The following is a 57,538-nucleotide window of genomic DNA, read 5'->3' as shown; positions in this document are numbered from 1 at the left end:
TGGGAACCACATGGAGCCGGTAGCCGCGGGGCGAAACATCGTGCGCCGCCAGCACCGCGCTCGCGCTCTCGAGGAGGTCTTCGTCATTACAGAGAATTTCGACTCGCTCAAATCGGTGCAGTGCGCGCACGATCTCCGCGTACACCCATGGTATCGCGCCCATTTTTCCGGGCCAGTCGGGCTCGTGATGAGGCCAGGCAATCCACGTTGCGTCGTGCGGTTCCCATTCGGCGGGCATAATGAGGTCATGCGCACCAACCGAATTGGTCTCTGCAGTCCCGGCAGCGTCTGCGTTCAGTGACTCTTCTCCGGCCGATGGGAGGGCGCACGGCTTACAAATCCAGCACGCGTCATCCGATGTACCGATTCAGAATGGGCGCGTATGCGTCGATCCGCCGGTCGCGAAGGAACGGCCAGTTGCGGCGCGTTTCCTCTATCAGCCGGCGGTCGCACTCCGCGACGAGAACCGCGGGCCTGGTGCCGGCTTCGGAGAGAATGCGACCAAAGGGATCGCAGATGAATGACTGTCCGAAAAACTCGATTCCGTCGGTACCCGGTTCATCGTCTTCGTGCCCGACGCGGTTGGGAGCAGCGACGAATACACCGTTGGCGATGGCATGCGCGCGTTGCGAGGTGCGCCACGCATCGACCTGAGCCTGTCCGAATTCTGCCTTCTCCGCCGGGTGCCATCCGATCGCGGTGGGATAGAAAAGAATTTCAGCGCCGAGCAGCGCGTTGATGCGCGCGGCTTCCGGGTACCACTGATCCCAGCAGATCAACACGCCGATCCTGGCGTACCGGGTATTCCACACCCGAAATCCATGGGACCCCTTATGATCGCCATCGTGCGACCGATGCGAATCGCCAGGAGCGAAATAGTATTTCTCGTTGAACAGCGGATCGTCGGGGATGTGCATCTTGTGGTACACGCCCAGCAAAGAGCCGTCGGCATCGATAATCGCCGCTGAATTGCGGTAGACGCCTGCCGCCTGGCGCTCAAAAAGCGGTACGACGAGCACGACTTCGAGCTGCTGGGCGAGCTTCTGCATCCGATCGACCGTCGGCCCCGGGATCGGTTCGGCGATGTCGAACCTTTCACTCTTCTGGGACTTACAGAAGTAGGGGGAATTGAATAGCTCCTGCAGGCAGATGATCTGCGCGCCCCTCGATGCTGCTTCACGAACACGCTCCATCGCACGGTCGATGTTTACCGCCGCGTCGGAAGTCACTGCCTCCTGGATGAGGCCTACGCCTATCGGTGTGGTCATTATCGGGAAAGCTGGTAGTTTATCGAAACCTTCAGGGGGCATCGCGACGTGCTGCATCACGACAACTTCTTCGTCCATTACAATGAACAATAACGAGAGCGGAGAGGGCGTGGGTGAATCGCCCCTGGAGGCTATGGCACCGGAGGTAACGGGGCAGGCGAATCCGGAGCGCAGAGCGCGCCGCAGCGCCCGGATGCACACCACCTTCCAGGCCATCAAGGCGCAGCATTCCGGTGGTCAGACGCGGATGCAGATCATCGCCGAAGGACTCACGAACCTCGGAAGCTCGACCGGGTTTTTTGTCTTCCACGTAATCGCCTTCAGCGCGTGGATCCTGCTGAACTCCGGTATCGGAGGAATGCCGGCCTACGATCCGTATCCATTCGGACTGCTTACGATGGTCGTTTCTCTTGAGGCCATCTTTCTTTCGATCTTCGTGCTCATGAGCCAGAGTCGCGAATCCAAAATCGGTGAGCTGCGCGAGGAGCTGACGTTACAGGTGAATCTTCGGATCGAAGAGGAGGTCACCAAGACACTTCACCTTGTGGCTGGCCTTTACACCCGCCTTGGCCACACGATTGGCGAAGATCCAGAGCTGAAGGAAATGCTGAAACCGCTCGATCCCGAGCGCATGGAGCGGGAGGTTACGGACCAGATCCATGCGGCGATTCCTCGACTGCGCTTCAGAAAAAAACGGCGTCGGTGAATTAGGCGGCGCAGGAACTGGCCTTAACCCGCCACGAGCTGCCTAAGGACGTACGGCAGAATTCCGCCGTGCCGGTAATAACTCATCTCCTCGGGCGTATCGATCCGCGACAGAGCTGGAAACTCCTTGACCGCGCCGGTCGGATCTGTCGCGCGAACTGCCAATGTCGACCGCGGTTTCATTTCATTGGACATTCCAGCAATCTCGAATGTCTCGAAACCTGTGAGGCCGAGCGATGTTCTTGTCGCTCCTTCGACAAGCTCGAGGGGCAGCACACCCATGCCAACGAGATTCGACCGGTGAATTCTTTCGAACGACTCGGCGATCACCGCCCGTACACCCAGCAGCAGAGTTCCTTTCGCCGCCCAGTCGCGCGACGAGCCCGTGCCATACTCCTTGCCGGCAACGATCACGAGGGGAACGCCGTTTCGCTGGTACTCCATCGATGCATCGTAGATAGTCTGGGGATCGCCTCCGGGCGTCACCGATGTCCACCCGCCTTCCGTGCCCGGTGCGAGCTCGTTCCGCAGGCGGATGTTGGCGAATGTCCCGCGCATCATCACTTCGTGATTGCCGCGGCGGGCGCCGTAGGAATTGAAATCCGTGGTCTTGACGCCTTGTTCGATGAGCCATTTCCCCGCCGGACTCGCGGCCGGAATAGACCCCGCAGGGGAGATATGATCGGTCGTGATGGAATCCCCGAGCAGCGCCAGCACACGCGCGCCAGTGATCTGACGTACCCCGGGTGGCTCGATAGTGATGCCGTCGAAGAACGGCGGATTCTTGACGTAGGTCGAATTTGCGTCCCACGAATAGAGATCCCCTTCCAGAACAGGCAGGCCGCGCCACTGATCGTCGCCATGAAAAACGTTTGCGTATTGCTCACGAAACATTTCGGCTTTTACGGACCGGAGTATCTCTTCCTCGACCTCGTTTGCCTCGGGCCAGATGTCGCGAAGGAAAACCGGACCATCGCTCCCGAGCCCGATCGGCTCCGTGTGAAAATCGATGTCCATCCGTCCCGCGAGAGCGTAGGCCACCACCAGCGGGGGCGACGCCAGGTAGTTGAACCGCGTGAGTGGATTTATCCGGCCCTCGAAATTCCGGTTGCCTGAAAGAACCGCAGCAACGACGAGCTTGTTCTCCTCGATTGCATCGGCCACTGGCTGCGGCAACGGTCCCGAATTGCCGATGCAGGTGGTACACCCGTAACCGACGACGTTGAAACGCAGTTCTGATAGCGCATCCAGCACGCCGGCCGCCGTGAAGTAATCGGTCACCACTTTCGATCCCGGCGCGAGACTGGTTTTTACCCACGGTTTTGTTCGCAGGCCCTTTGCGACTGCGTTCCGCGCGAGCAGTCCCGCCGCGAGCATCACACTCGGGTTCGATGTGTTGGTGCAGCTCGTAATCGCAGCGATCACGACGGCGCCGTGTCTCAGCCCGAAGTTTGCTCCGTTCATCGACACCTGAATTGCAGAGTGCAGGCTTGCCTGCTCGTCCTGCGAAGTAGCGATGACGCTGGGGGAAAGCTGTGGTGAAGCGGCAACTGCCATCGCCTGCTTCGCCGCTGCCGCGCCGGCCATCGTACCGGTCCGCTCCAGATCCGCGGCCAGCGCCTCGCGAAACATCTTCTTCGCGAGTTTCAGCGGCACCCGATCCTGGGGCCGTTTGGGGCCAGCGAGACTGGCTTCCACGGTGCCGAGGTCCAGCTCGAGTGTGCTCGTGAATATCGGATCAGGCGTTTCATCGGTTCGGAAAAGCCCCTGCGCTTTCGTGTACGCTTCGACGAGCAGCACCTGCGCCTCATCCCGGCCAGTGAACCTGAGATACTTGACAGTCTCCGCGTCAATCGGGAAAAAACCCATTGTCGCGCCGTACTCGGGTGCCATGTTGGCAATCGTGGCTCGGTCGGCGAGTGAGAGCGTCGAAAGCCCGGCTCCGAAGAATTCGACGAACTTGCCGACGACCTTTTTTTGCCTGAGGATCTGCGTCACCGTCAGGACCAGATCGGTGGCAGTCGTGCCGGCCGGCAGTTTGCCCTTGAGCTTGAAGCCGATTACCTCGGGAATCAGCATCGAAACTGGCTGCCCGAGCATTGCCGCCTCGGCCTCGATACCGCCTACGCCCCACCCCAGCACGCCGAGGCCGTTGATCATGGTCGTGTGCGAGTCGGTACCGACGAGTGAGTCTGGATACGCCGTGGTCTCGCCGCCATCGGTCTGGGTGAACACCGCCTGCGCGAGGTATTCGAGATTTATCTGATGAACGATGCCTGTATCGGGCGGAACTACCCGAAAATTCCTGAGCGCTTTTTGCCCCCAGCGCAGAAAAGCGTACCGCTCCTGATTGCGCTCGAACTCGAGGCCGGCATTTATCAGAAACGCAGCGTCTGATCCGTACTCGTCGACTTGTACCGAGTGATCGATCACGAGGTCAACAGGCTGAAGCGGATTGATCTTCGTGGGGTCGCCGCCAAGCTTTGCGAGTGCGTCGCGCATCGCTGCGAGATCGACTACTGCGGGCACTCCCGTGAAATCCTGGAGGAGCACACGGGCCGTGCGGAACGCAATCTCCTTCTCGGTGCTCGCCGTAACGTCCCATCTGGCGAGCGCCTCGATATCGGCTGGCCGGACGAATTTTCCGTCTTCGTTTCTCAGAAGATTTTCGAGCAGTATCTTGAGACTGAAGGGCAGCCGGGCGGCGTTGCCGTCCGAGAGGGAGTCGAGGGCCTCGAGCCGGAAGATCGTGAATTGACGTCCACCGACCTCGAGCGTGGACTTGCTGCCGAAGGAATTCGGGTGTGTCATGTTGGCTTTCTCAGGAGGCCGCGCCTTGCGCTGGTCGGTTGGTGCACTGAGCCACTGCAGCGTCACGAAATGGGCGGCAGGCTGAGGTTAATGTAGCACGTTGCCGGGGCGAGGAAAACTTTAACACAGATGCACAGATGGGTACACGATGACACAGATGGCTTCAAACGCGCGATAACGGAATTGATGGTACGGCGGTTGATGTTTGTTGTTGTCGTACCATCTTGTCCAGTTCGTTGGACAGGATGCTCAATGCGAGAGCACCCATTTGCCTTCGAAGCGCAGATGGAATGCACCTCGGCGCCTTTCGCTGGCATAGTGGAACGCCAGTTATCCGCGCCCTCTACACCGCTGCTGAGGGGCCGTAAATCCTGAAGCGTGCCGGCGTGGAGCCAATCCGCGCGAAAAGTGTTCGGCAGACAGCGAGGCTCATAGAACGCGTCGATTCGCGCAGCCACCCTGTCAACGCGCCACGGAATTCAAGTTGGAGAGTGGCTCCGGTCGCCATAGACGTACCTCATGAATACGAGGCCGCACAAGACCTGCTGCCCCGGGATATCCTCGCCGACACCGGGCTGGAGTCGGGGTACGGGTGGCGCCATCTTTGATGAAGCGGAGGCGGTAGCTGCCGCTAGGGTCGACGCGCTGGAAACCGCCGCGTGGGGACGCTTCGCCGCCGGACAAACCCTGTGGTGACCTGACCCTGTAGCGCCCGCCATTATCCTGGGGCGCCGTCTCGTCGCCCCAGGCAACTCGCCCTCGTACAGGCTTCGGGGAGCGCTCTCAATTTCCCGTCTGCGCTCCGTTCCGTATTCCCGGCACGGTTGAAGCCCGAGAAATCGCCACCCGCGCAGGACATCAAGTTCTTTAACAGGCTGCCAGACTAGGTAGTCGGCGTCTTGCGGGCATCGTACTTCACAAAAACTATACCGACAAACGTCGCCATACCTACCATCCCCGGTATGACTCCCCAAGGAGAGGACGTTGGCCAGATAAACCATGTCACCAGCAGATAAATTACGCTAGATAGAGCAAATCCTCTCAGGAACTGCAGCATCTTCTCTTTGCCAGAAATCATGGAATGCCCCGTCTTAGGTGGTCTCGTACCCGCCGCTACCCCCACCTGCCATTTTGCAGTGATGGAACCTGACAATGCCCCCGATCGTGTATTGACGTCCACCGACCTCGAGCGTGGATTTGCTGCCGAAGGAATTCGGGTGCGTCATGTTGGCTTTCTCAGGAGGCCGCGCCTTGCGCTGGTCGGTTGGTGCACTGAGCCACTGCAGCGTCACGGAATGGGCGGCAGGCTGAGGTTAATGTAGCATGTTGCCGCTTCACCGGGCCGGCCGACGTTGCCACGGAAACTTTTCCACAGATGGCACAGATGAACACCATGACACAGATGACTGCAACTCCGAAGTAAAGAAACTGCTGTTGTGGCGGTTGATGTTTGTTGTTGTCTTATCATCTTGTCCAGTTCGTGGACGCGGGTGCTATTGAATTGGAACTGCCACGCTTCGCCGTAGTCATCTGTGGCATCGATGTCATCTGTCCATCTGTGGTCAGTTGTTCCGCTGTTCCGTATTACCTCTTTCTTCGAACCAGTGACCGACACCCTGCTCGAATTTCGCGACGAGTTCCCCATCCTCTCGCATACCACGTACCTGGTCTCCAACTCGCTCGGCCCCATGCCGCGCTCCGTCCCGGACCGGCTGGCGGAGTATGGCCGCGAATGGGGCGAAAAGGGCGTCAAGGCGTGGTCGCGAGGCTGGTGGGAGATGCCGGTAAATGCCGGCGACGAGATCGCGCCGCTCATCAACGCAGGCAAAGGCGAAGTCGTGATGATGCCGAACGTCACCATTGCCCAGACAGCGGTGGCATCGGCAATCGATTACGGCGGCCCGCGCGATACCATCGTGATGACCGAGCTGGATTTTCCATCTGTGCTGTACTCGTATCATGAAATGGCGAAACGGTTTGGTGCTCGCGTAGTGGTCGTGAGGTCCGGCGATGGTATCAGCATCGATGCGGAGGAGCTGCTTGCCGCAATCGACGAGCGGACCAGGCTGGTCGCCATTTCGCACGTTCTGTTCAAGTCGGCCTTCATCAACGACGCCGACGCCATCTGCGCGCACGCGCATAATATGGGAGCCCTTGTATCTCTCGATGCATTTCATTCGGTTGGCGTCATTCCGGTCGACGTAAGGCAGAGCGATGTTGACTTCCTTGCCGGGGGCGTACTCAAATGGCTGTGCGGTGGGCCGGGGGGATGTTTTCTGTATGTGTCGCCGCGCGTGCGCGACGTTCTCGCACCGGCTCTTACAGGCTGGCAGGCACACAGCCGGCCTTTCGCGTTCGAAGCCCGGATGGAGTACGCCACAGGTGCATTCCGCTGGCTCAATGGCACCCCCGTGATTCCGGCACTCTACGCGGCGGTGGAAGGGCCGCGTATTTTGAGGCAGGCCGGCATCGGCGCGATCCGCGCCAAGAGCGTGCGCCAGACAACAAGACTCATCGAGCTTGCTGATGCCCGCGGCTACAGGGTCAATGCCCCCCGTGATGCCAACCGGCGAGGGGGGACAGTCGCCATCGATACCGATCATGGTTACGAAGTCGCGCAGGTATTGCTTTCCAGAAACATTCTCGTGGACTACCGGGCCGGCGTCGGAATCCGGATAGCTCCCTTCTTCTTCAACCGGGACGATGAAGTCGAAGCCGCCGTCGCCGCAATCGATGATGCCCTGAAGACGGGTGAATGGAAGCGCTTCGCCGGCCATAATCACGTAGTGACCTGACAGTGTCGCGCCCGTCATCATTCATGCAAGGCGAGGCGTGCCCAGTCGGCGATTCAGGCGCACAACATGCCTTGAACAAACCCGCGTTTCGATAGTACAATATTGCAACTCGATCCAGTCGGAGGTTGTGACCGTCGATGTCAAATACCCCGTTCCTGAGTTCCGAGGAGTACGATGAAAGAGCGCATCAACTGTACAACGAAGGGCAGTACGACGAGGCGTTAGACGTACTTCGCGAAGGGCTCGCGCTCTACCCGAATTCGGTAGAGCTTCACATTGGCGTTGGGTATGCTTACCACGCCCGTGAGGAATACGCATGGGCGAGAAGGAGCTTCGAAGAGGCGCTGGTTCTCGATCCCGAGCACGAGGATGCCCTCGCCGGGCTGGGTGAAACGCTGCTCAGATTCGGTCAGCTGCCGGCGGCGCTGAGGAGCTTTCGGCGGACGCTCGAGCTGGGCTACGAAGACGACGTCGAGCTCATGCTGCAGATTGGCAGGGCCCTGTTTCGCGAAGGCCTTATCGAAGACTCCCGCGAATACTTCGAAACGGCGGCACGACAGTCACCGGAGTCTGCTGAAGCAGTCTCGTGCATCGGTTACGCTCAGCATCGGCAGGGCGACGACGATGCAGCTATTGCCACTCTTCGCCGCGCGCTGAAGATCGACGAAGACCACACCGAAGCACGTATTTACCTCGGCAATATTTTCTACGACAAGGGTGACTACGAGGCGGCCCTGTACCATCTCGATCGGTCAACGCCCGACGACCACTGGGACGAGCTTGGCATCTGGCGGCTCATCGAGCTGAAAAAGATGGTATATCGTTTGCGAGACAGCGACCCCGAGCTCAAGCCCTGGGAAGACCGTCTTGCAGAGCTCGCGGGTGAGCCGGATGATATCGACGAGATGCTGGCGGAAATCGAAGCCAGGGCGGCCGAAGCAGCCGACACCGACGCGCGCGGACAACTCGAGCTGTTTGGTGTGCTGCTGAGCAGTTTCGTCAAGGACAAGACCGCAGAGCCCGAAGCGCATTGCATCACCGTCGACGAGGATCACTCGTTCGAGGGCACATGGGAGGAGATTCTGGTCAAGATGAGTGAGGCACATGGAAACGGCACCGCGGAATCATTGAGGGAATTCATGGTGAACGAAGCTCGGCGTGGTTTTTCCCTCACGGGCCAGCTCATCTCTACCGAGGATGCTGAGAGCTTCATTCGCGGAAGTGCCGACGCCGGACTTCTGCGGATTTTGAGATGACCGCCGATCAACAGTCGGCCATGACTGCGCTCAAGTCGGTCGAGTCCATTGCCGGCCGGCTCGATCGATCGCGCGACGGTGAAGACCGGGCCGCGGACATCCTCGAGCTGTGGCATGGAACCGAGACATCGCTCCGTGCATTGATGGGTGGGTCATCTCTCAGCGGGCAGGGCTTGATTCGCGAGCTGCGACAGCGGGAGCTGATCTCGCTTGGCCAGGCGTACGCACTCCTGGAATTTCTGGGCGCACGGGACCGGGCCAATCGCACTACCTATCGCGCCACCGACAACGATGTCGTCGTGGCGCGCGAAGGCTTCCGACAGCTCGAATCGGGATTGTTGACTGCAGTCAGCGAACCCAGCGCGCCGCCGCTGCCGCCGCGGCCGGAAGTCAGAGATACGCCAGCCGTCGTAGCTGCGCCCAGTGCAGCCGCGGCCGCCGAAGTCGCCGGCGCCGACCGGCAAGGTCCGACGATTCCCCAGTCGCCGGCCACCATGCCGCCCCCTCCTCCACCGTCCTACAACCGGCCCGCGCCATACAGTCAACCCGGCGCCCGCAGCCAGACGCCAGCCGAGGTCGTAACACCCGCCGCTGACACGACGTACCGCTCATCCGGCCGGCGAAAAATGCCGGCAAATATCTGGCTTATCGCTGCCCTCGCGGCGATCGTGCTCACGTCGCTCGGCGGCTTTGCCTACTACTTCTCGGGTCGTACCAATCCCGACCAGAACCTGACCGACGCCATTGAGACAATGCAATCCGGTAAGCGGGAGGCGGCCAAAGGGCAGTTTGCAACGATCGCCCGCGACAATCCGGCGCTTGCCTCACCCCACGTGTTCCTCTCCCGCCTCGCGCGGGAAGAAGGTGACCTCGGCACAGCGCGTCGCGAGCTCGACGTCGCCATCCGTCTCGAGCCGAACAATGCCATTGCACTTCGGGAGATGGGCCTCATCCTTTTCTCAGCCGGCGATTACGACCTCTCGCGTAAATTTTTCATTCGGGCGCTTCAGAACAACCCGTCCGACAAGGCCTCACAAGGCTATCTCGGCTGTGCGCTTGCGAGGATGAACCGCTTCGATGAAGCGCGTGGTTTCCTCAGCCGGGCGGGCCCCGGAAGCTGGACCTCGTGTCTGCCCCAACGCACTCAGTGATCGAATTCGATTCCGTAACGAAAATCTACAGATCGCTCCTCGGCCGCTCAGTCACTGCTGTCGAGGAGTTTTCGTTACGGGTGGATGAAGGCGAGATTCTGGGAATCGCGGGGCCAAACGGTGCTGGCAAGAGCACGCTCATCTCGTTGCTTCTCGGGTACCTCGAGCCAACGACCGGGACCGTCCGCATCGACGGCTTGCGCCCGCGATCGTATGTGGAGCGCCACGGAATCGGTTATCTGTCCGAGCTGATGTCCATCAATCCCGGCTGGAAAGCGGACGATGCCCTGAAACGGTTTGCCACCTTGGCCGGGGTTGCCCGGTCCAGCGTCAGCAGTCGCGTGGGCGAAGTGATCGACCAGCTGGGAATCGCCGAGCACCGCTCGAAGAAAATAAAGGCGCTTTCGAAGGGAAATCTTCAGCGGCTCGGGCTTGCGCAGGCGTTGCTTCGTGATGAGAAAGTGATGATCCTCGATGAGCCCACTCACGGTCTCGACCCGGTGTGGACCCAGCGCTTCCGGGGCATCGTCGAGAACCTGAGAAAACCGGGGAAGACCGTCATCATTGCCTCACACAATCTCGATGAGCTGCAGCGCCTTGCCGACAGAGTGGCAATTGTCGATCGCGGACGCCTCCAGCGCCTTGTGAGCACCGGCTACGATCAGTCGACCGAGACCGGAGGTGCGTATCGCATCAGACTCGCGAGCGGAGCAGAGAAAATGGAAGAGTTGATGCCGTCCGCCGTCGACGTCGGTGGGGGCGAGTTCGAGATTGTATTCGATGGAATGCCGGAACTGAACGCCGCCCTGGCAACGCTGATCAGCAGCGGAGTCATGGTCGCCAGCGTCGTACCGGCGCGCTCGGTGCTCGAGCAGCAGTTTCGCGAAGCAGTCGGAGTCAGCAACTGATGTCCGGAAATCTCCTTCGTTACGCGCCATGGCAACTGCGCGATTTCATCCGTGAGCGGGGCTTCGCGGTGATGTTCATCGGACTCGCAATCGGCTTTACGTTCATCGCTCCCATGCGCGCGATGAGTGTGCGGCTCAGCGAGAGCGCAGCGCGCCAGCTCCTGGTGGCAATCATCGGGCAGCTCGCGTTCCTGGCCGCGTTTATCTCGTTCAACGGCATGATTTCCAACGATCGCAAGCTTGGATACTTCCGGTTTCTCTTTGCCAAACCAGTGAGCATTCCGGCGTATTACGTGCAGATTTTCGTGATCTTCTTTGTGGGTTACCTCACAGTATTCGCACTTCTGCTCGGAATATTTTCGGCATCGGTACACCCGACTTTTCCGATGGGGGTGCTCGTATACAGCGCGCTGGTGTTTTTCTCTCTGGGCGGCATCGCGTTTTTCGTTTCCAGTCTCTTTCGTCATGACTGGCCGGTTCTTGCAGGGGTTTTTCTCGGCACGACCATTATACGTTCTCAGCTTTCGGCGGCAGGTGGCTGGCGGGAAATCGTGCTGGCGCTTCTGCCTCCGATTCACAAGTTGATGCCCATGGCGTCGCTCGCCAACGGCGCTGCGGTCGACTGGCCTGCTGTGTACTGGCTACTTGGCTACAGCGCTCTGTTTTTCGTCGCGGGCGTTCTCGTGCTTCGCCGCCGTTCGTTCGCGTGATGACTGGCCTTACTTCAGGCAGCGCGGTGCATCGTTCGGTATTGTCAAACGGACTCACCGTGCTGATCCGGCGCGACACATCAGCGCCGGTGGTCGCGATCTTGACCCAGGTAAAAACCGGTTACTTCGACGAGACCGACGATATCGGGGGTATCTCGCATGTCCTCGAGCACATGTTCTTCAAGGGTACCGGGCGGCGCGGTGTTGGCGAGATTGCGAAGGAAACCAAGGCATCCGGGGGTTATCTCAACGCGCATACCATTTACGACAACACCACATACTACACAGTACTGCCGGCATCCAGCTTCGCGGCCGGCCTCGACATCCAGGCAGATGCTTACGCCAACTCGGTGATCGATGTCGGTGAATTGAAGAAAGAGCTTGAAGTCATCATTCAGGAAGCAAAGCGAAAAACGGACAATCCCTCAGCCTTGGCCGCGGAGACGCTTTTCGAGCTTCTGCATGATGTCCATCGGATGCGGCGCTGGAGAATCGGCCGCGAGGATACGCTGCGACGGCTGGATCAGTCCGCGATGCTGAAGTTCTACAGAAACTTCTACCGACCGTCGAACACAATTCTGACCATCGTTGGCGATGTCGTCGTGGACGACACGATGCTCCTTGTGAACAGCCTGTATGGCTCGCTGCCTGATTCATCGCCCAAGCGCAGCGCAGGATCGGCCGAGCCGCACCACGATGACTTCAGATTTCGTGAGCTGGCCGGTGACATCGAACAGACTCAGCTTGTGTTCGGCTGGCGGACTGCCCCGGCGCTCCACGAGGACACTCCGGTGCTCGATATGGCCGCGAGCCTGTTGAGCGCTGGTCGTGCGTCGCGGCTCTATCGCGCGCTTCGCGAGCGGCAACTCGTTTCATCAGTGAGTGCGTACAACTACACGCCGACGGAGCTGGGAGTGTTCGTGGTGCACGCCGAGCTCAAGCCGGATTGCGCCCGGGACGCTGCACAGGCAGTGTGGGAGCAGGTGAGGTCGCTCCGCGAGGATCCAATCGATTCGGCAGAACTCGAGCGCGTGCAGCGCCTGTTCGAGTCGCGCTGGATCAGGCGGCAGGAGTCGATGGAGGGACAGGCAAATCATCTGAGCGAATGGGAGGCGCTTGGAGGCTGGCAGCTCGGCGACGAATATTTCGCGCGGTTCATGTCCGTGACCGCCGATGAGATCCACGAAACCGCTCAGCGGTACCTGACTCCCGAGCGCGCGGGAATTGTCGTCTACCGGCCAGAGGAAACTGCGCCTATCGCCGAGTCACCTGACGCGATGCTCGCACTTTTGACGGCGGATACGCCGCAGCCGCTCGAGGCACTGCCGCCCCGAAAACCTCAGCTGCTTCCCGAGCCCGCCCTCGCCCCTCGACTCGAGGCGACCCAAGCCGGGGTTGCCGTGTTCCGGACGCAGAACGGTTTGCCGATACTGATTCGCGAAAGAGCGGGTGCAGCGATCGTGCACGTTGGAATTCACGCCATGGGCGGTCTGCGCGACGAACCGAAAAATCTCGCCGGAATCACGACTCTCGTGGCAAGCACGATGGTCAAGGGCACGGCCAGACGCACAGCGACCCAGATTGCCGAAGACTCGGAGATGCTTGGCGGCAGCATCGGCGTCAGTGTTGGACTGGAAAGTTTTGGCTGGTCCATCTCCGTGCCGGTGCAGAACCTCGAGGCCGCTGCCGAGCTTCTCGCGGACGTAGTGCTCGATGCAACATTGCTGTCCGATGCTCTCGATATTGAAAGAGCGGTGGCCCTGGCCGGGATTGCCGCGCTTCGCGATGACATGTTCAGCTATCCAATGCGGCTCGTGGCGCAGGGGGCCTACGCGGAGCATCCGTACTCGAGGTCGCGGCTCGGCACAGAGGATTCGCTGCGCACGATAGACGCTGCAAGTGCACGGGAGTGGTATGCCGGGCTGCTGGCGTCACCGCTGGTGATTGGGGTGGTCGGTGACGTAGTAGCGGATGATGCGGCAGGAATAATCGCGCGTGAATTTGCGCGGGTGCAGCCGGCTGCGGCGCGACAGGTTGCGCTGCCGGCGTGGCCAGGGCATGAAGTCCTGAATGCTGAACCCCGTGACAGGGCACAAACTGCACTTGCAATGGCCTTCCCGGGACCGGCACGAAACGACGACCGCAGATTTGCGGCGCGCCTGACGGCTACGATCGCCAGTGGCCTTGGCGGGCGGTTCTTTGATGAGCTCCGGGATCGTCAGTCGCTGGCGTACACCGTTCAGGCTTTCGTGAGCGAGCACCAGGCATCGGGAATGTTTCTCTCATACATCGCGACGTCTCCGGAAAAGGAAGGCACCGCGCGCGACGGCCTCCTTGGAGAATTCGCGAAGTTCCGGCACAATCCGGTCACTGCCGATGAACTTGGACGCGCAAAGAAATATTCCATTGGGTCCCATGCAATTCGGCAGGAGAGCGGGGGAGCGGTTCTCGCCGACATGCTGGATGCGTGGATTTTCGGGTCGGGCCTCAGTGAGCTGGACGAGCATGACAAGCGAATCATGGCCGTCACCCAGTCGCAGATCCAGGAACTCGCGCAGGAATTTTTTGATCCAGCGCGCCGCGTTGAAGGCATCGTAAGGGGGCAGGGCAAGAGCAGCTAGCTACTGCGCCACTGTTTCCTTCAGCCCTCGCTCTGCGCGCATCATCGCCGCAACCGAAGATCTGAGCTTCCCGTTCGCACCTCTCAATCCGCGCAACTCGCTGTAATCACCCGCCTCTGCCACGATCAGACCCTTGATCGGGGCCTGGGTAGTTGCCCAGGCAAGTACACCCCACAGCGCCAGCTCCTGGTTCAGCTCACCATGCGCGAGCGGATAACCTCCGGCAGAGAATACCCAGTGGGGCTTGGGGCTCGGACGTTCGGGCAGGGTGCGCATCCAGCGTTGCGCGACCCGCATGTGCGTGTCGAGCGTGTTGGCCCCGTCGAAACCCGGCAGCATTGAAAATCCCACAACGTCGATCGGCGATCCACGCCGCGACGCCCAGAAGTACAGCGTGCTGTCTCGGCCCCCATAACTGGAGGCTGCGACTCCGACGCGGATTCGCCGGTTCACCCCTTTGACTATTCTCGACGCCCGCGTGAGGTAGTCGATCCAGTATTCGGGCGGCTGGGTGCCGATGGCGCGTGAGCCCGCCCCGTACGGATCGACCGCCGGGATCAGAATGTCGGGGCGCAGCCGGCGCGCGATACGGTTGACGTCGGCGACTCGATCGCGCGTGTAATCCGATGGAGAGTCGCGAAACTGCTTCGCGGCATCCGTCGGATAGCCGAGCGCAACAATGATGAGGGCGCTGTCGGCGCGGCGGTCGTCGACGGTACGCGCGATTGAATCCAGTGCGGTCAGATTTGCGCCCTCCGGGTCAACGACGAGCATCACGGCATCGAGGTCGAGCGAATCGGCAAGCGGTATATCGCGTTCGAGCGCGAGCGGCGGCGGTTGTCCGCGGAGGTCGGGCAGAAGTTTGAGGCCAAGCGCAAAATCACCTTCGGGGTGTTCCTGGAGCTGGTCATCTTTGTACTGGCCGTAACTGTGGATGGTCGAGAAGGCATTCGGCATCTCGATCAGAACCAGAACGGCGACGACTGCAGCCGAGGCGGCGATGACGGCACGCAGGTATCCACTTGATTTCCACCGCGCCGGCAGTGACGGCGCGAATACCGGCACTTGCAGGTAAGCGGCTCCCCACAACGCCGGGGCCCCGAAGAAAAACCCCAGAGCGCTTGCCTGTGCCGCCGACAGTGCAAGACCGAAATCAGGCGGCGTTCCGTCGCTTGAGATTGTAAACCTGGTGACCGCGACGATCGCAATGATCACATTGTAAACGACAATCGGCACCCCGAAGAGCGGCGTGACGAGCCGCCGGCTCAGCGCAAAAAACGACTGAAGGGCAACGAGAACGGCGACCAGGGGCCACAGTCCCCGCACGGGCTGGATGGCGCGGCCAAGCAGGATCGTTGCAGACGCGTATGCCACCATCAGCGCCGGAACCATGAGTAAGCCGGCGATTGCAGTGATACCGGCAAATGACCGGGGCGCGCGCCTGAGCTGCGAGATCCGGCCGGCAACGATGATGTTCCACATGACCATGATGGTCGACACCGCGACGTAAAGCACGGCGAGAATGTGGTAGCGACTCAGGGCTCCTGACACGGCCGGAACCTAGAGGTCGCGCGACATGCTGGCAAGCGCAACACTGCTCACCTAGCTTGTCCGCATGGAGCGCGGCGCAATTTTTACTCTTCCAAACACCATTTCTCTCTCGCGCCTCGTGCTGGCTCTGTGTTTCGTTCTCATCGATGGCCGGTGGCAGCGCACCCTTCTCATCGTCGTCGCCGCGATCACGGATTTTCTGGACGGCTGGTTTGCCCGCCGCAGGAACAGCTCGACGGTTACCGGCGCGCTGATCGATCCGCTCGCGGACCGCGTGTTCGTGCTGTCTGCGGTGACCACCTACCTTCTCGCCGGGTGGCTCTCACTCTCGCAGTATCTGGTGTTCCTCGTCCGCGACATCGCAACGGCCGTTGGATTCATAGTCGCACGATTCATTCCCGGCCTCAGCGCATCGTCATTTCAGGCTCGTGCACTCGGCAAGGCGGTAACCGTTGTTCAACTCGTCATTCTGGTGGCCGTGCTTCAATTTTCCGCGGCCGTCCAACCGCTGATTGTGGTCGTTGGAGTGCTGTCTGCCGCCTCGGTTCTCGATTATACGCTGGCGCTTCACCGGGCCCGGGTTGCGGCCGGCAAAGGTGCATCGCCCAGCTGATGGACAGATGTCCAGGAATTCGCCATTACGGCCTCCTCATGTTGTCTACTGCCGTACTTGTCCTTGGGCCGGCTGCACTCCCGGGGCAACAACGTGCTTCTCCACCGCCTGCGTCTCGCGTGTCTCCCGAGGTGCGCATCGATGCCTTATTCGCCCGGGTCGACGCCGTTCATGCGGGCATCGGCATCAGCCGCCCCGTCGGTAATTATGTGCGCACCGGGATCGTCGCTGGTGCGGGATTCAGCAGCGGCGGCCGAAGCGCAAGAATAGATCTCCTTACGCGTTTTTATCTCGACCCGTTTCGCGAGAGCCGCTGGGCCGCTTACGGCGGTGGCGGCCTGACGACACGGTTTGATCAGGGAGAAAACGCCCACACGTACCTGATGCTGCTGGCAGGCGTCGATGGCCCTGTGAGGGGCAGATCGGCGTTTTCTGTCGAAGCGTCGCTGGGTGGAGGAGCACGAATCGGGATCGTGCTGCGGCGCGCAACCGCGGAACGGCGCTGACCCCTCGCTACCGGGTCAGCGCTCCGCGCATCAGCTCAGACCGCTGCGTTGACCTTGGCGGGCTGCGAAAACCGTTCGCCCAGAACACGAAGCTCTGTTACCTGTTTCGGCGTGAGCTCGTGGTAGCGTTCGGCAAGATATGCGATTGTGCTATCGAACCATTCTTTCTGATCTTCGGGAAGAGCTCCGATCACTCCGCTCTTCATGATGTGCTGGAACATCTCATCGCGCGCTTCTTCGAACGGGGTAGTAACAGGCGCAACGGTTCTCGTGTATCTAGGCTTCTGCTTGTTCATTAATCCGGTTGAAAGGTTTGAGAGTTGATTACCCTCAATCTAACGCCGATGTGCCCTCTCTCATAGGGCGTCAGGCCACCGCTCGCCGTTTCATGAAATCGAGCAGCAGCTCGCACAGGCGCGCCGGATTTTCCTCTGGAAGCAAACGGCCTACTCCGGGCAGACGGACAAGGCGGCCATCCGGGAGCGCGCCAATCAGCTTGTCGGCGATCTTCGCGTCTACCCAGCGGTCCTTTTCCCCCCAAAGCACCAGCGCCGGCACGTGAATCGTTCCGAGATTGACGTCCGCCATGTCCTCGTTGCTGATCGAGCTCGCTAGCGCCAGCAGATGGTTGACTCCATCCTTGCCAACAAACGGTGCCAGGTAGCGGGCAATGAGCTTGACCGGCATGCTTACGCCCGGGTCGGCGACGCTCCCCTTCAGAATACCCTCGATGAGGGGCGCCGCCCCGAGCACACCACGGGTCGTGCGAAACGCGAACTTCGCTGTGCTTCGCTGCATCTGCGTGACGTCTTTTCCGGGTAGCTCGTCGAACGCTGGCGTATTTATCAGCACCAGCTTCTCAACGCGCTCGGGCCGTGTGGCCGCGAGCCGAAGTGCAATTGCGCCGCCGATATCCACCCCGACAAGGATCCCGCGTGCAACGCGCAGCGCCGTCATTGCCGCGTCGAGATACTCAGCTTGCGCCGCAATGCCAAAATCGGCATCGAATGGCCGGTCGGACTCTCCGTGGCCGAACATATCGACAGCGTATGCGGTGTGGCCGGCCTCGGTGATCGCAGGCGCCACGTGGCGCCAGAGAAAAGTCGACGTTCCAAAGCCGTGAATGAGGATCACGGCCGTGCCACCATGCCCGAATCTTTCGACGTGCATCGCGCCCGGGCCTACGGGTACGCGAAGGACATCAGCTTGCATAACTATACCTCTCCTCTAGCTTTTACGATCGCTCGTGCGCCGCAGTCTGAAACGCCGCGCAGTATCACCCTACATTCAACACGGCACGGCAATGGCTGGCAAACCAAATAACCGGAAGAATGTCGTACGCAACGCATCAACCCGGCCAAAAGGATTCTACCTGGTTCTTGGCGCGATCGCCCTGATTGGCGGAAGTCTACTGGGATATTCGCTCATGCACAAAAACGACGGAGCGGTGGGCACCCCCGTAGCCGTCGACCCGGCTACCCTCGGACCATCGCAGGGGTACACCATCGGGAACGCCAACGCACCGGTGAAGATCATCGAATTTGCCGATTTCGAATGCCCGGGGTGCGCCCAGTTCGCAACTGTCACCGAGCCCGATGTGCGCAAGCGGATCGTTGACGCCGGCCTCGCGAGCTTCACGTTTTACGATTTCCCGTTGCCGCAGCACAAGAACAGCAAGCGGGCATCTCTTTCCGCGGCCTGCGCAAACGACCAGGGCAAATTCTGGGAAATGCACGACAGGATTTTCGCGCGCCAGGATCAGTGGAACACCCAGGCGGCCGATAACCCGAAGCCTTTTTTCCAGCAGTACGCCAAGGACATCGGTCTGAATGAGTCAGTATGGGAAGCCTGTTACGATTCGAACAAGCATGACGCCCGGATCCTCGCCAACCTCGCCGATGGCGAAAAACGGAAGGTTTCGTCGACGCCCACGTTCATCGTAGGGGACAAGATGTATCCGGGCGCCCTCCCTTACGACGTGTTGAAGGCAATTGTCGATTCCGCCACCCGGGCCGGTGGGGTGGCTCCCGCGAGCCAGTAGCCCTCGTGAGAAAGCGCATGATTGTCGGGGCGCTGGCCTTGGCAGGGCTCTTCGTGGCGCTGTACCTGCTGCTTTACAAGCTGGGAATGATAGGGGCCCTGAACTGCAGCGTCGGCTCCTGCGAAACAGTGAACACCAGCAAGTGGGCGACCTTCCTCGGGTTACCAGTTGCCGCCTGGGGCGTCGCATTCTATGCGGGTCTTCTGGCTCTTGGCCTGGTAAGCGTGCAGGAGCGATACGCAGGTTCGAAGGGCATGTCGCAGGCGCTGGTTCTCTATTCGGGATCCGGGCTGATTTTCTCCACCTGGCTCACGTATCTCGAACTATTCGTGATTCATGCCGTCTGTCAGTGGTGCGTAGTATCGGCAGTGATCGTGCTCGCCATCTTCGCAACGACAGTGCTGGATTACAGAGAATTCGATTGACGCTCATGTGGTGCAGCCAGAAGTTGGCGCCCTCCTGACTGAATCAATCGTTGCCCTCATCTTCGGAGCGCTGGGGAACACGCTCCAGGCGGCCTACCGCGGACTACCTCAGCGAGTGACTACGCCCAGGTAACCCGGGCGCTATCCTCGCGCAATAATGCGCAAGGCCGTCAGCTCCGTTTGACGCTCCGCTGCCGTGCGGCCGCATCATCGAGCCGGAGGCGCGGCTTGATCTCCTCATCTTCCTGCCCTTCCTCTCTCGCACGACGGCGGAACGGAACGAGATCGCGCCCAAGACTCACCAACGCACGCGTAGCGACAGTGCTCGCAAGCGGCTCTGGGATACCCATCACACGGATGTACGTATCGATCGCACGGTCGAAAGAGAGATCCTCGGCGAGCGTGTCCACGAACATCAGCGAATTGTCCACGTGAGCGCGGATTACCGTCTCTTCAGCACGGGCTTGGGAAAGTCTGAGGCGCCGCTCAGCGTTCGCGTTGAGCTTGCGGCCGAATATCGATTCAGGAAACAAACCACTTAGCATGAAACCGTCCGGGGTTATTGGCGTTTGAAAGTGAAATCTAAAGCGAAGTTCGTACCGCGGTCAGAAAGTTCATCTCGTAAACAAGTGACGCTTCACGTCTGAACCTGAACCTCGTCGTCCGCGTCCCTTCCGGGGCTCATCCCTCCTGCCCCTCGTATTGCTCCTTGAGACTTGCCACCACACCCGGGTCGGCGAGCGTGGTAGTGTCGCCAAGAATCCGGCCTTCAGCGATGTCCCGCAGCAGGCGTCTCATGATCTTGCCGGAGCGGGTCTTGGGCAAGTCGGCCGAAAAAAGAATGTCATCGGGTCGTGCGAGCGCGCCGATCTTGGCGGCAACGAACCTCCTTAGCTCCTCGCGTAGTTCCGGTGTCTGGACGTGATCGTCACGCAGCGTGACGAACGCTGCAATCGCCTGTCCCTTTACGTCATGGGTCTTCCCGACAACTGCGGCTTCGGCTACCGCAGGGTGCTCAACGAGCGCCGACTCCACTTCCATCGTGCCGATGCGGTGGCCGGCTACGTTCAGGACATCATCCACGCGCCCCAGGATCCAGAAAAAGCCATCGTCGTCGCGTTTTGCGCCGTCGCCCGGAAAGTACAGGTCAGGCCGCCCGGGCCACTTGGTGAAATAGGTATCCACATAGCGCTGGTCGTCGCCCCATATCGTGCGAAGCATGGAGGGCCATGGCCCCGTCAGCGCCAGCAGGCCCCCGCCAACAGGAATGACATCGGCGTTCGCATCGAGAAGCTCGGCCGAGTACCCGGGTAGTGCCATTGTTGCGCTGCCGGGTTTCGTGCCGGTAATGCCGGGAATCGGAGAGATCACGATGGCCCCGGTTTCGGTCTGCCACCAGGTGTCGACAATCGGGCACCGGTTTCCGCCGATGTGCTCGCGGTACCACATCCATGCTTCAGGATTGATCGGTTCCCCGACCGATCCGAGGAGTCGCAGCTTCGACAAGTCGTGTTTCGCCGGATACTCTGCGCCCCACTTCATGAAAGCGCGAATCGCAGTCGGCGCTGTGTAAAGTATGGTGACGCCGAGTCGCTCGCAGATATCCCAGAACCGATCTTTCGCGGGGCTGTCCGGCGCGCCCTCGTACATCACGCACGACGTTCCGTTGGCGAGGGGCCCGTAAACCAGGTAGGAGTGGCCGGTTACCCAGCCAACATCTGCCGTGCACCAGAAAACGTCGTCATCCCTCAGGTCGAACACGAGCTTCGCGGTCGCCGTCACGGCAGTCAGATATCCGCCCGTTGTGTGGACAATTCCCTTCGGCTTGCCGGTGGTTCCGGACGTGTAGAGAATGAACAGAACATCCTCCGCCTCCATCGCTTCCGGCTCGCATTCCGCTGAGGCTGTCTCCATCAAATCGTGATACCACAGGTCACGCCCGTCGCGCATCTGGATGTCGATTGCCTGCATGTGTGCCTTCACGCTTGCCGCACCGCCGGCACCTGTCCCGACAAATGCGCGCTTCACCACGATGACGTTCTCAATTGACGGAGTTTGCTCGAGCGCTTCGTCCGCGTTGCGCTTGAGAGGTACCACCTGACCCCGCCGGTATCCGCCGTCGGAGGTCACGAGCACTCTGCAATCGGAATCGTTGATCCGGTCGCGCAATGATTCCGGAGAGAATCCGCCAAACACAACCGAGTGAATTGCACCGATTCGCGCGCACGCGAGCATCGCGATTGCGGCCTCGGGAATCATCGGCAGATAAATGGCTACCCGGTCACCACGGCGAATGCCAAGTGACCTGAGCACGTTGCCAAAACGTGAGACGTCGGCGTGCAGGTCCGAAAACGTCAGCGTTCGGCTGTCACCAGGCTCCCCCTCCCAGATGAGGGCCGGAGCGTCCCGTCGAGGTCCTTCCAGGTGACGGTCCACGCAATTTACCGAGGCATTGAGCTGACCTCCCGTGAACCAGCTCGCGTGTGGGGGATTCCAGTTGAGCACTTTGTCCCATGGCCGCATCCAGGCGAGCTCCGCGGCCCTGGCCGCCCAGAATGCCTGAGGGTCGGCTGCCGCTTCCGAATAGACACTCTCCGAGACTACGCTCGCTGCCGCGCGAAACTCGTCGCTCGGGGGGAATTTGCGATTTTCCTGCAGCAGAACGTCGATGTCGTTCATCTTGGACCTGGGTTGGTTGCGGTCTCGCAACGTTGTCCGTTTTGCATGGCGTGCGCCAGAGTGCCAGCTTTGGGGTTCATGCAAAGTTCATCGACCGCGGCAGTCGTAACGGAAAACCTGAGCAAGTCGTTCGGCTCGCGGCGGGCCGTTGACAGTGTGTCCATTTCTGTCGCCCCCGGTGAGGTGCTTGCGCTGTTTGGCCCCAATGGAGCGGGCAAGACGACCTTGTTGAGGATGCTTGCGGGCCTGCTCAAGCCAAGCAGTGGCAGTGCCCGCATTGGGGACTCAGCTCTTCCCGGCGGCGCCGATGTGCGCCGCAGCGTTGGCATTATCTCGCATCATTCGCTCCTCTACGACGCACTCACTGCTCGCGAGAATGTTGAATTCGCCGCCCGACTATACGGTGTCGCTGACGCACGCGCGGCCGCGGCGCGAGCGCTTGGCGTGATGGGAATGTCAGAAAGAGCGAACACTCCCGTCCGTGCGCTCAGTCGCGGAATGAAGCAGCGGGTCTCGATCGCGCGCGCGATTGTACATGGGCCGGTCGTCGTGCTGGCCGACGAACCTTTTACCGGACTCGATGTTGCCGGAGCGCGTGCGCTTTCGGACATGCTGCTCGGTCTCCGAGGCGCCGGCGCCGCCCTCGTCCTGGTCACTCACAGTATCGATGACGGACTTTCTCTCGCAACCCGGGCGGCAATCATGCAGCGTGGTCGCATTGTCCGCAGCGACCCGCGCGCTGACGTCGAGCCCGGGGCATATGGGGAACAATACGCCGCCATGGTCGCTTCAAATGGGTGATGCTCTTCGCGATTCCTGGGTCATCGCCATGAAAGATCTGGCAATCGAGTTCAGAACACGCAGCGCTTTTTTGTCAGCGGTCGTCTTCGCTTTGCTCGGTGTCGTCATTTTTTTCTTCGCCTGGGATCCTACCGCAGTCACCGCGGCCGATCTCGCGCCGGGAGTGCTCTGGGTTGTGTTCACATTCTCCGGATTGCTTGGACTTCACAGGTCGTTCGGCGCCGAACAGGCAGATCGCGCCATCGATGGGCTACTCGCGTCTCCGGTGGCCCGCGAATCGATCTACCTTGGCAAGGCCATGGCAAACCTTATTTTCGTAATCGGCGTTCAGGCCGCTTCGATTCCTGCCATTGCGCTCTTTTACGGGTTACCAATTGGATCCGTACTCGCCCCGCTGTGCGCGATAACGCTGCTGGCCGCCATCGGGCTCGTCGCTGTCGGGACGCTCTTCAGCGCAATGGCAGTCAACACACGGCTGGCCGAATTACTGCTGCCGATGCTGTCGCTTCCATTCTTCGTTCCGATCGTGATACCAGCTGCTCAGGCGACTGCCAAGCTGCTGAGCGGCCGCCCGGTTGGCGAGACGTTGCCGTGGCTTAAATTGCTGCTGGCATTCGATATTGTATTTACTGTCGGTTGCATGCTTGCCTATCCTTTCACGCTCGAGGAATGAAAGCAACCCCATTATCCGTGGCGGCTGTCGCGGCAATCGCGATCACCTACATACGCGCGTTCTTTTTCACGCCACTCGAGGCAATCCAGGGTCCCGCCCAGAAAATTCTCTATCTCCATGCGCCTTCGGCATGGGTTGCGTTTCTGGCGTTCGGTCTCGTGGGGCTTGCCAGCGTTCTCTATCTGTGGCTGAAGGACGAGCGACTGGACCGCATCGCGGAGTCATCGGCCGAAGTCGGCGTGATGTTCACCACGATTGTCCTGGTGACAGGGCCACTGTGGGGAAAGCCAATATGGGGCACATGGTGGACCTGGGACGCGCGGCTGACACTGACATTGTTTCTCTGGTTCATATATCTGGGGTACATCGTGCTGCGGGGCGCTGTTGACGACCGCGCAATGCGGGCGAGGTACAGCGCCGTGCTGGGAATTCTTGGAACCCTGCTCATACCCTTCATACATTTGAGTGTCTATCTCTTCAGGACGCTGCACCCACAGCCCATCCTGATGAAGCCCGGCGCTCCGTCGCTGCCAGGTGAAATGCTTGCGACGCTGCTGCTGTCGTTTGGCTCATTTACGCTGCTTTACGTAGCCTTGCTTCGTGGCCGGTACCGTTACGCGGTCGAACGCGACAATGCCCATCCTCCGGAAACGTACGATGCCTGATAACTCGGCGTACTACTACGCTGCTTACGCGGCGGGGACTATCATTTTCGTGGTGTACGCGGCTGCCCTTAGCTGGAGGCGAAAGAGTCTCCGGCATCGTGAGCCGGATTTGCGAAATTGAGTTCTTCACGAACGGACGCCGACATTCCCGCCGAGGTATCCGACCCAATAAACGCCAGCATCCTTGCGATCGCCGAGGACCGCGTGCCGGGGTTCACGCTCGAACCGTTTGCCGAGATTGCGCGCGCGGCATCTCTCGACGAGCAGACAGTAATCGAGCGATTGCAAGCGATGCTCGCCGCCGGAACGATCCGGAGAATCCGGCAGACGATGATGGCAACCAACCTCGCACCGGGTGCGTTAATCGCCTGGAAAATTCCGGCGGGGAAGATCGATGCCGCATTCGAATACATGTCGAAGAGCGACCCGTTTTCGGGTCACGTCGTTATCAGGTCAACTGATAATGAAACGCCCGGTTCAGAATACCGGCTGTGGACGACGTTGAAGGTGCCTCAGGGATTTTCGATGTCGAAACACTGCGAATATCTGACCGGTGTGATCGGTGCCGAATCGTTTCGTGTGATGCCGGCGAAGCGGCTTTTCGCTCTCGGCGTGGGCCATGTGCGGCGCCGCGGGATGGCACCGGGTTCGAAGACAGACGAGCCGGGCGCGGTGCTCGACACCCGGATCGTCGATCTGTCGGCGCGCGACTGGCAGGTACTCGGCCCGCTCAAACGTGAATTCATGGTGTCGGAGATCACATCTGATCCGTGGCGCGCCCGTGCCCGCGAGGCGGGCGTGTCATTTGAGGAGTTCATCGCTGTCTCACGTTCCCTGAATGAACGGGGGGTGGTCGGACGGTTCTCGACTTTCCTCGAACATGTAAAGCCCTCGGCGACGGGGGTCCGCGTAACGCGCTATAACGCGCTCTTTCACTGGCGCGTTCCCGCCGGACGCGAGATTGAAGCAGGGCGCGAGGTGGGAAGACATCACATCCTCACTCATGCCTATTGGCGGGAAGGCGGGCCCGAGTTTGCCAGCGTGAATATCATGGCGGTGGCCCATGGCACTGACAAATCGACAGTTCTTGCCCACAAGGACGCCATCGACCGGCACCTGGCCGAAGTCGGCATTCCCGTAGCTTACACAAACGTCTTCTGGGGCGGCCGAAGCGAGATCAAGCCGTCGGAGATATCGCCAGTGGAGTATGCGAAGTGGTGTTTGCGCGTCGGACTCGAGCCGGCTGCGATGCACGGGGTGGATGAGAGAGAAGCGGCATGAAGCCTGGAACTGTGTTTCTCGTTGGCGCCGGGCCGGGTGACACAGGGTTGATTACAGTGCGTGGCAAGCACCTCGTGGACACCGCCGACGCGATTGTCTACGATGCGCTTGCCAACCGCGACCTGCTGCCCCCTGATGCGAGGGAAACGGGCTTTCCCGAGATTTATTTTGTCGGGAAGCGGGGGGGCGACAGCAAATCGGTTCCGCAGGACGAGATCAACGATCTCATCGTGCGCCTCGCGCGTGAGGGGAAGCGGGTGGTTCGGCTCAAGGGAGGCGACCCTCTCGTATTCGGTCGCGGGAGCGAGGAAGCACAGGCATTGAACGATGCCACGGTTCCCTTCGAGATCGTGCCCGGCGTCACTGCCGGTCTGGCCGCGCCCGCGTACGCGGGAATTCCCGTCACGCACAGGGGTCTTGCGACTTCGGTGACGTTTGTAACGGGACACGAAGATCCGGCAAAGGCATCGACGCAGACAAACTGGGATGCATTGGCCAAGGTCGGCGGCACCATCGTCATTTATATGGGAGTCAATACATTGCCCTCCATCGCCGCGGCCTTGATCAACGGGGGAATGCCTCCCGGCATTCCGGCCGCGGCGATTCAGTGGGGCACCTACCCCAGGCAGCGTACCGTCACCGCGACTCTTGCTACCCTCGCCGAGCGTGCGGCAGCGGAGGGGATTGCCGCGCCCGTCGTTACGGTAATCGGATGGTCCGTGGTATTGCGTGATGAAATCAAGTGGTTCGAGCACAGACCTCTGTTCGGCAAACAAATCGTCGTCACGCGTGCCTCGGACGTGCCGTCCATCATAAATCAGAGGCTGCGCGATCTCGGCGCGGCGGTTATCGAGATGCCGGCGACGCGCATCGAGCGTCTCGACCTCGCACCGCTTCGCTCCGAATTGCTGAGGCTGCACGAATATCAGTGGCTGATCTTCACCAGCCAGAACGCGGTGGCAATTTTCTGGGAACAGCTGCTCGGCTCGGGTAAAGACAGCCGTGCGCTGGCGGGATTGAAAGTGGGTGCGGTCGGTCCTGCAACAGCGGCGTCACTGCTCGAGAAAGGCATCGCGGTGGATGTCATACCGGAGCGCTTTGTCGCTGAAGGACTGCTCGATATTCTGTCCGGGTTCGACCTGACGGACGCACGGTTCCTCTATGTCACTTCCGAGGGATCGCGCGAGGTACTCCCGGACGGTCTTGCCGCGATGGGCGCCAGTCTCAAAGTTGTGCACGCTTATCGCTCTTCGCCGGATGGCCGGGGTGCCCTCGAGCTGAAACGAAGCCTTGAGAGCGGCCTGATAGACCTCGTCTCTTTTGCGTCTGCTTCAGCCGTGCGCGGTTACATCGATGCGGTTGGCGAAGATCTGGCGTTGCGCGCGCCGGCGGCGTCGATCGGGCCAGTCACCAGTGAAGCGATCCGGGCGGCGGGAATCGAGCTGCGGTGCGAGGCGGAGCACTCAACGATCGATGGGCTGGTGGGCGCAATAGAGCGCACACTGGCGTGAGCGACGTCGTTCGAATTGGCACGCGGGCATCCGAGCTCGCACTCCGTCAGGCACGGCTGGTAGAGACGGCTCTTGCTGCACGCGGTGTATCGTGCGAGCTGGTCACTTTCACGACGACGGGCGACAGGCGGCTCGATCAACCACTGAGCAGCATCGGCGCGAAGGGTCTGTTCACGCGCGAGCTCGAAGTCGCGTTGATGGATGGCAAGGTCGACTGCTGCGTGCATTCCCTGAAGGATCTGCCCACATCACAGCCCAAAGGACTTGACGTTGTGGCGCTCCTCGAGCGCGAGGATCCGCGGGACGTGCTCGTCGTGAACCCATCAGGCAGGGCTGACAGCGTCGAGTCCTTACCGCCGGGATCGCGAGTTGGAACTTCGAGCCTGCGGCGCCGTGCTCAACTCGCGGCACTGCGCCCCGACCTTGAAATCGTGGAGCTTCGAGGTAACGTGCCGACACGGCTGAGGAAGGTCGACGCGGGAGACGTGCATGCGGCGATTCTCGCCGCCGCAGGTCTCATCCGGCTTGGTGTCGAATCGAGAATCACGCAGTTTCTCGAACCGCCGCGCTGGCTTCCCGCTGCGGGACAAGGTGCAATCGCCATCCAGGCGAGGCTGGCAGATCATGCGTTGCTGGAGGTGCTGGGCAGTCTGGATCACGCACCGACAAGTATCAGCACGCGCGCGGAAAGGGAATTTCTCGCTGCGCTCGAAGGCGGGTGCCAGGTACCAATCGGAGCTCTCGCAACAGCGCAGTTCACAGAAAGCGGGGAATGTATGGTACTCCATGGATTTGTCAGTGACGTTGCCGGCCATGAGTTCGTCAGGGGCTCGCACCAGGTCGATCAGGCAGCGCCAGAAGAATCCGGGCGCGCGCTGGCGGCGGAGCTTCGCACACGCGGAGCGACGAATCTGTTGATGGAGCTGCGATCGGCAGATCAACTGATTGCACCCCAACCGGAATAGAGAGTGTCATCCTTTCCAGAATTCAGGGGGCGACGGCTGCGACGCACAGAGGCGCTCCGCAGCCTCGTCCGCGAGACGTCGCTGGCGCCGTCCCAGCTCGTCATGCCTCTTTTTGTCCGGAACGGCGACAAGCTCCGAAACCCTGTCTTGTCCATGCCCGGAACGGCGCAGACTTCCCCCGACGAGCTTTTGAGGGACGCGGAAGCAGCGGCGAGTGTTGGCGTCGGCGGAGTGATCCTTTTCGGAATTGCCGATACGAAGGATGCAACCGGCAGTGAAGCCTGGTCAGATGATGGTGCCGTTCAGCGTGCGGTCAGACTTCTCAAGAGCGAGCTGCCCGGCCTCGTCGTCATTACTGACGTTTGCATGTGCGAGTACACGGATCACGGGCACTGCGGAATTCTGAAGGGCGGCGAAGTCCAGAACGATGCAACCCTCGAGCTGCTTTCGCGGGCGGCGGTTTCTCACGCGGCAGCCGGCGCCGACATCATTGCACCGAGCGACATGATGGATGGCCGCATCGCCGCTGTTCGTGCCGCGCTCGACGACAGTGGATTTCCCAATGCACCGCTGCTCAGCTACGCCGCGAAATACGCATCGGCCTACTACGGGCCATTTCGCGAAGCTGCAGAGTCGGCGCCGGCGAGCGGTGACCGGAAGGGATACCAGATGGACCCTGCCAATTCGGACGAGGCGCTTCGGGAGGTTTTTGCCGACATCGAGGAAGGGGCGGACGCCGTGATGGTGAAGCCCGCAGGGCCATACCTCGACATAATTGCGCGGGTCAAGGAAGCGACGGGATACCCGGTAGCCGCATATCAGGTGAGTGGTGAGTATTCAATGATTCACGCGGCGGCCGAGCGGGGGTGGATCGATGGAGAGCGGGTGATGATGGAGTCGCTGCTGGGAATCAGGCGCGCCGGTGCCGACTTTATTGTCACCTATTTTGCGGTCAAGGCAGCTCGGCTGCTTCGTTGAGACCCTTGGTCGCCGCTCCGCGCGAACGCGATGGGCCGTGGGCACCGGGCTGGGAATCAGCCGGGCATGACCGTTGCCTTTGTATTGGCCATGACGCATAGCCTGGTGGATGGAATCAACGACATGCAGAAGGTCGTGCTGTCGCACCCATCCGGCGCTGTCGCTGACGTATACGCAAACGGCGCCCATGTGACATCGTGGGTTCCGGCGGGTGGCCATGAGATGCTCTTCCTGAGTGAGGCAGCGCGGTTCGAACCCGGAGAGGCCATCCGCGGCGGCGTCCCCGTGGTTTTTCCCCAGTTCGCCGATGGCGGGCCGCTGCCGAGGCACGGGTGGCTGCGGACAACAGAGTGGCAACTGCTCGAGACGGAGTCGGACGAGCCGTCGTCCGTCACATTCTGCACCGCGGATACCGAGGCTTCGCGGAAAATCTGGCCCTACCGCTACGAAGCGGAGTTAACGGTTACGCTGGCGGAAAAGGATATCGAGATCCGCCTGCTGGTGACGAACAGCGGCGAGGAGATGTACGCGTTCACAGCGGCGCTGCATACCTACCTGTCAGTCGGAGACATCACGTACGCCGAGCTCATGGGGCTGGCAGGCACGAGCTATATCGACAAGGTTGCTGCTGGCGCCCTCAAAACCCATCGTGACCGGGAGCTGCGCGTAACAACCGAAATCGATCGTATATATCTCGGCGCGCCATCGCCGCTGCGATTCATGGATAATGCGCGCGATACTACGGTCGAGATCGCGCGATCCGGGTTTCCCCACATCGTGGTTTGGAATCCCTGGGAAACTGCCACCAGCAAGCTCTATGACATGAACGATGATGAGTATCTTCGGATGATTTGTGTCGAGGCCGCGATCGTAGGACGGGAGTTGAGGCTCGCTCCAGGAACCAGCTGGACCGGCTCGCAGCGGCTCGCGCTTCTCTAGCGAAACCGCGCAACCCACTGCCACAAACGGCCCGAGCTCCTAGCTTTAGCGCCTGACTATGGAGACGCAAACAATGCAGTATCGAACTTTCCCGGGCACCGGCATCGCTGTCAGTGAAATCGGATTCGGAACGTGGACGTTATCCACCGGCTGGTGGGGGGAAAAGACGGATGACGAGGCAGTCGCGATGCTGCGTCGTTCGGCCGACGACTTTGGAATCAATTTTTTCGATGCCGCCGACACCTATGGCAACGGCCGCAGCGAAACCCAGCTCGCGACTGCGTTTCGCGGAAAACGCGACAGCGTAGTGTACTCCACCAAGATCGGTTACGACATCTACGACGAAACGGCCGCGAAAGCGCGACGTGGCCAGAGCGAACTGCCACAGCGTTTCGAGCCTGAGTATATGAGGTTCGCGGTCGACAAGTGCCTGGAACGTCTGGAAACGGACTACATCGATGTTCTGCAACTGCACAACATCAAGATGGAGCACGTTCGCGAGCCGGAAATCTGGCACACTCTTCGTGAGTTGAAAAACGAGGGGAAAATCCGCGTTTGGGGCGCGGCTTTCGGTCCCGCAATCGGGTGGCTGTACGAAGCTGTTGAGCTCTGCGAGCGGGAGCCCGACGTAGGCACTATCCAGATGATCTGGAATATCCTGGAGCAACACCCGGGCTCGGCAATGGTCACGGCCGCGCGCGAGCATGCGCCGGATTGCACCTTCAATATTCGCGTGACGCACGCCTCCGGAATGCTCGAGGGCAGATACACGGAAGACACGGTCTTCGCGGCGAACGACCACCGCCGGCACCGCCCCCGGTCATGGCTTGTAAACGGTCTCAAGAAGATTCGCACCCTCGATTTTCTCAGCGAGCAGATGACGCTCGGTCAGGCCGCGCTGCAATGGCTGCTTGCTGAGCCCGCGGTGGTAAGCGTGCTTCCGAATATCTATGATGCTGCGCAGCTCGAAGAATTCGCCGCGGCAAGCGGGATGCCGGCGCTGTCGGCCAGCGATATTGAACGAGTCCGTGTGCTTGCGTCCGGCAATTTCGGAATCGAGGAAGAGCCGATGTCGTACAAGGGCACAATGGAGAGAATGATTTCGTGAATCCGTGGCATGACTTTCCGATCGGGTCCCATCCGCCAGAGGTGGTCACCGCAGTTGTGGAGATTCCGCGCGGCAGCCGCAACAAGTACGAGCTCGACAAGGAAACCGGTCAGTTTCGACTTGATCGCGTTTTATTCTCAGCTGTCCATTATCCCGGCGACTACGGTTTCATTCCGCGCACGCTGCACGAGGACAACGATCCGCTGGACATCATCGTCAGCATCAACGAGCCGACATTCCCGGGCTGCCAGATCGACTGTCGTCCGCTTGGCGTGCTGAAAATGCTCGACCGCGGAGAACCGGACGACAAGATCATCGCGGTGCCATCGAACGACCCCTTCTACAACGAGTACTTCGATATCGCCGATCTATCGCAGCATTATCTGAAAGAGGTCGAGCACTTCTTCCACATCTACAAGGATCTCGAAGGCCGGCGCGTTGAAATCCTGGGGTGGGAAAAGAGCGAGGTCGCGTGCACCGTCATTCAGGATTCAATTGCCCGCTACAGGGAAAAATACCTGCGCGTCGGACCGTAGCGTCTGCAGGCTGTCTAGCTGGGCGGAATGCGCAGGACTACTTCATCGCCCTCGGCAACGCTGATCGTTTCACTCACCGGCGAGGTGCGCCCGCCAATCGGATCTGCCTGAAAGCGAAGTGACGTAGCGCCAAAAACGATGCTCGGCGGTATTGTGAGAACTGTCGTGTTTAGCCCTCTTGCGGTGCCGAGCCGAATGCGCTGGCCGCCGCTGAACACGTATATCGTCATGTCGAGCAACGCCTGATTATCGACGCTCACAGTGGTTCGTTCCGTCTCGGCTGCCTGCCGTCTCCCTGCCGCGGTGCTGCACGCTGCCACGGCCACAAGCAGCACACCGAAAAAAGCCCGTCTTGCGAAAATCATGGTTGCCTCCCTGAACGTATTTGGACATCCGGGAGGCGGGTAAAGTTCCCCACGCCTGAAACCGAATCAGCCCCTGTTACGGGCGAGAGGGAGCGGAAATATATGGTATCCCATATAACCTAATCAACCGTGCGTGCTGCATCGCGCGTCGTGGCCGCCGGTTTCAGGGTGCCGTATGTCAGTGGCTCGACATCACGCCTGATGAACAGGAATTCGTACAGCACCGCTGCGGCAAGCGCGCCGGTGATGGGCGCCAGCCAGTAGATGAGTTGGGCCTCGAAGATCCCTGTCGTCACCGCGGGCCCGAAGGATCGCGCTGGATTCATGGAAGCGCCGGTGAGCGGACCGATCGCCAGCATGTTGGCGGCATAAACAAACCCCACTGCCAATCCGCCCATCCGGGGGGCCTTGGGATCGACGATGGTTCCAAAAGTGACGATCACGAGAAGAAATGTCGCGATGGCCTCGAGAACAAACGCCTGTCCCCCGGTGACCTGCAGCGCGATGGCCTGACCACCGCCCCGGGTGACCTCAAAGAGCGTGAATGGAAAGGTGAACTTGAGTGCGTAAGCTCCGACGATCGCGCCGATGAGCTGGCCGAGTATGTAGACCCCGGCCATCGACGTGTCGATGCGACGGGTAGCCAGAAACCCCAGAGTTACCGCGGGGTTGAGGTGACCCGAGACCCGCATGAGCGCACTTACCATCACTCCCAGCATGAGACCATGGGCGAGCGCTATGCCGATCAGGCCTGCAGGACTGTTCGTATCCCTGGCGATCATGATCGCCGCACCGCCCACGAACACGAGCGCGAAAGTGCCGATTAATTCGGCTACGAAATGGCGAACGGCATCACGCATGTTTTGTCCTCAGGTGGCCTGGCAAGCGGTGCGGGAAACCTGTGCAGGTGAGCACGAGCGCGCTGCCCCTGACTCATCAGCTGACGCGGCGGAGCACCAGTGCCGCATTTATTCCGCCGAAGCCAAATGAATTCGTCAGCATGTGCTCCACTCGCGCCGATTTGCCAGCTCCCGGCATGAAGTCAAGATCGCAGGCTTCGTCCGCCTCCGTAAGATTCACCGTTGGCGGCAGCCACTCATTTTTCATCGCCAGTGCGCAGATGGCCGCTTCAATCGCGCCGGACGCCCCGAGCGCATGTCCGTAATAGCCCTTGGTCCCGCTCATCGGGAGCGCATCCGCATGCTCAGCGAAAACATTCCTGATTGCTGCCGTCTCGGTTGGATCGTTGAGCGGAGTCGAACTTCCGTGAGTATTCATGTACCCGATCTCGTGCGGGCTCAGGTGCGCATCTTCGAGGGCAAGTCGCATCGCCCGCGAGGCCTGAGATCCATCGGGCCGCGGAGCAGTCATGTGCCACGCATCGTTTGTCACACCATAGCCCGCGATCTCCGCATAGATCCGCGCACCGCGAGCGACCGCCCGCTCGTACTCTTCCAGCACCATCACCGCCGCACCTTCGCCCATTACGAAACCGTCGCGGTCCTTGTCGAACGGGCTCGATGAAATCGACGGCGTATCGTTTCGAGTGGACATGGCGCGAATAATCGAGAAGGCCCCGAAGCAAAGCGGGGCAAGCGGTGCTTCCGAGCCCCCCGACACCATCACATCGGCATAACCGTCGCGAATAAGGCGAAACCCATCGCCGACCGCGATCGTGCCGGACGCACAGCTCATTGCGTTGGTGGAGTTGGGACCACTTATGCCTAGCTCGATGGCGACGTTACAACTGGCAGCGCCGCCAAACACCGAAAGCGCAAGAAGTGGATCCACATTTCTTACGCCATGCTGAATAAACACGCCGAGCTGCTCCTCCGCATAGCCCACTCCGCCGAGCGCTGTGCCCATCGTCGATCCGATTCGATCGCGGTCTTCGCCTTCGAGTCGAAGAGCCGAGTCGGCAATCGCCATGTGCGCTCCCGTCACGGCGAACTGACCGAATCGGTCCAGGCGCTTCGCCCGCTTGTGATCCAGGTGATCTGTCGGCACATAGTCGTTAACCTCCGCGGCATTGTGACTGCGGAAGACTGACGGGTCGAACCTCGTCAGCGAACCAACCGCAGACTTCTCGCGAAGGATTCCATCCCACAGGCCAGACGCGCACATGCCAATTGGAGTGATCGCCCCAATTCCCGTGATGACTACTCTACGCTTTGCCACACCAATAGCCTCTCGTCATTGCGTTGCGCGAGCCCGCTCGCGTCTCCCCGCTTCCCGTTCGGCCGCGACAGCCAGGCCGGCGAGGGTACGCGAGGCAATTCCATGTATGAATACCGGCCCGATGACCAGCGTTGCCGTGGGGATGCCGAGCACTGGAATCGGTGGCCCGTCCCATACGTGAAGAATCGTCACATGGGTTCCTCCTGGAGCCGACCGAAAACTCCACTCGACATCCATCCCCTTGGTGATACCCTTGATGTGCCGAAAACGGATTGCCGGGGCGCCTTCATCCACAGACATCTCCGAAAGCCACCACGTCGGCCATCCGGCAATGCCAAAGGGCCGGTACGCCGACATCTCGACAATCCCGCCGCCGTCGGTCGCGTGATCGCGAAACCGAACGAAACGATAGTGCGACAGGTGTGTCGGCCACTCCTCGACGCGCCTTGCGATGTCGAAGATCACGCGCCACGGCGCGCGCACGAACTGCTCGTCACGAATCTCCATGGGCCGCCCGAGCGGCATGGGCCCAAGCTCGTATGGTTCGCTCATTTTTGTCATTGCGGTGTCCAGCTTGTTGTAAGGCGAAAGCCAGGCCGTCTCCGCACACGAGGCCGGGTACCCACGGCGGCTTCTACGATGTCCGCGAGCTCGCTGCGAACGAAGCCGCGCATAACGGATACGACGCCGTCGTGTCTGCTGACGTGATGGAAACCGAGCGCAAACGAAGTAGCCCAGATACCGGCCGCGGCAAACCAGCTCCGGCGGAGGTCGCTGACTATCACCCGCATCCTCGCAACCCTGTTCATTTCGCCGATAACCGCAACTGCACCGTCGGTGGTGAAATGATGCAGCAGCTGCGAGCACATGACGATGTCGACGCTGTTGTTTCCAAACGGGAGCATGAGGGCATCTCCCCGGACCACGGCACTGTTGCAATGGCGGTGCGCAGATACCAGCGGTTCGGCCATATCGATGCCGATGGTCCATAGCGTGACCCCGGCCTTGGCCGCCGTCTGGCGCGCTCGCGTCGGAATGTCGCCGGCGCCCGTACCTACATCGAGTAGCGTCGCCTCGGAGCCAAGCATGGGTATCACCGCTTTCAGCTCGCCGAGCGCGGCGCGCGTTCCCCCGAAAATGACGTTTGAAAGAGAGACGTCGGACATCGACCGGGTGACGATCTTCGGGTCAATCTTCGGATCGTCCAGCAGCTCGAAGCCGCGCCGCCGGCGTGGAGTGAGTAATCCCGTCATATCGTCAACGCTCGAGCTGCGCGTATCCTGCGCGGTAATAGAGCAGCGGCTTGCCGTCGCTGGCGCTGGCGAATTCGACCTCGCCGAAAAAGACGTCGTGATCGCCGGCCTCCTGCCGCGCGGTTACGCGACACTCGATGCTCCCGAGCACATCATCCAGGAGCGCCAGGCCGGTTTGTCCGCGGGAATAACCGATTCCGTCAAAACGGTTCGGGTCGACTCCCGAGAACCGTCGCGCAAGCGCTTCCTGGCCCTCGGACAGGATGTTGACCACGAAATGAGTTGCGTCAAGCAGCGATGGATACATGGATGCCGAATGATCGATGCAGATCAGGACAAGAGGCGGGTCGAGACTCAGCGAGGAAAATGCACTAACCGTCATACCCTGGTCGTTGCCCGCCGGACCCAGGGTCGTGACGACTGTGACGCCGGTGGAAAACCTGCCGAGCACCGCCCGGAACGCATCATGGTCGATCGTCACGCGTGGCTGGGAAGCGAAAACATCATTTGCAGCAGATATGAAGGCCTGAAGATCTCGCGTGGTGGCACAAAATCGCCCACCACTCCAACGAAGATGTCGGCCATATCCCGCCGCCGCGAAAGAACCGTCGCCGCGCGATTGAGGATCGCGGGCACCGCCACCGCGGCGCCGACGAGCCGCTCCACCTTCCATTTTCCGGAAAACTCCGACCGGCGCGCGGCTTCGTACGCGCCAAGCGGCCTGTCTGGGTTCCGCCCGCGGGCACGGGCGATGACGGATTCCGCGATGAAAGGAGCAGCAATCTCGCCTCCCCTCAACGCGGCGTAGATACCCTCGCCTGTAAAGGGATCGAAGAAATCAGCGGCATCTCCCACGAGTGCCGCTCCGCTTGTCCAGGCTTTCCGTGCAGACGATGCGAACGGACCGGTAGCGCGCACCGGGTCGACTCTGGTGGCATGATTGAACATTGCGGCGATGCGTGGTCTCTCCGTTATCCAGCTTTCCAGGAACTCGGTACGACCCGCTGCCACTTCCGCGGCCCGTGATACCGGGACCACCACAGCGACGTTGGTCAGCCCGCCGCCGACTTCAGCGAGACCGCAGTAACCGCCCCGGTCGACATGCATTTCACCGAATCCCCGCATGCCCTCGACACCATCGTAATGCGTGACGAGAGCAATCCGGCGCGGCCATGCGCTGGCGCGGATGAGATTGAGCCGGCGGCCAATCACAGATCGCAGTCCATCCGCGCCAATTACAGCCGCGGCGCTTCGCTGCGTCTCGCGCTTCGTTCCACCTCCAGTTACAACTCCTGTCACCCGCCCTTTTGCGCCTTTCACTACGTCGGTCACGCGCGTTCCTTCCTCGATTCGAACCCCAGCTTCGCGCGCTCTTTCGAGCAGGATTGAATCGAGCACCGTGCGGCGAACCGCAAGACCACGGTCGCGAAAGCCGCGGAAGCCGTGGTCGGCCGAAAACTCGCCATGGATGATGAGACCATTGGGTGCATGCACCCGCATTCCCGCAAGCTGGGCGGCCCCGGAATCTTCAACCGCGCTGAGAGCGTCCATCGCGGAGAGTATGCGGGACGCCTGCGGACTCATGTATTCCGAGCACACCTTGTCACGGGGAAAAAGAGCGCGGTCGAGTAGCAGGACGTCAATTCCCTGACGCGCCAGAAAATACGCGGTCGATGAACCGGCTGGGCCGCCGCCGACGACAATGACCTGCGCATCAGCCACGATATGCCGCCTGCGGAGCGCCGGTCCACAATCCCGAGCGCGCGATGCGCTGAAACAGGCCCATGTACTGCCAGTGAGGCCTGGGCAGTCTCAAAATTGCCGCGGCCCGCGTGAGGTATGGCAGAACGCTCGATCGTGAGTCGGCTGAAAACATGAAGCGGGGATGATGCGCCGCGAACTGCTGCAGGCGCATAACCGCGGAGTCAAACTGAAGGGCCGACGAAAAGTAAAATGTCGGGTCGAGAAGCGAGTCGTCCTTCGCGATCGTCCCTTCACTGATGGCGATGCGATGAAGGGTCGTGCCTGGATAGACACGCAAGCCGACGGTGAGGTATACAGCATCGCCTCGCTCCAGCCGCCATGAGGCAAAGCGCAGGGTTTCTTCTAGGGTGGCTTCGGTCTCTCCCGGCCCACCAGCCAGGAATATCCACAGTGTCCGGATACCGGCATTCTCGACTCGTTCGGCAACCTCGCGGACCTTCGCAGCCGTGAATCCCTTCTCCAACCGTTCCAGAACCGGGTCACTTGCACTCTCGGCGGTGATACCAAGCGTTCTGAAACCTGCTCGCCGCATTGCCGTTAACAGCTCCGTCGAGGCCGTTGCAGGTGTGAAGTTAGTGGTGTCGAGATGGACGTTCAGTTTCCGCTGCGTGATCGCCTCGCAAACCTCGATCGCGTGGCCGGGCGGAGAGTTGAATGTCGAATCGACAAAGTCGAAATTCCTCACACCTGCCTTCTGTTTCAGCTCCGCAATCTCGTCGGCGACAAGTTCCGGATTTCGCGTGCGATACCCCCAGCCTTCGACATTGCGGTAAGTGCAGTAAACGCATCTGTACACGCAGCCGCGCTTCGTCTGAATAGGCACCGTGGCTCCGTGCCGTTGGTAGCGCCTGATATCGACCCAGCGGTGCAATTCCGGCTGGGGAAGGGCATCGAGGTCCGCATCTTCTCCCGGCGGCGTAAAATGCACCCGATCTCCGCCGTTACGGACCACTCCAGGGATACCATCAACTTCGCGTCCTGAAGCGAGAGCACTGACCAGAGCGACGCTGGCGCGTTCGCCGTCTCCGGCGACAGCATAGTCGACACCAAAGTCCCGGAACAGTGCTTCCGGAGCCACTCCGAACGCCGCTCCGCCGGCAATGACTTTCGCCAGCGGTGCAGCCGCCCGCAAAGCGGCGACGATTGAACGCGCTTCGGGAGTGTAATGCCTGAGTGCAATGGCGTCGCTGTTGTCGATATTCCTGATCGAGACGCCGATAACAGCAGGTGACATTTTGCGCGCGGCTGCCGCGGCGGCCTTCGCCGGATCCCGAACAAAGCAAAGATCGAGGAACTTCACATCGTGACCTGCGGCCGCCAGCGCGGAGGCGACGCAGGCGAGCCCGTTGGGAACGACTGGATAGGGCTGCCTCTCGCGATTGGTACTCACGAGCAGAACCCGCGCCCGACTCGTCACGTTCGGCACTGGTTTCTCTGGCAAATCCGGTAGTTCGTGCGACAAGTAGTCTCGTTTCAGATCAGCTCGGTCCGGCAGCGGCGTTTCGCAGGACGACAACGCAACGTCTGTGCTTCTACCCTGGTCGAAGCCAGCCGTTGCGCCCAGGCGTTCCTTTTACGCAACCGCATTGCAAGCGGAATTGCAATAGCTTTACTCCTCGCCGCCACCTGTATGCCGACCTCCTGGACGCCGCCACCAATGCCCCCGCCTGTCAATGCGCGAATTCCGCTCAGTCTCCTCGAAGCCATACGTCGCATGGACACCCCGGAGGAGGACACCCCGGAGGGCGACATCGAGACTGAGTTCGTTCAGGAGCTGCGTAACAAGCGGCTGGGTCTGAGCGACACGGTATATCTGCAGATCCGCCGGTACTCGGACGCAGTGAAGCGCGGGCAGAAGATTCCCTACGCGGAGGCTTCCGGCCTGGGCACTCTGATCGGACGCCGACCGGATGCCGACGCGCTTTTTCGAAGTGCCGGGCGCATACTGGCAAGCGAGGTTTACGGAGCTGTGCCGTCGACTCACCGCACGACGATCAAAACGGTGCCCGGGCTGCTGGCAAGGCCGCTCGCTCTGAAGCATGTAAAGGGTATCAGCGAGAGCGATTTTGGGGGAAGCCTCGAGCGAAGCGGTGCTTTTCTGACACTTAAAGTTCCGCATTCCGTCACCGTCAATGGTGCACCGAAGTCGGCCGGTTGCGTATTCTATGAATCGGCGCTGCAGGAGTTGCTAAGGCTGATCATCGACGGCGGCGGGCCCGTGGAACATCTGCTTTGCACGCAACGCGGCGACCGGCAGTGCGAATGGCGTGCTGAATGGCGTGCGTCCGGACCTCTCACCCACTGATATGCTGACGCCAGAATCCCTTCCCGCCCTTCAGCTTGCACTGAGAGATGCAAACCTCGACGGCTGGCTGCTATACGATTTCCACGGCCTGAATCCGGTTGCGAATGGCATGCTCGGCTTAACGGGCATGGGGACGCGCCGCATCTTCGTGCTCATACCGAGGGAGGGAGTGCCGGTCGCCGTGACGCACGCTATTGAGCAAGGTCCATGGCTGAGCTGGCCACCGGCGTGGACGAAGATAAAGTACAGCGGATGGCGGGCACTCGAATCCGCGCTCCACAGCATGGCGGCTGGCAAACGTGTCGCGATGGAGTACTCCCCGGGTGACGCTGTTCCTTACCTCGACCGGATTCCCGCGGGAGTGCTCGAGATGGTGGCTAATGCGGGTGCCACTGTCGTCTCGAGCGCCGATCTGGTGAGCCGTTTTTACGCTGTCTGGAGCGCAGCCGATCTTGCATCGCATCAACGCGCGGCGACAATCATCGCGGGCATCGCGCAGGAAGCGATGCGGCGCGCGGGCGAGCATGCCTCCGGTAAAACGCCTCTGTCGGAGTTCGCGCTCCAGCAGTGGATCCTCGAACGGTTTGCCGCCCTAGGTCTGTCGACCGATCATGGTCCCATTGTCGCGATCGGACCAAACGCCGCAAATCCGCATTACGAACCGCCGGCTGAGGGATCCTCCATGATCAGCCGCGGAGACATCCTGCTCATCGATTTGTGGGCCCGGGAAGATGGCGGGGTGTTCGCTGACCAGACGTGGATGGGTTCCCTGGGCGAGCCGGGAGAGCGCGACATGCAGGTGTGGACTGCCGTTCGCGACGCGCGCGACGCGGCGATTTCACTGGTGCGTGAAAGGATCGAGAGTGCTACGCCTGTGCAGGGGGGCGAAGTCGACGATGCCGCGCGAGCGGTAATTGCATCGCGGGGGCACGGGGATGACTTCATTCATCGGACTGGCCATTCGATCGATCCGCGCGATCTCCACGGCTCGGGCCCGCACATCGACAACCTTGAAACGCGTGACGACCGGCTCTTGATCAACGGAGTTGGTTTCTCCATCGAACCGGGCATTTACATCGCCGGGGAAGTGGGAATGCGGAGTGAGGTAAACGGATACATTGGTGACGGCGAGCTGATCGTTACACCGCGGGAATACCAGAGGGACATGATCGTGGTGTAGGTGCCGGCCCGTCGCTCGCGCGATGGCTATCGCCGCAGACTATGCCCGAACGTTGTCCAGATTTGCGGGTCCGAACCCTCGATACCGGCAAATACAAACCGGTTCACGCCTGTGCGCCGGGCGGCCGCTATCAGAAACTGCGTCGTCTCATGGTCATTGATCCAGATGTCCCAGCCATCCCGCGGTGACGACGCAGTCAGTGCGCGAGTCTCTGCGTCCCGCCTGAACGCCAGTCCTTCGGCAACAACCAACGCCTGTGCTTCACTGTATGTAATGCGGCGCGCGGTGCCATCGCGTTCCCATCGGTAACCCGAAAGGGGCAGCTCGGCGATGACGCGGCTCGCGCCCACTTCCGCTGCCCTGATTCCGATCTGACGTCCGAACCAGACGGGCGTGGCGAACGATCCTGGAGCAGTTCCCGGACGGTGCTCACCCATTAGCCTGAGGACGATGAAATCGGCTGTTCGCGCAATGAGCGCTCCAGGATACGCCGCCGTGTCGGCCGCAGGAACGACGAAACCTATGGGACCCAATACATATGCCCGGGCTGAATCGGCGATTGCGCGCGTTACGTCGATCAGCTGCCGGATGTCCGCGGCGGTCATTCCCTGGAGATCGATAATCATGGCGTTGGCCCCGGCCTTCCGCGCGTGCGCGGCGACAGCGCCGGCCGTTGACGCCAGAGCCTGGGAATCAGCCGCCAGCGCGCGCACCGTTTCGGGATGATGGCGCTGGCCCTGAAATGATGTCACGACTGCGGCACGCAGCACGTTTTGATTTGTATCCCGGTCGGTCACGGATCTCGCCGACGCTGCCCGGTTCTGCCGGGAACCGGGCGTCTCCTCCTGATTCTTACCTGAGTCGGAAGCGGGTGTGCTCTGAAGGGGGATGGTAGTCTGCAGCGCGCGAAAACTGAGAGTGTCCAGTACGATTGGGCCGGGGCTTGTGGCTCCGGCAATGCCAGATGTCCGTGCAACTTCCGGCGTCAGCCAGAAACCAGGGCCGGTACTAACGCCTGAGGGAAACCGCCCGCAAGCCGCAACCAGGCCCGAAATAACGAAACACAGCACGCACCTACCAAATCTTGTAAAGATCTTTACCATTCCAACTTCCTGAAGTAAAGATTGCTCTTGATATCTCCCGGACTTACTTTGACCGGTTGTACCTGCCGCAGCCCACGCCCTCGGGGGTGCTGAGTTAATTGCGAGGAACCATTTCATGTCAAAGAGCACGCTTTCGTCAAAGGGCCAGGTCACGATACCAAAGCGGGTACGCGAGGTTCTCAACATCACGGCGGGCGACGAAATCTATTATGAGGTGACTGGGAGCACGGTGACGCTCCACCGCCTCGACCCATTCGACGCGGCTTTTCATGCCGCCCTGGGCACGACCGTGTCCGAAGAGTGGCTTAGCGCCGAGGATGACGAGGCGTTCGATGATCTTTGAAAGATGGGATACTGTCGTGGTGCCGTTCCCGTTTACCGACCGTGCCGGGTCGAAGCGACGCCCCGCCCTTGTATTGAGCAGTAACGGGTTCAACGGCGAAGGGTATACACTTCTGGCGATGATCACTACTTCGCGGGAAAGGGAATGGCCCGGCGATACGCGGATCGGCAGTATCGATTCCGCCGGCCTCACCGTTGATTGCTTTGTGCGGCTCAAGCTCTTCACTCTCGATAATCGCCTGGTTCTTCGCCGCCTTGGTACGCTCGGCGAGGATGACCGCGGAAAGGTAGACCTCGCCCTCAGGAATATTTTAGGTGCATCCCATTCTCCATGACCACTTCTGGCTCTCCCAGGGCTGGTTCCATTCATCCGCCCGGACTCGACGCATGTTGAATCGTAATTTTCGCTTTCGTTTCGGCCTCGTTTGCGTGGGCTTGGCACTCGTTTTCAGCGTCAGGGACGTCTCCGCTCAGGCGGCGCGCGTTTCCCGGCCCGCGCCGCGCGCTGCCGATCTGATAGTCGTGAACGCGCGTATCTACACGGTCGATGAGTCCCGGCCTTTCGTGTCCGCTATCGCCGTTCGGGATGGGCGTGTGCTGTTCGCGGGCTCGGACCGCGAAGTGCGTTCACTTGCCGGACCGCGCGCGCGGGTGATCGACGGCGGCGGACGAGCGGTGATCCCCGGAATGGTGGATGCGCACGCGCATCTCCTGGGTCTTGGGCAATCGTTGCGGAACGTTCAGCTGGCTGGCTCAGCGACCTATGAAGAGGTGATTGCGCGGACCGTCGCTCGTGCGCGGCAGCTCAAACCGGGCGAGTGGGTAGTGGGCCGGGGATGGGATCAGAACCTGTGGCCCGATAAACAATTTCCTGCCCACGACGCTCTTTCGCGCGCGCTCCCGGACAATCCAGTGGTTCTTACCCGCGTTGACGGCCACGCAATCCTCGCGAACGCAATGGCGATGCGACTCGCTGGAGTTTCGGCGTCGACAAAGGACCCAACCGGCGGTCGAGTTGTGCGCGCGGCCAATGGCGCACCGTCAGGGGTATTCGTAGACAACGCCGAAGGCCTTATCGGGCGAGTCGTTCCCGATCTTTCGGGCGACCAGACGCGCGACGCGGTGCTGGCGGCAGTGGCAGAGGCCAATCGATGGGGCCTCGTTGGAATTCACGATGCCGGGGCCAGCCGCAGGACAATCGACATCTCCGAATCGCACGCACGCCAGGGCAGGTTCAATCTGCGCAACTATGTGATGATCAGCGATGACAGCGCCGACATCATGCACTACATGAGACGCGGACCACAAAGCGGCCTGCATGACGGACGACTCTGGATCAGAAGTATCAAACTTTACTCCGACGGTGCTCTCGGCTCGCGCGGTGCAGCCCTTCTCGCGTCGTATTCCGACGATCCTGCCAACACCGGATTACTGGTTTCCGCACCCGCACATATACAACGCGTGTCAACGCTGGCATTACGGAATGGCTTCCAGGTAAATGTTCACGCAATCGGCGATCGCGGTAACAGAATCGTACTGGATGCGTTCGATGCCGCGTTGCGGACTGTTCCTTCCGCGGGTCACCGCTTTCGCGTCGAGCACGCCCAGGTAATTGCCCCTGCCGACATCCCTCGCTTTGCGACGCTTGGCGTCATTCCATCAATGCAGGCAAGTCATCAGACGAGCGACATGCGATGGGCCGAGGCGCGCGTGGGGGCGCAGCGGGTAAAGGGTGCGTATGCGTGGCGTTCGCTGCTGAACACCGGCGTGATCATTCCAAATGGCAGCGACTTCCCGGTAGAGGAAGTGAATCCGCTCATATCGTTTCATGCTTCGGTTACGCGGCAGGACGGCACCGACTGGCCGGCTGGCGGATGGTACCCGGATCAGGTCATGTCGCGGAGCGAAGCGCTCAAATCGATGACGATCTGGCCGGCGTATGCTGCATTCCAGGAGGAATCGATGGGTTCGCTGGCGCCCGGCAAGTACGCAGACTTCGTGATACTCGATCGTGACATCATGAGAGTACCGGCGGGGGAGATTCTCAAGACGCAGGTGGTCTCGACGTTTATTGGTGGCCGCCCGGTTTACGAACGCAAATAGAAGTGCAGTGAGCGGGGGCTTGGCACGCGCGTTGCCCATTCACGTCGAGTAGTATCAATCAAAGAATATCAATTCCCGCGGTGTCGGGAATTACGGGAATATAGAATGATCTGTCGTTTGTCCGGCGTCACTGCCATTTGTCTGCTGGCGCTGAACGCCTGCTCCGGTGAAACGAAGGCTTCGGCGGCTCAGCCGCGCGTTGAGAAAAAAGAAGGCAGTGTGCCTCCGCGTACCTCGGCCGTCGTGGCTTCGGCGGTTCCATATCGCGCAATCAGCGTGACTGGGGGCGCGACGATCGGGGGGACTGTTGATTTCACGGGAGCGATCCCCGCCGACTCTGTAATTCAGTTCGCGGACGGTCGATCCGGGTGCGGCCGCAGCGTTACCGATGAGCTGGTCCAGCACTCCGGATCCCGGATCGGCGGCACGGTGGTGTGGCTTACCGATATTCGCGCCGGCAAGCCGATGTCTGCTGAGCGCAGGTTCGAGTTGTCGAACAAGGAGTGCCTTCTTACTCCGAGAATTCAGGCGGTGCTTGCGCCCGGTACGCTCAATGTTGCAAGCGAGGATGTCGAGCTGCACCGTACGAGAATCATCAATGTCGGAACGGGTGAGACAGAAGCAATTGCTCCCTTCAACGACAATGGTGAAGTCGTTCCCCTCGACCGACTCCTGACGAAGCCCGCGCAGCTCGAGGTGATCTGCGATCTGCATCCATGGTCCAAAGCATGGATTCTCGTATTCGATCATCCGTACTCAGCAGTATCATCGAGGACAGGAGAGTTCAGCATCGACAATGTTCCAGCCGGAACCTATAACCTGAAAGCGTGGCACCCGGTTCTGGGCGTAGTCGAACAGTCAGTGACGGTGACGGCGAGCCAGAGTGCAAAGCTCGTTATCCAGCTTCCGGGGCCGGTCGTGGCGGTGCTGCCTGGTGCAGCCTCTCCACGAACAGCCGCCCCTGCAGCTCCAGGGACGGCTGTTCCGGCGACTGGCGCGGCAGCGCCTACCGGGTGAAGAAGGACAGGCCTGCGAGCAGGCCGATCTGACTGTCGGTGTTGTCCCCGAAGTTTCCGGCGAAGTTGGCTTCGAAGCGGCTCGAGAGCCGGCTCAGCAGTGGAACTTTGAGGCCCACTCCGACGCCAAGCAGACCGTTCGTGTCGCTGACATCGGTATCGTTATCGTCATCGCCGGCGCTGAAACCAACCAGGCCCGCGAACGGCCGGACATAAACGCCCGCACGCATGCGGTCGGCTCGGGGTGACAGATGGTACAAGGCGCCTACCTCGGCGCGGTAGAACGAGAAAGTGTCGCCGCCACCGGTGACGATTCTAAGGCCGAGCTTGGGCTCAATCGAGATCCGGTCCGTCATGACGAAGCCGGCGCGAAAACTCTGCGCAGGGATGTCGATCGTGGTCTGTGAGTTGTCTCCCAGGCCGATGGCAACACCAGCATCGATACCGAGCTCCACGCCTCGGGCTATTTGCGCGTGTGCTGGTGCTGCTCCAAGACTCAATGCAGATGCAACTGCCATTGCGATCCATATCTTCATAAATCCTCCCATGTAAAGGTCACCAGGCGCGGAAACGCGCCTTGAGGAATGAAACGCATTCAGGCCGAAAACGGTATTGCCTGCCGCCGCCGAGCGGGGGGTCCGGCGGTTCAGATCGTCGATGCCATTTGGGGCTCGTTTCTGAACTGCCCCCTGTAAAGACGCGAATACACGCCTTCTGCAGCCAGCAGTGCCGTATGCGTGCCCTCCTCGACCACTCGCCCGTGATCGATCACCACCACGCGGTCGGCGCGAAGCACAGTGCTCAGACGATGCGCGATGATCAACGTCGAACGGCCACGCAACAGCTCCTCCATCGCCTCCTCGACCAGCCGTTCGCTCTCGCTGTCGAGGCTCGATGTTGCCTCATCGAGGATCACGATTGCCGGATTCTTGAGGAATACCCTCGCAATCGCGAGTCGCTGGCGCTGCCCGCCGGACAGCTTTACGCCGCGCTCACCGACAAGGGTATCGAACCCCTCGACGAGCCGGTCGATGAATTCCGTCGCATGCGCGGCAGAGGCGGCGCGCCTGATGTCCGATTCCGGTGGCATGGCCCCGTCCTCCATCAGCGCGTAGGCAATGTTCTCGCGGACAGTGCCGCTGAACAGCGCCGGCTCCTGCGGAACCATGCCAATCGCCGCGCGCAATTCCCTCAGGTCCAGCTCGCGGATATCGTGCCCGTCGACGCTTATGCGGCCTCCGGTCACGTCCCAGAACCGCGGAATGAGCGAAGCAATCGTGGTCTTGCCGGCTCCACTCGAGCCGACAAGCGCAACTACTTCACCGGGGGCAATCCGCAATGACACACCGCTGATCACGTCCGGCAGTGCAGGAGAGTAAGTGAAGTGCACGTTTTCGAGGTCGACGGCGCCGCGTACCGGGGTCGCCAGCGGAGTTGGTTTCGCCGGGCTGGCAATATCGGGCTCTGTCTCGAGAAGCTCGAATGTTCGCCGAGCGGCGCCGACCGCCTCCTGATAAGCCCCGAACAGCGATCCGAGCGACCCAACTGCCCCGGCCACGTACAACGCGTACAGCAGAAACGATACGAGAGCGCCGGCGGTCAAAGTGCCTTCCAGCACGAGGCGGCCGCCCTGCCATAGAACCGCGACCACGCCGCCGAAGGCGCAGAACGTGAGAATGCCGAAAAAAGTCGCGCGAATGAGCGATCGATCGATGGCAGCGGCAATGACGTGCGCCATGTGCGCGGTGTAACGCCGCGTCTCTTCGCCCTCGCGTGTAAAGCTCTGCACTGTGCGAATCTGCGAGAACGCTTCTTCCGCAGTTCCGGTGGCCTCGGCGATACGATCCTGAACGCCGGTGCTCGCGCGACGCAGGCGTCTCCCAAAGAAAAATGCGGCGCCGACAACGACCGGAACCACCGCAAGCGTCGTAACTGCGAGGCGGGGGTGGGTCATCGTCAGCAGCACTATGCCGCCGATCAGAAACAGGGATTGCCTTGCAAACTCGGAGAGGTTGTAGCTGAGGACGGTCTGCAGCACCGTCGTGTCAGCAGACAGCCTGCTCGTGATTTCGCCCGTACGGCGTTCGGTAAAAAACCCCGGCGAAAGACGTATCAGGTGGGCGAAGAGATCGCGCCTGAGAGAAGCGACAATTCGCTCTGAGGTGATGGTGAGCAGATATACCTGCGAAAAATTCAACAACGCCTGCACCGCGAACAGCGCTACCAGACCAAGCGCAATCTTGTTCAGCAACGATGAATCGGCCGATATGAATGCAGCGTCCAGCATATGTTGCACAATCTGCGGGAACGCGAGCGCGATTCCAACGCTGATGAGAAGACACGTGAGCGCTGCGGCAAGCCGGGATGCGTGAGGCCAGACGCGGGGAAGCAGTTGTCCCAGCGGCCGCGGAGAAGGCACGCGCCGGGACGGCGGCTTCTCAGCCATCAGATTCCGATTTTCTTGTCAGCCGCCATCGCGCAAAAAAGAAGCGCCAGATAAAGAAGCGAATACTTGTAGACCCACCACGCAGGCGCCGTCCACTCGACTGCCCTGCGCATCCGGATGACCCCACCAAGAAGCACCAGACCAAGCACTACAGCAGAGACGAGATAAATCATTCCGAATGCGCCAAAGGTCACTGGAAGTACGGTGAGTGCAATCAGAATGACAGTATACGAGAGCATCTGATTCATCGTCTCGCGTTCGCCCCACACCAGCGGGGCCATTGGGACACCAACCCTGGTATAGTCACGCTGCTTGAGCAGTGCGAGCGCCCAGAAGTGGGGGGGAGTCCAGTAGAAGATCACGGCGAACAGATAGACGGCGACAAGGTCGATGCGGCCGGTCATCGCGGCCCATCCCACCAGCGGTGGAAACGCTCCAGCGGCACCGCCGATCACGATGTTGTGGGGCGTAGTCCGCTTCAGCCATCTCGTGTACACGTAGACATAAAAGTAGAATCCCGCAAGCGCCAGCGCTGCCGACAGCACGTTGACGAAATAAGCAAAGAGGAACGTGGCAGCGGTGGCGAGAGCAATGCCGAATGCGAGTACCGACGTACCACTGATCCGCCCTCCGGGTATCGGCCTCAGGCGTGTGCGCGCCATCCGGTTGTCGATATCACGATCATGGTACATGTTGACCGCGTTTGCCCCGCCCGCCATCAGGTAGCCGCCGACCAGTACTATCAGCACCAGCAGCCACCCGGGATTGCCGGCTACGAACATCGGGGCGATGGTGGTGACCAGCAGCAGGGAAATGATCCGGGGTTTGGTGAGCATCACCATGTCCTGGAGCAGCGTGCGTTCAGCGGTCAGCGCTGGAGCTCCCATCACGCCGCCATCCGTTGAGTCATTGCAGGACTCGATGCATGTCCGCCGCGAGACGCAAGCACCGTCAGTACGACGATCGCCAGCCACAATAATGTTCCAACCGCCTGGTGGAGCGATCGGAAAACGGGCGGAAAGCTCATCTCTACCATCGCCCCGGCAACCAGAAGCTGCGTGACGCCCAAAGCGAGCGCGATCCGTGCGGTACGTACTATCGTGCCGGGTTCGTTCCGTCGGGCGGCGCCCCGCGCAACCGCCCAGAGATGTCCGATCAGAAGGAACGCGAGCACGCGATGTACAATTTGCACTGCGAGTCCCGCCCCGCCACCGTTGATCGAGCGACACCAGGGAAACCCGCCGCACGACGCAGCCGCACCTGGCAGGTTGGCGGTGAGCGCACCGAGTACCAGCACCGCCAAAGCCATTACGAGCCCGATTCGGGCTGACATGACCGTTCGTGCCGATGCGCCGGACTCACGTGATCCACCAAATGCTCCACTCCGGATTGCGATTACGGCAATCACTGCCAGCAGTGACATGGCGATCGTCAGATGCGCGGCAATCACCAGTGGATTGAGCCCAAGCTTTACCGTCACTGCACCGAGGAGCGCGGCGGAAACGACGAGAAAAGTCGCCAGCCCGGCAGGCCGAAGCAGTCCACCTCGACCGCTCATGCCAGGTCGAGACCGGCGCGCCAACGCGACAATCAGCAGAGCCGCTACTACAATCGAAAGCCCCATCGCCATGTAGCGGTGAGTGATCTCAATTACGAGGTCGACGCGGTCGAGAGGAGGAAACCATGAGCCAAGACATCTGGGCCAGTGATCGCCACATCCCATTCCCGAGCCAGTGATGCGAACGATCGCACCGAACACAATCTGAGCTACCACGAGTACCAGGGCGACATATGACAGACGCCTGAAACCTTTCAACGCACGTTCATCGGGCACCGTGTCGTGAATCAATGGATTGCGCGCCATGTTGCGCTCAGCAGCAGAGCGAGGCCAATCGCAGGGCAAACCGCCCATAGCATCTCTGATCCGCGGCGCGATTGGGGGATGGACGACGCCTGGCTTACGTCAGCCGGGGGGAGGAAGGCTGCGCGCACTACCGCGAGCTCAGCGACGATGCACAGTGCGGCGGCAATCCAGAAGACAGTCTCGGCCAGTGCCTGACTCATGCAGTCAATCGGGCGAGACGGTCAGGCTCATGGTGCGCATTGCGGCTAAAGCTACTCGCGCGCGGTGACTGTTTGCAGTAGCGTTGCGGGATGAAACAGCCTGGCAATGCTGATCTTGCTGGCTCGCGCGGAGGCCACCACGCCGACGCTAGCGCGCCCGCTTCTTCTGGTGGTGGCGAGCCTTCGACCACCTCCGGGGCTGGTGACGGCCCGCTTCCGCGGCGCATCGGATTGTGGACCGCGGTGGCCATTCTGGTTGGCTCCACCATCGGCTCGGGAATTTTCCGATCTCCGGCCGGCATAGCAGACAAACTTCCCGGCACGCTGCCGCTTCTCGCTGTCTGGGTGACCGGCGGCATTTTTGCGCTTTGCGGGGCACTCAGCCTGGCTGAGGCGGGGAGCGCGTTTCCCCAGACCGGCGGCGTCTATATCTATATAAGAGAAGCGTGGGGCAGGCTGGCGGCGTTTCTCTTTGGCTGGTCGGAGGTGACGCTGATCCGGGCTGCGGCACTCGGCGCGACATCGACGACGTTTGCTGAGTACTTCGTGCGAGTGACTGGCAACAATCCGGGTCTTGCCCCTTACGATGGCTATGTGCACTACATCGCCGCCGTCGCGATTCTTTTGACTGCCGGGTTCAATTACGTGGGCGTAAGAACGGCGGGTGCGGTGCAGAATATCACCACGCTGGCCAAAGTCGGTGGCCTCCTTTTCATCATTGTGCTTGCGTTCAGCCTGGGCCTTCCGAAGACCGGCGGGAATTACACGCCTGTAGCTCCAAGCGGCAGTTTCTCGATCGGCGCGTTCGGGCTGGCGCTCGTCTCGGTCTTGTGGGTTTATGACGGCTGGGCCGATTTGAGCTTCGTCGGCGGAGAGGTAGAGAATCCGCGGCGGAATCTGCCGCGCGCTCTGATTATCGGCACCGTTGCGATCATCGTGATTTATCTGCTCGCCAATCTGGCTTATCTCGCCGTTCTGCCGGTATCCGAGATGCGAACCTCGAAGCTGGTTGCGGCCGACGTCGCAGACCGGCTCCTCGGCAGCGGCGGCGTTGCTTTCGTGGCGATTGTCGTGATGATCTCGACCTTTGGCGGCCTGAACGGCTCGATGTTCACCGGCCCGCGGGTTTTGTTTGCGATGGCGGATGACAAGCTCTTATTCAAGAGCATGGCCGCGGTGCACCCGCGGTATCATACCCCTTACGTGGCGATTGCGGTGTCCGCGATGCTGGGGGTGGTTTTCGTTCTTGCCGGAACTTTCGAGCAGCTTGCCGATGCATTTGTGACGGCGATCGTGCCTTTCTACGCAATGGCCGTCGGGTCTGTGTTCGTGTTGAGGCGCAGGGCGGATTACAACCCGTCGTTCCGGGTGCCGGGCTATCCCGTGGTTCCAGCGCTATTCATTCTGTCGACGACGCTGCTCCTCATAAACGCCATCGTTGATCCCTCGAGCAGATGGCCAACGCTTGCGGTGCTTGGCGTGATACTGGTGGGAATTCCTGTCTATTTTCTGACTGTTGGACGGGCGCGGCCAGGTGCGGCGTGATGCGTCGCGGGTGCGCCGCGATTCGCTGTTGCCGGAGTGTTACCGAGTGTCCGCCGGAATTGCTTGCAGGCGAATGTAACGGCGGGTAATTTCCACTGACCAGGGCTCGGGCCGGCGGTTGCCTTCCGGTTCGCTGGCGATGGTCGCATCACGACGTATGTTGCCACCTGGGTGTCCTCTTCGGCCAGCTCATGGCCGCCGGGTGCCGCTCCGTTTCAGGTTGTCGTCTCCACTTTTTACCAAGGCCTGCACTATGCACACACGACGTTTGACCATCACGGTCGCCATTCTGGGTTCATTCCTGGCGGCGTTCGTTTCAACTCACGCACATGCACAGGGAGTCACGACCGGCGCCGTTAGCGGCGTGGTCACCGACAGCACCGGTGCAGGACTGGAAGGCGTACAGGTTTCAATCACCAACCGCGCCACTGGTTTCACCCAGCGCACCATCAGCCGCGAAGGCGGGCGGTTCAACCTTCCCTCGCTGGAAGTAGGTGGCCCGTACACGCTGGAAGCGCGCCGGATTGGATTCTCGCCGCAGACCCGGGAGAACATCCAGATCCAGCTGAGCCAGACCAGCCGTCTCGATCTCCGGATGACATCGCAGGCGGCACAGCTTGCCGAAGTCGAGATTCGCGCCGCGGGTTCTACGGGCGAGATCATCGCGCCTACCAGCACCGGTACAAAAACAACTATCTCCGAGCAACTCCTGCAGCGCGCTGCTACCACCAGCCGCAACCTCACCGATTTTACGAGGCTCGCCCCCCAGGTCTCCAGCTCCGGCCCCGGGTTCTCCGGCGGTGGAATGTCGAACCGCATGAACAACGTCCAGATCGACGGAGCGACCGAGCGGGACGTATTCGGGCTCGGCTCCACTGGTCAGCCAGGTGGACAGATCAACGCCAAGGCAATCTCGATCGACGCGGTTAAGGAATACCAGATTCTGCTCGCGCCGTACGATGTGCGCCAGGGCAATTTCGGCGGGCTTCTTCTCAATGCCGTCACGAAGAGTGGAACCAATGAATTACACGGGTCGTTATTCCAGTATTTTCGCAACCAGGATTACGGCCGGGACGTTCCGACGCTGCGCGCTACCGACTTCAGCCGCCGCCAGACTGGTTTCACCCTTGGCGGGCCGATCATCAAGGACAAGCTGCATTTCTTCACGGCGAACGAATGGACGAGAGAATCGACGCCCGTAAGCGGACCGTTCTTCGGTCAGCCGAGCGACGCGACTACGGCGTTCCCCTTCGTAGATGCCGACATCACCGCATTTGAAGCCGCCTACCGCGCAAAAACCGGAGCCCCAGAACCGGGTGCTGCTGGCATCATCAATTCGCCGACGCCGATGAATAATCTGTTCGGCCGACTGGATTGGCAGATCAACAACAGCCATCGGTTCGTCGCGCGGATGAACTACACCGACGCTGTCAATAACAATCGCCGTCAGAATGCGCGTACTGCCACGCGTGCAATCTACTCTTCCAATTTCCACGCGATTAACAGCATCAAGAAGGCTCCTGTCGTCCAGCTTTTCTCGAATTTCAGCAATGGCTGGAGCAACGAAGCCTTTGTCGGCGCGACCTTCGTTGAAGACCGTCGCACGTCGGCCACCGTCTTTCCCCAGGTTACTGTCAACTACACCGGTGGCCGTCAGATCATTGCCGGGACAGACCAGTTCTCGCAGGGAAACGAGCTTGATGCCGACACTTACGAATTCACCAACAACCTGACCATTCCCCGCGGCGATCATAGCTTCGTGGTCGGCACCCGAAACGAACTGGTAAAGATTCGCAATCTGTTCAGTCAGAGCTCCTTTGGAGTCTGGACCTTCAACAGCATCGCTGATTTCCAGTCGAATACGGCGAACGGTTTCCGACGGGGGATCGTACTTGGCGAAGATCCCAACGTGTACTTCGACGCGATGCAGAGCGCGTTTTACGCTCAAGACATCTGGACCGTGAATCCGAAGCTCACCCTTACGCTCGGAGTTCGCGGCGACATAAGCCGTTTCCTTACCGACAACAGCTATGCCTCTGCCATCGATTCGGCGTACGGTGCGCACGAGACACCAACCGGAGCTTTCCAGTTTTCGCCGCGGTTTGGCTTCAACATGGACGTCACTGGCGACCAGAGAAACCAGCTCCGTGGTGGTATCGGCCTGTTCGTGGGCACGCCGCCGTATGTGTGGCTCGAAAACGCCTATGCGCAGAACGGCAAAGTCATAACGTTTCTGCAATGCGGTGCAGGCTTCGGCAACGCCGCGAATCCAGCTCCAGCATTCAACACCGATCCAACGGTCTACAACACCTGCGCCAACGGGCAGGGCGCCAAGCCGATTGGCGATGTGAGCTTTCTCGATAAGGACATTAAGTTCCCGCAACCGATGCGCGCCAACCTGGCCTACGACCGCGTGCTTCCATTCAATCTCATCGCCACGGTCGAGGGGTTGTATTCGAAGACCCTCAATCAGTTGTTCTTCGTAAACCGCAATCTCGCAGGCCCGGTGGCGACGGACCAGTTCGGTCGCACTCTTTACGGCGTAGTCGCGGCGGCTGGCACTGCGATCCCGGCACGGCCGGCTCAGGTCATCGCCAACGGCGGAACTGCTCGATTCAGCACCGCGATCGACATCGAGAATCAGAACAAGGATTACGCGTACAGCATCACCACTCAGCTGAGAAAACGTTATTCAAATGGCTGGGAAGCCTTGCTTGGCTACAACTATGGACACGCATATGATGTCCAGAGCTTCACATCGAGCACCCACATCTCTAACTGGTCGTTCGGTCGGACCCTGTCCGGGGTGCAGGAGGTTCCGGGTGAGCCCACCGTTTCATTATTCGATCAGCCCCATAAGGTTTCTGGTTTCCTGACGAAAACCTTCGGTTGGGGACGGTTGATCAAGAGCAGCTGGGCGGAGGGACTCGGGACGGATGTCACGCTCACGTACTCCGGAGTTTCCGGGTCGCCCCACGACTACGTCTATGGCGGTGCCAGCGGCCGCGGCGACCTGAATGCAGATGGAGTCTCGGGGAATGACCTCATCTACGTTCCCTCGGACGTGAACAATCTGAATCAGATCCGGTTCGCCCCTCTCACCGTGTCGGGAGAGACTCTCAGTGCGGCTGATCAGGCGTCGGCGTTCAATCAGCTCATCGAGAGCAGTCAATGCCTCAGCGACGCGCGTGGCAGCATCCTGAATCGCAATACCTGCCGCCTGCCGTTCTCGCACAGTGTCGATCTCACGTTCCGTCAGAACATTCCGCTGGTATCGTCAGCACAGCGGGTAGCCGTGCAGCTCGATATCTTCAACTTCGGTAATCTCCTGAACAAGGATTGGGGACAGCAGCGGGTAAGTCCGATCAGTGGCTTCAACAATATCTCGCTGCTCACCCACACGGCCAGCAGCACTGCCGTTCCCGCAACGGCTGTTCCGACAGTGACGTTCAATTACCGTACGCTTGACCCGGACAAAACCGGCACGATCGACCCCTACCGGGTTGGAAACTTCACCTCGAATTACTGGAGAATGCAGCTCTCGGCCCGAGTGAGCTTCTAGTCCTGGCGTTCTGATTCAGCATCAGGCGGGCACGGACTAACGTTCGTGCCCGCTTGGTATTACCCTGTTCTCATGTCGGCAAACGTCCATTGTGCACTCGTCGTTGCCGGACTGTTGATGGTGCCCGCGAAAATACAGGGACAGGCGGCACCAGTCGATTCCGCCGATTCCGCCCGCATTCGGCTGGCACCCGTTACAATTACCGCCACTCGCCAGACTCGATCTTTGTCCGACGTGCCGCTCGCGGTGTCGCTGGTTACGCGCGTGCAACTCGACGACAAGCGAGGCGTAGCCCTCGACGAAGCATTGAATGGGATTCCCGGCGTGCTTGCCCAGTCACGCTATGGCGGAAGCGATGTCCGCCTCACCCTCCGCGGTTTCGGCGCACGTGGAGCAGGAGACCGATCGAACGCCGGCACGTCCCGCGGCATAAGGATTCTCCTCGACGGCATTCCGGAAACCGAACCGGATGGTCGTACTTCATTCGATCTGATCGACCTGCACGCGGCAAACCGCATCGAGATCGTGCGATCGAACGCGTCGGCTCTCTGGGGCAACGCCGCTGGCGGAGTGGTAAGTATCTCCACTGTGCCGGAGTTCGATGCACCTTTCGCGAAGCTGCAGCAGATGACAGGCAGCTTTGGCCTTCTACGTACGGTTGCCCAGGGGGGAACGAAATTCGGCGCATCGTCGCTGTCGTTCACCTTCACGAATACCAGTCAGCGGGGCTGGCGACAGCACTCCGATAGCCGTCGTTTTCTGGTGAATTCTTCTCTCGACGCGCCTCTCGGTGACGACACGGATGTAAAAGTTTTCGTGACCGCCGCCAACAGCCTGTTTCATATTCCCGGACCGTTGACCCGCGCAGAGGCGATCGCAAATCCCAGGGCCGCCAACGCCACTTACGCCTCGCGCGAGGAGCGACGATACAACAAAGTGGCTCGAATCGGTGTCACACTGGACCACGCTTTGTCTGGCTCGCGCTCGATCTCCGGAATGGTGTTCACCAATCCGAAAATCCTGCAGCGGTCGGAACGCAACACCTTTCGCGATTTCGACAGACACCATGTCGGTGGCAACCTCGTGTTTCAAACGATCTTCAACGTCGCCACCGGCATCCGCGCATCCACCTTGGCAGGGGGCGATCGAGCGTCCCAAGATGGAAAAATTATCTTCCATACTCTCACGCCGTCGGGTGGCCGGGGCTCGCAGATTCGCGACAACAAGCGCGAAGGCGCATCCAATACGGGCATCTTCGTTCAGCAGGGCCTCGTCTTCAACGACAGGCTGAATCTCGACCTCGGCGTACGCTACGACAACGTTCGCTACGACTACAGGAACCTGATCGATCCGGCAACCGATGCTGGAAAATCTTTCGCCCGAGTCACGCCAAAGCTCGGACTGAGCTATCGTTTCTCGCCTGCGAACAGCATCTACCTGAACCTTGGCGGCGGTGTGGAAGCCCCAGCCGGGAACGAAACAGATCCCGCTTCCACGTTTGGCCAGGACACCGTCACAGCGATCAATCCCCTGCTTGAACCAATCCGGTCGACCACCTTCGAAATCGGCGCCCGGCGTCTGGTGATGCGCAGCGAGACACAGCTCGTAAGATCAGTGTCTTACGATGCCGCGCTTTACGTCACCGATGTCGCCAATGAAATCGTCCCATACCGTGGTGGTCGGTTTTACTTCAGCGCCGGCCAGGTTCAGAGAAGAGGCGCTGAATTCGGCACTACAATAACCGGTTCGGGAGCAGCCGAGTTTCGAGGCGCCGCGACTTTTTCCCGCAACCGTTACGTGCGGTATACCATCGATTCGGTCCACTACGGACGGCCCGGGGCAATCGCGAGTTACGCAGGGAATCACGTAGCCGGAGTGCCAGGCTTCTACTTCAGCGCGAGCGTAGCGAAGGGTATTGGGCCGGGCTTGCCGGCGCGCGTCGAGCTGGCCCTCCGTGGCGTAGGAAAGTATTTCCTCGATGACGCCAACGCGGCCGAAGTACCCGGTTATCAAACGGTAAGCGCGACATTGGCGTCCACCCGGCCTCTGAGCATTGGACGAATCGGTGTCCGCGGCTTCATAACGCTGGAAAACATTGCGAACCGCTCCTTCACTGGCTCTGCCTTCGTCAACCCCGATATCGTCAACGGAGCGGCGGTTGCATTCGAGCCGGGAACGCCCCGAAGTCTCCTTGTTTCGCTATCGCTCGAAACGCTGCGGCCGTAGCAGGGGCTCCTGGCGCGCCAAAGGCTGAGGCACCTATATCGATCCGGTGTTGCACTTTGCTTCCCCGCAAATAGCTTAGGAAAGGGATTTCAACACGGTCGCAGTCACATATGGGGCCTTTCAAGAATAGTCCACCCCGCGGGTTCCGCGGGTGCGTAGCCATGGTCGCGGCATTAGGGCTTGCTGCGTTTGACTCGCGCCCGGCATTGTCCCAGGAGCTTCAGGCCCAGACATCGATCGTCATCGCGTTCATCACTGACAGTGTCGGGCGCCCGGTAGCGGGAGCCGAAGTGCAGGTGGTGGGGACTTCACTCCGCGGAAACACCGACGAGGAAGGCCGGGTTGCGTTGCTGGCGGTGCCATCTGGCGCAGCCGTCCTGCGAGTACGGCGCCTTGGATTCGCTGAGAAAACAATCCCGATCTCGGTCATTCCTGGTTCCACTCCCGACACGCGTGCGATGCTCCTGCCGGTCGCGCTCGATTTGAAAAAGGTCGTAGTGAAATCGAGGATGCTCAAGCCCGACCGATATGCGCGAACCGGAAAGTTCGACGCGTTCTACGCGCGCCGTGCGCAGGGCCTCGGAACTTT

55 protein-coding genes (2 of these 55 only partly in view) are annotated in these 57,538 nt (G+C 60.6%); 32 read left to right on the top strand and 23 right to left on the bottom strand.

Going from position 1 to position 57,538, the window contains the following annotated elements; all coding sequences use genetic code 11:
- On the bottom strand, positions 1-238 hold the 5' end (the start) of the coding sequence (locus tag WKF55_05915) for an agmatine deiminase family protein (GenBank protein MEJ7759112.1). Its footprint begins 833 nt before the window's first position; 238 of the gene's 1,071 nt are visible here — the first part of the coding sequence; its start codon is at positions 236-238; the stop codon falls past the left edge of the window.
- Positions 239-350: 112 nt separating this feature from the next.
- Complete coding sequence (locus WKF55_05910; protein MEJ7759111.1) at positions 351-1,268, bottom strand: carbon-nitrogen hydrolase; 918 nt, start codon at positions 1,266-1,268, stop codon at positions 351-353.
- 82 nt (positions 1,269-1,350) lie between these two features.
- On the opposite strand from WKF55_05910, the gene WKF55_05905 reads away from it, so the two are divergent.
- Positions 1,351-1,974 carry a DUF1003 domain-containing protein gene (locus WKF55_05905; GenBank protein ID MEJ7759110.1) on the top strand — a complete coding sequence of 208 codons (624 nt, stop codon included), beginning with the start codon at positions 1,351-1,353 and terminating at the stop codon, positions 1,972-1,974.
- Positions 1,975-1,997: 23 nt separating this feature from the next.
- Here WKF55_05905 and acnA read toward each other — a convergent pair whose 3' ends face one another.
- A complete protein-coding gene (acnA, locus tag WKF55_05900; protein ID MEJ7759109.1) occupies positions 1,998-4,784 on the bottom strand; it encodes an aconitate hydratase AcnA in 2,787 nt (928 codons plus the stop codon).
- Positions 4,785-5,875: 1,091 nt separating this feature from the next.
- On the bottom strand, positions 5,876-6,010 hold the full coding sequence (locus tag WKF55_05895; protein ID MEJ7759108.1) for a hypothetical protein: 135 nt from the start codon (positions 6,008-6,010) through the stop codon (positions 5,876-5,878).
- A 315-nt stretch (positions 6,011-6,325) separates the two neighbouring features.
- Here WKF55_05895 and WKF55_05890 point away from each other — a divergent pair, with 315 nt between their 5' ends.
- The 6 genes from WKF55_05890 to WKF55_05865 all read left to right on the top strand — a co-directional run bounded on the left by WKF55_05890 (position 6,326) and on the right by WKF55_05865 (position 14,225).
- A complete protein-coding gene (locus tag WKF55_05890) occupies positions 6,326-7,579 on the top strand; it encodes an aminotransferase class V-fold PLP-dependent enzyme (protein ID MEJ7759107.1) in 1,254 nt (417 codons plus the stop codon).
- 137 nt (positions 7,580-7,716) lie between these two features.
- Positions 7,717-8,835, top strand: a complete 1,119-nt coding sequence (locus tag WKF55_05885; protein ID MEJ7759106.1) for a tetratricopeptide repeat protein — start codon at positions 7,717-7,719, stop codon at positions 8,833-8,835.
- Positions 8,832-9,986 carry a tetratricopeptide repeat protein gene (locus WKF55_05880; protein ID MEJ7759105.1) on the top strand — a complete coding sequence of 385 codons (1,155 nt, stop codon included), beginning with the start codon at positions 8,832-8,834 and terminating at the stop codon, positions 9,984-9,986. The genes WKF55_05885 and WKF55_05880 overlap by 4 nt, the downstream gene beginning before the upstream one ends.
- Positions 9,983-10,894 carry an ABC transporter ATP-binding protein gene (locus tag WKF55_05875; protein MEJ7759104.1) on the top strand — a complete coding sequence of 304 codons (912 nt, stop codon included), beginning with the start codon at positions 9,983-9,985 and terminating at the stop codon, positions 10,892-10,894. The genes WKF55_05880 and WKF55_05875 overlap by 4 nt, the downstream gene beginning before the upstream one ends.
- A complete protein-coding gene (locus WKF55_05870) occupies positions 10,894-11,604 on the top strand; it encodes a hypothetical protein (protein MEJ7759103.1) in 711 nt (236 codons plus the stop codon). Before WKF55_05875 ends, WKF55_05870 begins: the two co-directional genes overlap by 1 nt.
- Positions 11,604-14,225 (top strand): pitrilysin family protein, encoded by a 2,622-nt coding sequence (locus tag WKF55_05865; GenBank protein ID MEJ7759102.1) that lies wholly within the window; start codon positions 11,604-11,606, stop codon positions 14,223-14,225. Before WKF55_05870 ends, WKF55_05865 begins: the two co-directional genes overlap by 1 nt.
- Here WKF55_05865 and WKF55_05860 read toward each other — a convergent pair whose 3' ends face one another.
- Positions 14,226-15,776 (bottom strand): hypothetical protein, encoded by a 1,551-nt coding sequence (locus tag WKF55_05860; protein ID MEJ7759101.1) that lies wholly within the window; start codon positions 15,774-15,776, stop codon positions 14,226-14,228.
- Positions 15,777-15,840: 64 nt separating this feature from the next.
- Between WKF55_05860 and WKF55_05855 the strand changes: the two genes are divergently transcribed.
- Positions 15,841-16,389: a CDP-alcohol phosphatidyltransferase family protein gene (locus WKF55_05855; protein MEJ7759100.1), complete on the top strand. Its 549-nt coding sequence runs from the start codon at positions 15,841-15,843 to the stop codon at positions 16,387-16,389.
- Entirely contained in the window at positions 16,389-16,895 is a 507-nt protein-coding gene (locus WKF55_05850; GenBank protein ID MEJ7759099.1) for a hypothetical protein, read from the top strand. The genes WKF55_05855 and WKF55_05850 overlap by 1 nt, the downstream gene beginning before the upstream one ends.
- 35 nt (positions 16,896-16,930) lie before the next feature.
- Here the strand turns inward: WKF55_05850 and WKF55_05845 are convergent, their stop codons facing one another.
- The gene (locus WKF55_05845) at positions 16,931-17,191 is read right to left on the bottom strand and encodes a hypothetical protein (protein ID MEJ7759098.1); all 261 of its coding nucleotides are present in this window, start codon (positions 17,189-17,191) and stop codon (positions 16,931-16,933) included.
- A 70-nt stretch (positions 17,192-17,261) separates the two neighbouring features.
- Positions 17,262-18,107 carry an alpha/beta hydrolase gene (locus WKF55_05840; GenBank protein MEJ7759097.1) on the bottom strand — a complete coding sequence of 282 codons (846 nt, stop codon included), beginning with the start codon at positions 18,105-18,107 and terminating at the stop codon, positions 17,262-17,264.
- Between the two features lie 91 nt (positions 18,108-18,198).
- Here WKF55_05840 and WKF55_05835 point away from each other — a divergent pair, with 91 nt between their 5' ends.
- Together WKF55_05835 and WKF55_05830 are read left to right on the top strand one after the other, a co-directional pair.
- On the top strand, positions 18,199-18,936 hold the full coding sequence (locus tag WKF55_05835; protein MEJ7759096.1) for a DsbA family protein: 738 nt from the start codon (positions 18,199-18,201) through the stop codon (positions 18,934-18,936).
- Positions 18,937-18,941: 5 nt separating this feature from the next.
- The gene (locus WKF55_05830) at positions 18,942-19,361 is read left to right on the top strand and encodes a vitamin K epoxide reductase family protein (GenBank protein MEJ7759095.1); all 420 of its coding nucleotides are present in this window, start codon (positions 18,942-18,944) and stop codon (positions 19,359-19,361) included.
- A gap of 170 nt (positions 19,362-19,531) precedes the next feature.
- Here WKF55_05830 and WKF55_05825 read toward each other — a convergent pair whose 3' ends face one another.
- Both WKF55_05825 and acs read right to left on the bottom strand, forming a co-directional pair.
- Positions 19,532-19,906, bottom strand: a complete 375-nt coding sequence (locus WKF55_05825) for a hypothetical protein (GenBank protein ID MEJ7759094.1) — start codon at positions 19,904-19,906, stop codon at positions 19,532-19,534.
- A gap of 136 nt (positions 19,907-20,042) precedes the next feature.
- Positions 20,043-22,040 (bottom strand): acetate--CoA ligase, encoded by a 1,998-nt coding sequence (gene acs / locus WKF55_05820; protein MEJ7759093.1) that lies wholly within the window; start codon positions 22,038-22,040, stop codon positions 20,043-20,045.
- A gap of 78 nt (positions 22,041-22,118) precedes the next feature.
- On the opposite strand from acs, the gene ccmA reads away from it, so the two are divergent.
- From ccmA to WKF55_05765, 11 genes are all read left to right on the top strand, one after another.
- Positions 22,119-22,841, top strand: a complete 723-nt coding sequence (gene ccmA / locus WKF55_05815; protein MEJ7759092.1) for a heme ABC exporter ATP-binding protein CcmA — start codon at positions 22,119-22,121, stop codon at positions 22,839-22,841.
- A complete protein-coding gene (locus tag WKF55_05810; GenBank protein ID MEJ7759091.1) occupies positions 22,834-23,514 on the top strand; it encodes a heme exporter protein CcmB in 681 nt (226 codons plus the stop codon). The genes ccmA and WKF55_05810 overlap by 8 nt, the downstream gene beginning before the upstream one ends.
- Entirely contained in the window at positions 23,511-24,179 is a 669-nt protein-coding gene (ccsA, locus tag WKF55_05805; protein MEJ7759090.1) for a cytochrome c biogenesis protein CcsA, read from the top strand. The genes WKF55_05810 and ccsA overlap by 4 nt, the downstream gene beginning before the upstream one ends.
- Positions 24,172-24,300, top strand: coding sequence for a hypothetical protein (locus WKF55_05800; GenBank protein MEJ7759089.1), 129 nt, complete (start codon positions 24,172-24,174; stop codon positions 24,298-24,300). Before ccsA ends, WKF55_05800 begins: the two co-directional genes overlap by 8 nt.
- Complete coding sequence (locus tag WKF55_05795) at positions 24,297-25,460, top strand: hypothetical protein (GenBank protein MEJ7759088.1); 1,164 nt, start codon at positions 24,297-24,299, stop codon at positions 25,458-25,460. The genes WKF55_05800 and WKF55_05795 overlap by 4 nt, the downstream gene beginning before the upstream one ends.
- Positions 25,457-26,971, top strand: coding sequence for a uroporphyrinogen-III C-methyltransferase (gene cobA, locus WKF55_05790; GenBank protein MEJ7759087.1), 1,515 nt, complete (start codon positions 25,457-25,459; stop codon positions 26,969-26,971). Before WKF55_05795 ends, cobA begins: the two co-directional genes overlap by 4 nt.
- A complete protein-coding gene (hemC, locus tag WKF55_05785; protein ID MEJ7759086.1) occupies positions 26,968-27,936 on the top strand; it encodes a hydroxymethylbilane synthase in 969 nt (322 codons plus the stop codon). The genes cobA and hemC overlap by 4 nt, the downstream gene beginning before the upstream one ends.
- A gap of 3 nt (positions 27,937-27,939) precedes the next feature.
- Positions 27,940-28,914, top strand: coding sequence for a porphobilinogen synthase (hemB, locus tag WKF55_05780; protein ID MEJ7759085.1), 975 nt, complete (start codon positions 27,940-27,942; stop codon positions 28,912-28,914).
- A gap of 90 nt (positions 28,915-29,004) precedes the next feature.
- Positions 29,005-29,853: a D-hexose-6-phosphate mutarotase gene (locus tag WKF55_05775; GenBank protein MEJ7759084.1), complete on the top strand. Its 849-nt coding sequence runs from the start codon at positions 29,005-29,007 to the stop codon at positions 29,851-29,853.
- 73 nt (positions 29,854-29,926) lie between these two features.
- Complete coding sequence (locus tag WKF55_05770) at positions 29,927-30,961, top strand: aldo/keto reductase (GenBank protein ID MEJ7759083.1); 1,035 nt, start codon at positions 29,927-29,929, stop codon at positions 30,959-30,961.
- Complete coding sequence (locus WKF55_05765; GenBank protein ID MEJ7759082.1) at positions 30,958-31,497, top strand: inorganic diphosphatase; 540 nt, start codon at positions 30,958-30,960, stop codon at positions 31,495-31,497. Before WKF55_05770 ends, WKF55_05765 begins: the two co-directional genes overlap by 4 nt.
- Positions 31,498-31,511: 14 nt before the next feature.
- On the opposite strand, the gene WKF55_05760 is transcribed toward WKF55_05765, so the two are convergent.
- The 8 genes from WKF55_05760 to WKF55_05725 form a co-directional block, all read right to left on the bottom strand.
- A complete protein-coding gene (locus WKF55_05760) occupies positions 31,512-31,862 on the bottom strand; it encodes a hypothetical protein (GenBank protein MEJ7759081.1) in 351 nt (116 codons plus the stop codon).
- A gap of 119 nt (positions 31,863-31,981) precedes the next feature.
- The gene (locus tag WKF55_05755) at positions 31,982-32,722 is read right to left on the bottom strand and encodes an aquaporin (protein MEJ7759080.1); all 741 of its coding nucleotides are present in this window, start codon (positions 32,720-32,722) and stop codon (positions 31,982-31,984) included.
- A gap of 76 nt (positions 32,723-32,798) precedes the next feature.
- On the bottom strand, positions 32,799-34,040 hold the full coding sequence (gene fabF, locus WKF55_05750) for a beta-ketoacyl-ACP synthase II (GenBank protein ID MEJ7759079.1): 1,242 nt from the start codon (positions 34,038-34,040) through the stop codon (positions 32,799-32,801).
- 15 nt (positions 34,041-34,055) lie between these two features.
- Positions 34,056-34,592 (bottom strand): SRPBCC family protein, encoded by a 537-nt coding sequence (locus tag WKF55_05745; protein MEJ7759078.1) that lies wholly within the window; start codon positions 34,590-34,592, stop codon positions 34,056-34,058.
- A 5-nt stretch (positions 34,593-34,597) separates the two neighbouring features.
- Positions 34,598-35,293, bottom strand: a complete 696-nt coding sequence (locus WKF55_05740; GenBank protein MEJ7759077.1) for a methyltransferase domain-containing protein — start codon at positions 35,291-35,293, stop codon at positions 34,598-34,600.
- Positions 35,294-35,297: 4 nt separating this feature from the next.
- Entirely contained in the window at positions 35,298-35,774 is a 477-nt protein-coding gene (locus WKF55_05735) for a flavin reductase family protein (GenBank protein MEJ7759076.1), read from the bottom strand.
- Entirely contained in the window at positions 35,771-37,015 is a 1,245-nt protein-coding gene (locus WKF55_05730) for an NAD(P)/FAD-dependent oxidoreductase (protein MEJ7759075.1), read from the bottom strand. The genes WKF55_05735 and WKF55_05730 overlap by 4 nt, the downstream gene beginning before the upstream one ends.
- Positions 37,008-38,474: a radical SAM protein gene (locus tag WKF55_05725; GenBank protein MEJ7759074.1), complete on the bottom strand. Its 1,467-nt coding sequence runs from the start codon at positions 38,472-38,474 to the stop codon at positions 37,008-37,010. Before WKF55_05725 ends, WKF55_05730 begins: the two co-directional genes overlap by 8 nt.
- Positions 38,475-38,714: 240 nt before the next feature.
- On the opposite strand from WKF55_05725, the gene WKF55_05720 reads away from it, so the two are divergent.
- Together WKF55_05720 and WKF55_05715 are read left to right on the top strand one after the other, a co-directional pair.
- Positions 38,715-39,362: a hypothetical protein gene (locus WKF55_05720; protein ID MEJ7759073.1), complete on the top strand. Its 648-nt coding sequence runs from the start codon at positions 38,715-38,717 to the stop codon at positions 39,360-39,362.
- A 1-nt stretch (position 39,363) separates the two neighbouring features.
- On the top strand, positions 39,364-40,542 hold the full coding sequence (locus tag WKF55_05715; protein ID MEJ7759072.1) for a Xaa-Pro peptidase family protein: 1,179 nt from the start codon (positions 39,364-39,366) through the stop codon (positions 40,540-40,542).
- A gap of 26 nt (positions 40,543-40,568) precedes the next feature.
- Here WKF55_05715 and WKF55_05710 read toward each other — a convergent pair whose 3' ends face one another.
- Positions 40,569-41,339, bottom strand: a complete 771-nt coding sequence (locus WKF55_05710) for a hypothetical protein (GenBank protein ID MEJ7759071.1) — start codon at positions 41,337-41,339, stop codon at positions 40,569-40,571.
- Positions 41,340-41,760: 421 nt separating this feature from the next.
- Between WKF55_05710 and WKF55_05705 the strand changes: the two genes are divergently transcribed.
- The 4 genes from WKF55_05705 (at position 41,761) to WKF55_05690 (ending at position 45,107) form a co-directional block, all read left to right on the top strand.
- On the top strand, positions 41,761-41,988 hold the full coding sequence (locus WKF55_05705) for an AbrB/MazE/SpoVT family DNA-binding domain-containing protein (GenBank protein ID MEJ7759070.1): 228 nt from the start codon (positions 41,761-41,763) through the stop codon (positions 41,986-41,988).
- A complete protein-coding gene (locus tag WKF55_05700) occupies positions 41,978-42,322 on the top strand; it encodes a type II toxin-antitoxin system PemK/MazF family toxin (protein MEJ7759069.1) in 345 nt (114 codons plus the stop codon). Before WKF55_05705 ends, WKF55_05700 begins: the two co-directional genes overlap by 11 nt.
- Positions 42,323-42,374: 52 nt before the next feature.
- The gene (locus WKF55_05695) at positions 42,375-44,090 is read left to right on the top strand and encodes an amidohydrolase (GenBank protein MEJ7759068.1); all 1,716 of its coding nucleotides are present in this window, start codon (positions 42,375-42,377) and stop codon (positions 44,088-44,090) included.
- A 105-nt stretch (positions 44,091-44,195) separates the two neighbouring features.
- Complete coding sequence (locus WKF55_05690) at positions 44,196-45,107, top strand: carboxypeptidase regulatory-like domain-containing protein (GenBank protein ID MEJ7759067.1); 912 nt, start codon at positions 44,196-44,198, stop codon at positions 45,105-45,107.
- Here the strand turns inward: WKF55_05690 and WKF55_05685 are convergent.
- The 5 genes from WKF55_05685 to WKF55_05665 all read right to left on the bottom strand — a co-directional run bounded on the left by WKF55_05685 (position 45,097) and on the right by WKF55_05665 (position 49,616).
- On the bottom strand, positions 45,097-45,642 hold the full coding sequence (locus tag WKF55_05685) for an outer membrane beta-barrel protein (GenBank protein ID MEJ7759066.1): 546 nt from the start codon (positions 45,640-45,642) through the stop codon (positions 45,097-45,099). The genes WKF55_05690 and WKF55_05685 overlap by 11 nt on opposite strands.
- 110 nt (positions 45,643-45,752) lie before the next feature.
- Positions 45,753-47,552 (bottom strand): ABC transporter transmembrane domain-containing protein, encoded by a 1,800-nt coding sequence (locus WKF55_05680; GenBank protein MEJ7759065.1) that lies wholly within the window; start codon positions 47,550-47,552, stop codon positions 45,753-45,755.
- Positions 47,552-48,439, bottom strand: a complete 888-nt coding sequence (locus tag WKF55_05675; GenBank protein MEJ7759064.1) for a heme o synthase — start codon at positions 48,437-48,439, stop codon at positions 47,552-47,554. The genes WKF55_05680 and WKF55_05675 overlap by 1 nt, the downstream gene beginning before the upstream one ends.
- Complete coding sequence (locus WKF55_05670) at positions 48,439-49,416, bottom strand: COX15/CtaA family protein (GenBank protein MEJ7759063.1); 978 nt, start codon at positions 49,414-49,416, stop codon at positions 48,439-48,441. Before WKF55_05670 ends, WKF55_05675 begins: the two co-directional genes overlap by 1 nt.
- Entirely contained in the window at positions 49,398-49,616 is a 219-nt protein-coding gene (locus WKF55_05665; protein ID MEJ7759062.1) for a hypothetical protein, read from the bottom strand. The genes WKF55_05670 and WKF55_05665 overlap by 19 nt, the downstream gene beginning before the upstream one ends.
- 90 nt (positions 49,617-49,706) lie before the next feature.
- Between WKF55_05665 and WKF55_05660 the strand changes: the two genes are divergently transcribed.
- The 4 genes from WKF55_05660 to WKF55_05645 form a co-directional block, all read left to right on the top strand.
- Positions 49,707-51,161, top strand: a complete 1,455-nt coding sequence (locus WKF55_05660) for an amino acid permease (protein ID MEJ7759061.1) — start codon at positions 49,707-49,709, stop codon at positions 51,159-51,161.
- A 253-nt stretch (positions 51,162-51,414) separates the two neighbouring features.
- Positions 51,415-54,723 (top strand): TonB-dependent receptor, encoded by a 3,309-nt coding sequence (locus WKF55_05655; GenBank protein MEJ7759060.1) that lies wholly within the window; start codon positions 51,415-51,417, stop codon positions 54,721-54,723.
- A gap of 45 nt (positions 54,724-54,768) precedes the next feature.
- Positions 54,769-56,949 (top strand): TonB-dependent receptor, encoded by a 2,181-nt coding sequence (locus WKF55_05650; GenBank protein MEJ7759059.1) that lies wholly within the window; start codon positions 54,769-54,771, stop codon positions 56,947-56,949.
- 161 nt (positions 56,950-57,110) lie between these two features.
- On the top strand, positions 57,111-57,538 hold the 5' portion of the coding sequence (locus tag WKF55_05645; GenBank protein ID MEJ7759058.1) for a carboxypeptidase regulatory-like domain-containing protein. 313 nt of this gene lie beyond the right edge of the window; 428 of the gene's 741 nt are visible here — the first part of the coding sequence; it begins with the start codon at positions 57,111-57,113; its stop codon lies beyond the right edge, outside the window.

Source organism: Gemmatimonadaceae bacterium (assembly GCA_037721215.1).
GTDB lineage: Bacteria > Gemmatimonadota > Gemmatimonadetes > Gemmatimonadales > Gemmatimonadaceae > UBA4720.
The sequence above is the reverse complement of the archived record's forward strand: the minus strand, read 5'-3'. Positions and strand labels throughout refer to the sequence as shown.

What these genes read in the sequence shown, in the direction of transcription:
- WKF55_05700 (MEJ7759069.1), top strand. Translation starts at nt 41,978, where the DNA reads ATGATCTTTGAAAGATGGGATACTGTCGTGGTGCCGTTCCCGTTTACC.
- WKF55_05845 (MEJ7759098.1), bottom strand. Translation starts at nt 17,191, where the DNA reads ATGAACAAGCAGAAGCCTAGATACACGAGAACCGTTGCGCCTGTTACT.
- WKF55_05740 (MEJ7759077.1), bottom strand. Translation starts at nt 35,293, where the DNA reads ATGACGGGATTACTCACTCCACGCCGGCGGCGCGGCTTCGAGCTGCTG.
- WKF55_05800 (MEJ7759089.1), top strand. Translation starts at nt 24,172, where the DNA reads ATGCCTGATAACTCGGCGTACTACTACGCTGCTTACGCGGCGGGGACT.
- WKF55_05895 (MEJ7759108.1), bottom strand. Translation starts at nt 6,010, where the DNA reads ATGACGCACCCGAATTCCTTCGGCAGCAAATCCACGCTCGAGGTCGGT.
- WKF55_05685 (MEJ7759066.1), bottom strand. Translation starts at nt 45,642, where the DNA reads ATGAAGATATGGATCGCAATGGCAGTTGCATCTGCATTGAGTCTTGGA.
- ccsA (MEJ7759090.1), top strand. Translation starts at nt 23,511, where the DNA reads ATGAAAGCAACCCCATTATCCGTGGCGGCTGTCGCGGCAATCGCGATC.
- WKF55_05760 (MEJ7759081.1), bottom strand. Translation starts at nt 31,862, where the DNA reads ATGATTTTCGCAAGACGGGCTTTTTTCGGTGTGCTGCTTGTGGCCGTG.
- WKF55_05905 (MEJ7759110.1), top strand. Translation starts at nt 1,351, where the DNA reads ATGAACAATAACGAGAGCGGAGAGGGCGTGGGTGAATCGCCCCTGGAG.
- WKF55_05775 (MEJ7759084.1), top strand. Translation starts at nt 29,005, where the DNA reads ATGACGCATAGCCTGGTGGATGGAATCAACGACATGCAGAAGGTCGTG.
- WKF55_05810 (MEJ7759091.1), top strand. Translation starts at nt 22,834, where the DNA reads ATGGGTGATGCTCTTCGCGATTCCTGGGTCATCGCCATGAAAGATCTG.
- WKF55_05665 (MEJ7759062.1), bottom strand. Translation starts at nt 49,616, where the DNA reads ATGAGTCAGGCACTGGCCGAGACTGTCTTCTGGATTGCCGCCGCACTG.
- WKF55_05885 (MEJ7759106.1), top strand. Translation starts at nt 7,717, where the DNA reads ATGTCAAATACCCCGTTCCTGAGTTCCGAGGAGTACGATGAAAGAGCG.
- cobA (MEJ7759087.1), top strand. Translation starts at nt 25,457, where the DNA reads ATGAAGCCTGGAACTGTGTTTCTCGTTGGCGCCGGGCCGGGTGACACA.
- WKF55_05755 (MEJ7759080.1), bottom strand. Translation starts at nt 32,722, where the DNA reads ATGCGTGATGCCGTTCGCCATTTCGTAGCCGAATTAATCGGCACTTTC.
- WKF55_05890 (MEJ7759107.1), top strand. Translation starts at nt 6,326, where the DNA reads ATGTCATCTGTCCATCTGTGGTCAGTTGTTCCGCTGTTCCGTATTACC.
- WKF55_05720 (MEJ7759073.1), top strand. Translation starts at nt 38,715, where the DNA reads ATGCCCCCGCCTGTCAATGCGCGAATTCCGCTCAGTCTCCTCGAAGCC.
- WKF55_05835 (MEJ7759096.1), top strand. Translation starts at nt 18,199, where the DNA reads ATGGCTGGCAAACCAAATAACCGGAAGAATGTCGTACGCAACGCATCA.
- WKF55_05690 (MEJ7759067.1), top strand. Translation starts at nt 44,196, where the DNA reads ATGATCTGTCGTTTGTCCGGCGTCACTGCCATTTGTCTGCTGGCGCTG.
- WKF55_05660 (MEJ7759061.1), top strand. Translation starts at nt 49,707, where the DNA reads ATGAAACAGCCTGGCAATGCTGATCTTGCTGGCTCGCGCGGAGGCCAC.
- WKF55_05910 (MEJ7759111.1), bottom strand. Translation starts at nt 1,268, where the DNA reads ATGACCACACCGATAGGCGTAGGCCTCATCCAGGAGGCAGTGACTTCC.
- WKF55_05705 (MEJ7759070.1), top strand. Translation starts at nt 41,761, where the DNA reads ATGTCAAAGAGCACGCTTTCGTCAAAGGGCCAGGTCACGATACCAAAG.
- WKF55_05865 (MEJ7759102.1), top strand. Translation starts at nt 11,604, where the DNA reads ATGACTGGCCTTACTTCAGGCAGCGCGGTGCATCGTTCGGTATTGTCA.
- WKF55_05675 (MEJ7759064.1), bottom strand. Translation starts at nt 48,439, where the DNA reads ATGGGAGCTCCAGCGCTGACCGCTGAACGCACGCTGCTCCAGGACATG.
- ccmA (MEJ7759092.1), top strand. Translation starts at nt 22,119, where the DNA reads ATGCAAAGTTCATCGACCGCGGCAGTCGTAACGGAAAACCTGAGCAAG.
- WKF55_05825 (MEJ7759094.1), bottom strand. Translation starts at nt 19,906, where the DNA reads ATGCTAAGTGGTTTGTTTCCTGAATCGATATTCGGCCGCAAGCTCAAC.
- WKF55_05655 (MEJ7759060.1), top strand. Translation starts at nt 51,415, where the DNA reads ATGCACACACGACGTTTGACCATCACGGTCGCCATTCTGGGTTCATTC.
- WKF55_05840 (MEJ7759097.1), bottom strand. Translation starts at nt 18,107, where the DNA reads ATGCAAGCTGATGTCCTTCGCGTACCCGTAGGCCCGGGCGCGATGCAC.
- WKF55_05850 (MEJ7759099.1), top strand. Translation starts at nt 16,389, where the DNA reads ATGGACAGATGTCCAGGAATTCGCCATTACGGCCTCCTCATGTTGTCT.
- WKF55_05745 (MEJ7759078.1), bottom strand. Translation starts at nt 34,592, where the DNA reads ATGAGCGAACCATACGAGCTTGGGCCCATGCCGCTCGGGCGGCCCATG.
- WKF55_05715 (MEJ7759072.1), top strand. Translation starts at nt 39,364, where the DNA reads ATGCTGACGCCAGAATCCCTTCCCGCCCTTCAGCTTGCACTGAGAGAT.
- WKF55_05695 (MEJ7759068.1), top strand. Translation starts at nt 42,375, where the DNA reads ATGTTGAATCGTAATTTTCGCTTTCGTTTCGGCCTCGTTTGCGTGGGC.
- WKF55_05680 (MEJ7759065.1), bottom strand. Translation starts at nt 47,552, where the DNA reads ATGGCTGAGAAGCCGCCGTCCCGGCGCGTGCCTTCTCCGCGGCCGCTG.
- WKF55_05880 (MEJ7759105.1), top strand. Translation starts at nt 8,832, where the DNA reads ATGACCGCCGATCAACAGTCGGCCATGACTGCGCTCAAGTCGGTCGAG.
- acnA (MEJ7759109.1), bottom strand. Translation starts at nt 4,784, where the DNA reads ATGACACACCCGAATTCCTTCGGCAGCAAGTCCACGCTCGAGGTCGGT.
- acs (MEJ7759093.1), bottom strand. Translation starts at nt 22,040, where the DNA reads ATGAACGACATCGACGTTCTGCTGCAGGAAAATCGCAAATTCCCCCCG.
- WKF55_05770 (MEJ7759083.1), top strand. Translation starts at nt 29,927, where the DNA reads ATGCAGTATCGAACTTTCCCGGGCACCGGCATCGCTGTCAGTGAAATC.
- WKF55_05870 (MEJ7759103.1), top strand. Translation starts at nt 10,894, where the DNA reads ATGTCCGGAAATCTCCTTCGTTACGCGCCATGGCAACTGCGCGATTTC.
- WKF55_05670 (MEJ7759063.1), bottom strand. Translation starts at nt 49,416, where the DNA reads ATGGCGCGCAATCCATTGATTCACGACACGGTGCCCGATGAACGTGCG.
- WKF55_05855 (MEJ7759100.1), top strand. Translation starts at nt 15,841, where the DNA reads ATGGAGCGCGGCGCAATTTTTACTCTTCCAAACACCATTTCTCTCTCG.